Source organism: Actinomycetota bacterium (assembly GCA_030682655.1).
Lineage (GTDB): Bacteria > Actinomycetota > Coriobacteriia > Anaerosomatales > JAUXNU01 > JAUXNU01.
The window spans coordinates 1-57,671 of the sequence record JAUXNU010000092.1; the positions used below are offsets into that span (position 1 = coordinate 1).

Consider the following 57,671-nt stretch of genomic DNA (forward strand, 5'->3'; position numbering starts at 1 on the left):
ATGACCTGGCATTACCAGGCTTCCTGGCCCATCAGGACCGGTTCATCCGCGAGCACCCCGGTCACGAGATCTACACGTGCAACGTGCTCGCCTTGACGCCACAGGGTGTCAAGACCCCGTTCCACACGGACGAGCTGCACACCCGCGAAGGCTCGTTCGCGCTGGAGACGATGCTTGACGGGAACCAGATGCTCTCGCAAGGCACGATCTTCAGCCGCGGCATCTTCACCGAACTCGATGGCTTCCGAGAGGACCTGCGCTACAACGAGGACTACGACTTCTGGCTCAGAGCCTTGGCTCAAGGTGCAAGTCACCGTCATAACCCCGAGTTTCTCACCGTCTACACCATTGCCCAGGGCACCAAGACCGGAGACCGAGGAGCGCTCATCAAGGACGTTCGGCGCGTATTCGAGGACCTGGTGGAGTCAGGTACGCTCACCGCAGGGCAGCAGAGGCGCGCGCGCAGGCGTCTGAGGGGACTCGGGACGGTGGAACGCTAGCCCGCGGGTGCGCGCCGGGCCGCGTCCCCGCACACTACCTCGTCATAGATGGCCTCAATGCGTCGGGCGTATGCATCAGCCCGGAACAACTCACCGAAGCGAGTGCGGCCGCGCTGTCCCATCTGGTGGCACAACACCTCATCGGCGCAGAGCGACTCCAGTGCCATCGCAAGCCCGTCGACATCGCGCTCATCCACCAGAAGACCGGTCTCACCGTCGACAATCGCGTCGGGTATGCCCGCGTGTCGCGTGCCAACGACAGGAAGACCTGCAGCCATAGCGTCGAGGATGATCGTCGGCAGACCCTCCTTGTCGCCGTCTTCGGCCGTGACGCTCGGAACGACAACGATATCCACTCGGCCGAGATGCCTGCGAAGCTCCTCGTAGTCCATGCTGCCCAGGAATCTGATTCGATTGCCCGCTAGCTCCCCGGCTCGAACTCGCAACTCAGCTTCCAGCGGCCCTTCACCGACGATCTCGAGATCCACGTCGTTGCGGAGATCTGAGACTCTGCGTGCGGCCTCGATGAGGTACTCCATGCCCTTCTTCTCCAAGAACCGCGCGGCAGCAAGCACGACGACACCGTCGTGCTCCGTGTGAACGACGTCGTTTGCGGGCACTCCCTGCGGTGCAACGCGGATCTTCTCCTCGGGACAGCCGAGCGCGATCAGGTCGTTCCGCATATCCGTCGTCAGAGCAACCACGCGATCGACCACAGCGAACGACGATTTCACCCGTGCCCGTGCAAGGGGGCTTCTTGGGTAGGCAGTCACATCGACGCCGTAGGCGCTCACGACAAGCGGCACGCCAAGCTGGCTCGCAGCCAGCGATACGTCCTCCACGTCAGTGAGGAAGTGCGCGTGGACGACCGCCGGATCGAGAGATTGCAGCAGTTGGGCGACACGTTCCGTCGGCCATGCGACCGCACGCCGATTGTACGCCTGGCGACGGCGCTGCTCCGCGGTCGGAAAGGCCCATGTGGCGAGCTTGAGCGCTCTGATCCCGAGGAGCCCAGCGCGGCCGGACGCGGGTGCCGCCTGGGCTGCCGGCAGACGCATGCGTCCAGCCTCAGCGATCGTCTGACACACGGCGACCGGGTCGTAGCGTTCCTGTGACCGAATCAGCGTGTAGATGAAGGTCTCGGTCGTCTCGAACAGCGATCGTCGGTAGTGCACGACCCGCCTTCCCCTTGTATCGCGTCCGACCGTCACCCTGTTCCTCCAAGTTCCGTCGCCGCACTCGATATGTCGAATGCACGAACCGCACGAAAGCAACAGTGTATACTCTTGCGAATCCATTCAGCGCCGATGCCCGGTTGGACACGCCACGTTCGTACCCAGGGAGGGCTCGTCTGTGCTCTCGCTTCGACCACATGCATGCCCCATCTGTGGGTACCGCGGGCGGTTCCGGTCGCTGGAAGTGCAAACAGGCTCTCGCAGATGGGCTGAGTGTCCCCGATGCGGATCCTACGAACGACACCGCCTGCAGAAGCTTGTCATGGACACCCTGAGCGCCGAGTTCGATTTCAAGGCGATGCGCTTGTTGCACGTTGCACCTGAACCCGCGCTCGGCCTCCTCTTCAAGACCTGGTTTCGCGCGTACGAAACGGCCGATATCGAGACAGAGAAGGTCGACCACAAGGTGGACTTGCGCTCGCTTCCTTTCGCCGACCGTACCTACGACGTCGTCTACGCCTCGCATGTCCTCGAGCACATCGATGATGACGAAGCGGCCTTGCTTGAGATCCGACGCGTGCTCGCTCCAGGTGGTTTCGCGGTTCTCCCGGTACCGATAGTCGTTGAAGAGACTATTGAGTATCCGGAGCCCAACCCGCTCGAGCACTATCACGTGCGTGCGCCTGGACCTGACTACTACGAACGCTACCAGCCCGTATTCGACAGAGTCCGTCTCTTCCGATCGGGCGACTTCGACGCTCGATACCAGGTCTACGTGCACGAAGACCGGACCAAGTGGCCCGAGGAAAGCGCCCCGCTACGCCTCCCGATGGACGGCGAGAAGCATGAAGACGTTGTCGCGGTTGGAATCGTAGACAGAACGCGGGAGTCCTGACCACGTTCACATCATGCAGCTCGGAGCGCTACGCCGGGTCCGCTTGCCTGCGGCGCACCACCTGCCGCGCCAGGCTGGCGATTTCCTGCACATCGTTGCGCCAACCGAAGTATGCGACACACAGAGCTGCGAGCATGGCTGTGGAAAGGCCGATGGCCGCCAACACAAGATCAGGCAAGAAGCCCAGCGACAGCCTGCATGCGAGTGCGACAACCGCACTCACTAGCCCGAGCACCGCGCCAGGCGCAAGCTCAAGCAGGTATGTCGAGAATGGAGTGCGGATCATCTTGAGAGCACTTGCCTGTATGAAGGGAGCGAGACCCAGGGCTGTGATGACGACGGCGACCGCGACACCCGTGACCCCCCACCGCGCTGCAAACAAGACGGACACGAGCAACAGTCCGAACGCGGTCATACTCCACCGCAGCTCAATGTCTGGCCGTCCCCGACTTCGCATCACCACGCCCACGATGGTGCCGACCGATCGCTGTGCTCCAGCAAGACACAGAATCTGGAACGGCACGACTGCTGCTGCCCACTTCGGACCATACAGACCTACTATCAGCTGATGGCCGAGGACCGCAGCTGCGGCCAGCGGTGCCCACGTGAGGATCGCAAGCCAGCGGCTGGTACGCAGATATGCCCGAGCCATGCGCTCGATGTCGTTTTGGACAGACGAGAACGCCGGGAAGATAGCGGCCGAGAGCGTCTGTGAGACCTTGCGAAACGGGAACATGACCAGGTTGTAGGCCAGAGTGTACGCACCGAGAACTCCCGCGCCGAACTGTCGGCCGACAACCAGGTAGTCGGTATTGGTATACCCATAGTTGAACAGTCCTGAGCCCGTGACGCTCGCTCCGAACTTGGCCAGACTACGACACTCGTCCCATCGGAACTCAAGCCGAGGAGTCCAGTCAGCGTGGCGCCAGATGAGCACGGACGGCAGTGTGCCCGCGACCATTCCCGGTACCACGAGACTCCACACGCCCGCGCCGGCGAACGCCATGCCAACGGACATCACGCTTCCAAGTACCGTTCCAGCCAACTGGAAGGCAGCAAGCGCTCGGAACTGCATCCTGCGATTGAGTAGCGCCGAGTGGATGGCCGGCACAGAAGCAAGCAGGAAGCTCAAGGAGAGAACCAGCACGATCTGCTTCAGCCTGGGCTCATGAAAGTAGGCCGCCAGAGGCAGAGACGAGGCAGCGACAAAGAGCGCACTCACCAAACCGATAGCCATGTTGAGCCAGAAGATCGAACTCAGTCGTTCCTCGGACAGATCAGGCGCCTGGATCACAGCTGATGTGAGTCCAAACTCGTTCACAAGACCAACAAGGCCGAGGTAGATGGCCGCCATCCCCGTTAGCCCAAAATCCGCGGGTGAGAGCAAGCGAGCCAGGGCCACACCGACGAGAATCGTCAGTGGCTGTGCGATGAGCTGGGCGATGCCTGTCCACGCCGCTCCGCGGGCAGTCCTGACAGTCAGGGCCTCCTCCGAGGAGACGCCAGCAACTGCGGAGCCGAACTCCTCCTCGACGATAGGATCATCGTGGTGCGTCACGTCAGCGGTCCTGCCCGGCGATGCACATGCGTATGCCACAGGCCAAGTCCGTTGTTGGCTCCCAATCGAGCAGGGTCCGAGCACGATCGATGCAGAAGTAGGAGTCCCCTGTCTCGACCTCAGCATAGTCCGCCGGCCATGGCATGTGCTCGATCCGCCCGCTCCCCACAACATCGACTACGGTCTGCGCTGCCTCGGCAATGGAGGTCGGAACCCCGGAGCCTATGTTGAGCACCTGTCCTACCGCCGCGTCCGACGTTGCCGCGGCCGCAAGTGCCTCGACCACGTCCTGTACATAGATGTAGTCACGCACCTGGGAGCCTTCACCGAACAACGTGATCGCCCCGTCCGCGATGGCGGTATCGATGAAGCGGTTGAGTACCGAGTAGTAGCCGGTCCGGGAACCGTCGGCATGCGGGCCGTAGGGGTTGGAGAGCCTCAGGACGGTGGAGCGCACACCGTAGTGCCGGTGATAGACCATGTGATACTGACCGGCTGTGAACTTGTGCAGGGCATACGGGCTCAGCGGCGCGATCGGATGCTCCTCGTCGATGGGAAGACGGACCGCGCGACCGTACTCCAGACGCGACCCCGGGAAGACCACGTGCGCCCCCGGGTTGAGATCCCGGACGCATTCGAGCAGGCGTATTTGTGCCACGCAGTTTGTCTGCAAGTCCTGCTCGATGCTCGACATGCTGTCGACAGCCCCGCTGCGTCCGGCGAGAGCGAAGACGACGTCGGCCTCAGCGATGAAGTCGCGCAGCAGCTCTGAGTCATCGGCCGATCCGATGGCCGATCGGGCGACAGGTAGACCGGCGGGTGGCTCGGCAAGATCGAGCGAAGTGCACGTCGCTCCGAGGTGCGCGAGATGCCGGATAAGATTCGTGCCGACGAATCCGCTGCCGCCGGTGACGAAGACGCGCGCGCCGTCCCAGCCTGCACGAGTCGAACTCATCCGGCAACCACTCCTTCTCACGGTCGAGCGCAAGTTGAGGGGACTATAGCACTCTGGAGCGTTCAGACACGCGTCCGTCATGCAAGCGTCACTCCGGCTTTCTCGCAATGAGAACGTAGTTGTTCGTCGCCTGTGGCCAATGATACCGACGGTCGAGGCTTGCGCCTGCTCGCTGAACCGTCCGGCATGCCAGGCGGTTCAGACGTCCCTTGCGATGGCTCTGCCAAAACAAGAAGTAGCTGATCGACGTCGCGACGTTCACCCATATGCCGCCCATCGGCTCGATCGACTCCACGGCGAGCCCGGCCCGCTCTGACAGCTCCCGCAAGCCGTACTCACTGAAGCGGAAGTAGTCGTTCGGCTCCTCGTGGATCTGCCAGCTGAAGGGCGCCGTGAGTATCAGATAGCCTCCCGGCCGAAGAACACGTGCGCACTCGGCGAGCATCCTGAATGGATCACGGACGTGTTCGAGCACCTGCGAAGAGAACACTGTGTCGAAAGACTCGGGGTCGAATGGGATGTCGAGGGCAGTTCCGACAACATCAACCCCGCCCCGATCTTCGACATCCAACCCCACGTACTCGCAACCCTGACTTAGGAAGACTTCGGCATAGGGCTTGGTACCGCATCCGACATCAAGTACTCGCCCCGTGGCGCAGCAACGGGCTGCGTCGACGATCTGGCGTGCAAGCACCCTCCGATGTAGCTGGTTGTGGTACGGGTCCGCGGGCACCAGACGCGCCATGAGAGGTTCGTCCGGTCGCGTGCGCCTGGTCGACGCGTTCATTGGCTCTTCCTCACGTACAACTCGACCCCGTCAGGCGGGTACTCGGACACATCGGCCAGAACGTAGGATTCAACGATCATCCGCTCCAGTTCCTCCGCCACCCTTGGGTCATCGGGGTCGTCGAGCGCCGTTCCACCACCCTGCAGTGGTCTGGCGAGGACAATTGCCGCTGGGGGCTCGTTTGCCAGGTCGTCGAGGATGATGTCGCCCGAGTTCTCCAGCGCTATTCCCATCACCACCTGCGATGCCCTCTCACCGTAGGGAGCTAGCGCGTAGTATGTCCACGTCGCGCGAGTACTCGACACCCTGTCCGCGTAGGCGAGTATGTCGCTCCTCGCCCCCCACACGAAGACCGTGTCGGCCGATGACGTCACCGCCTTGAGCTGCAGACCCGTCTCGCGTCCCCCGATATAGCGGTTGTTGTACGCGGCCGAGTTTGACACGCCCACTGTCGCTCCGATGGCGAGCAATAAGATGGCCAAGCCCGCCAAGGCGGTACGTCGCTCGGTCGCGTCGAAGCGCCCTTCGTGCCAACCCCGCGATGACGCGATCGCCGCGCCGACGGCAAGCGACGGTACCATCTGAACGTAGTAGTGCGGGTAGTATCGCCCGGAGGCAGCTACTCCCAAGAACGACAACCCCAACCACGCAAGAGCAAAGACCATTAGCCAAACACTCTTGTCACGCTGCAGTATGCCCCAGATCAGAGCTAGAACGACGCACAGCGCAGGGAGTGTGAATTCAAGCCGCAGTAGTCGTAGCGAATACAGCAGATTGGCGATGGCAGTCGCACGCATCGGCATCTGCACGTAGTACAAGTTGGAGAAGCCACCGAATACGAGGAACTCACGGAACTGTCCCGTGAGTAGCGTCCAAGCGAGAGCGGCGAGAGCCACGACGACCAGCCCACCGGAGAAACCGCCGAGAAGCACAAGTCGCCTGTTGTCTTTGGATGGGGCCAAAGGCAGTGCTGCAAGAGGCAAGAGCGCCGCGATGGCGCCGACCTGCTTGGTCAAGGCGGCAAGTGCGCAGGCGGCCCCAGCCAGCACAGCGTAGACGATCCCCCTCCTGCCGGCTCGCCGAACCGACAGAAGAACGAGCACTCCGCTGGCGGCATAGAAGGGCAGCATGAACACTTCAGCATTGCCCCCCACCGCCTGCGTCAGGGGCATCGAAGCCAGCAACGCGGTGACAACCCCTCCCACGAGCGCCGTCTTGAGACCGAAGAGCTGCCCGAGACTCCAGAAGACGACGGCGACTGTGAAGGCACACGCCAGGAGGGCAAGAAGGCGGATGGACACCGCAGGACTCAAGCCCAGGGCATGATCAAGGGCACGCGATGCGCTGTAGTACGCATAGAGAAGAGGCGGCCTGTTCGTGTTGAGGTCCGCGTACAGCGAGTAGCCGCTCGCAGCCTTCATCACAGTCGCTGCGTAGGTTCCTTCGTCGATATCGAGTGGCGCGTTCACGTATGGCAGCCGGAGGCACACGACCAGTAGCACACTCGCTACAAGACCGAGGAGTCGCGTTCGTGACGTCATGCCCGGCGGATTCTGGACTTCGTGCACCCTGCTCTCGAACGCGCTCAAGCCCGAAGTGCGAAGCGGCGTCCGTAGTCCATCCCGGTTCACCGTCGGCTTCCGCCCGTTGTCCACGTCAATTGCCTTGCCTTCCCCTTCCGAGCGGATCGTCCCATCGCTATCCATGTTCGCGAACCGGTCGCCGAAACGTGAAGTACTTGTGTCCAAAGTAGCTCGCAATCATCACGACGACGATGGTCGGTAGGCTGGCCCAGAACACCGAGAGGTCGAAGAGCTGCGAGATCGCAAGCGCCAGAACCGACTGAAGCACAAAGGCCGCCGCGTATGTCATATACATCTTCCCGTACTCGTGCAGCCAGTTGCCTCTTGTGCGGAAGACCAGGAGCTTGAACGTGAAGAAGTTCTGAGTGACCGACACGATCCAGGTGGTCACAAGGACAGCCTCCTTCTGAAGGAGGCTGTTTTGGTCGTACGGAATCAGTCGGTCGAACATCCAAAGTACTGCAATGCTGAAGAGCGTGTTCCACCCGCCGACCACGAAGAAGCGCAGCTTCTCACCGTGTCGACCGTAGATTCCGCGGTGCTGCTCAGCCATCGGCGCTAGAGTCCAATCTCATCGATGACCAAAGGGAATACGGGAATCTCAATGAGGACGCAGCCGTCCTTCAACGCCTCTCGCACGACCAGCGACTCGCTCACTTCACGCATCCCTCTCGCATCGTTTCCACAACCTCGGCGATGCTCTCGGAGAAGCCGACGCTCGGCCGCGTCTCGCAACGAGCACGGCTCGCCAGAGCCGATACTGAAGGCCTCCCCCGCTGCTTCGGGCGTCACGGAAGCGATGAGAGCGGATTGAGCTACGTCGTCGGTGATATCCCCCTGCACCATTGTGACGCCTGGGACTGGTCTCTCGGGCATGTGCAGATCGAACGAAAACGACATCCGCACCCGCTTCCACCAGCGCCCACGCCACACGAGAACCAATGAAGCCACTTCCACCGAAGACGACAGCCCTACGACGATTGAAGTGTGCAAGTGACCCCGACATCAGCGGCCAACGCTCGCAGGGGACTCGTCGGCACCGATTTGTTCGGCCACGAAGTAGAGTGGGCGCGACTTCGTTTCAAAGAAGATGCGTCCCAGGTACGCACCAAGTACACCCACGGATAGAAGCTGTATCCCGCCCATGAACAACACTGCGACTATCACAGTCGTCCATCCCTCGGGCACGGACCCCGGGTTGGCAAGTCGCTCAATGACAAGCCATGTGCCGTATCCCATGGCAATCAGCGTGACGAACATGCCAAATTGTATTGCCACGGACAGCGGCCGGCTCGAGAAGCTGAGAATCCCGTCGAAGGCGAGCTTCACGAGCTTGCGCAGCGTGTAGTTCGATCGGCCCGAGTACCGCGCATCTCTCGCGTAGTACACCGGCGTCTGCGAGAAGCCGACCCAGGCGACCATCCCGCGCATGTACCTGCTTTCCTCCTGCATCATGCGCAGCGCTTCCACGACCGTACGGTCGAGCAGCCGATAGTCACCTGAGTCCACCGGCAACGGCGTCTCGCTCAGTCGCTGCAACATTCGGTAGAAGAGCGCGGCAGTGGCCCGCTTGAGCCGGTGCTCTCCTCTGCGCTCAGAGCGCACGCCGTAGACCACCCTGTACCCCTCTCGCCACTTGACGACCATCTCGGCAATGACCTCGGGAGGGTCTTGCAAGTCGTCATCGATAATGACGACCGCATCCCCCTGCGCGTGATCCATGCCAGCGGTGATCGCTACCTGATGGCCGAAGTTGCGCGACAGCGACAGGACTCTCACACACGGGTCCTCGTCAGCGATCACCCGCAACACATTGAGAGCGTTGTCCGGACTGCCATCGTTGACGAAGAGGATTTCGTATTCCACGCCCAGATTCGGATCAGTCAGCACTGCGCGCAGTCGCCTGTGTGTTTCCGGAAGAATGCTTTCGCTCCCGTAGACCGGCACTACTACCGAGAGCAGCGACGGACGCACCGCAACGGACGCCCTCTCGTGTTCGGGGGTCATTTGTCGCCCTTCCTGCATGCCGTCACAACCGTCTCCGCCATGTACTCTAGCATCTCCTCGGCAATGCCCAGATACATGCCGAATCCAGAACGCATCGTTCATGGTCCGATCGGTGTTCGGCAGCTCGCCCACCGCGCGGTAGCCAGCAAGTACCCACACTTGGTGCTCGGGACCGGTGAGTCTCGCCCCCCGTCTTGACATCGTGTCGAAGCCGCGATATGCATTGCCTGCCGCCTTGGCGTGCACGGCCAAACGTTGGCCTAGTGCAACCGTCCGCGTGGCTGGGCCACGTGGAGGAGCCGTCGGATACATGACGTCCCCTGCTGGCGCAATGGTTCTGACAGCGTATCGAGGAGGCTCTCGCGTGGGCGCAGACTTGTCAGAAGCGCGGTGTCCTCTGGTCACAATAGGTATTCCCTCGTACAACAGTGCCCGCTTCATCGAGCAAGCCGTGGATTCTGCGCTCGCCCAGACCTACCGCCAGCTCGAAGTGCTCGTCATCGACGATGTCTCGGAGGACGAGACCTGGTCGTCTCTCTTGGGGTTTAGCGACCCACGTCTGAGGATTCTGCGGAACGACGCCAATCTAGGCGCCGTTGGGAACTGGAACCGGGTGCTTGCGGAGGCACAAGGTGAGTTCATCAAGGTGCTGCATGCGGACGATTTCATTGAACCCGAAGCGATAGAAGCCCTCGTTGTCTCTTCGGCTGAGGATTCCGCCATCGTGTTGGCCAGCTCGCGCCGGTGGATCGTCAACGAAGGCGGATGTCGCATGGGAACTCGTGGAGCCCGATGGCCAAGGGGTCGCATCGACGGGCGACAGGCAGTCCAAGACATGGCCCGCACGGGTCGGAATCTCATTGGTGAGCCGAGCGCAACGCTCATGCGCACGGAGGCGGCGCGCCGGGTGGGAGGCTTCGACTCGAAGGCAGGCTACTGCGTCGATCTGGACCTCTGGACGCGCATGTTGGTCCAGGGTGACCTCTACTTCTGCGACACCCCTTTGGCCTCGTATCGTGTCTCTCGTGGGCAGTGGAGTGTCGAGCTCGCCGCTCGACAGTCCGCGGATTTCAGGCATCTGCTCACTCGTCTGCAGGAGGAGCCGAAGTTCGATGTGAGCAAGTCCGATGCGCATCGCGGCGCTCGCGCGGCGGCGAGGCAGGCGATTCTCAGGCGCATCCTGTACGTGCTTCTGCCGAAGGGGACGCGGAAGCAATCCGCCGAAAGCCCCTCTCGCCCCTAGGCAGTGGTTGGAGATGAAGCACGCGCTGCGCGGCATCGTCTATCGTGACATCAGGATTGCGGACCTTCGCGCTGAGGATTCTTGGGGCGGAGACTCTGCTTCGTGAGCGGGATCGAGAGTTGCGGACCGAGGAGGCGGGTTGGACGGCGACAGCTTCATCTGCTTGAACTGCAACGGCAGTAGGTCGGTGCAGTTCTATCACAACTGCGCTGACCTCTATCTCGGGAAGCCCGTTCGGGTCGACTACGTCCGATGCGAGCAGTGTGGTCTGGTTCAGCAGTCACCGGTGCCCGAAGACGTGGCGTCCTTCTATGAGGCCTATCCTGTTCACGAGAGCAAGAGCTGGCTCTATGACCACGCTCGCAGGCTCGTGATGAGGCAGGTCTACTACGACGCCTCCGCGCTGTCTCCGGGCCACCTGCTCTTGGACTACGGGTGCGGAGACGGATCATACCTGGAATCGCTCAAGGGCAATGGGCTCGACCTGGTTGGTTTCGAGGTCGATCCTGCTCACGCCGAGCGTCTTTCGCAGCGTCTCGGTATTCCGGTCTACTGCGACGTCGGTGCTCTTGTCTCCGAATACCACAGTCGCGTCAACGTGCTAGCGGCACACTTTGTCATCGAGCACGTGACCAATCTCGACACGGCTTTCGCTCACATCAGCGTCCTGCTCGCTCCCGGAGGAATCGCACGGATCGTGGTGCCCAACGTCTCGTCTTGGGAGTCGCGAATGTTTCGTACGAAATGGCATGGACTCGATCCACCACGCCACATTAGCTTTCCGGACGGCCGCGTTGTCGGCGCGATTGCCAGCCGTCACGGTATGAGATTGATCGAAGAGCGTGCGGTCGCGTTCCCAAATGGTGTTGCAGGGAGTCTCGCCACGGTTCTGGGCGGCCGCTTCCGATATCCGCTCTACTTGCTCTTTCTCCCGATCGACATTGTGATGTCGGCCGTCGCGCCTAGCGGGCAGATGGCCTATCGCCTTGTCAAAGAAGGACCTTCAAGATAGGCATACGCCGGGCTAGACGATCCCCTGAACCCTGCCCCGTACGTGGGATTCGCGAAGTCTGCGGGTGCGCGGTGCGAGAACGTCGAAGCGGTAACATCGGCGCTGCGCTTCGTGTGCTAGCATCGGAAACTGTGCCTACGGCGCCCCGTTTGGCTGGACACTGGGTGGCGCAAGGCTGCTCGCCAGCGAATGTGGCGAGCACATGGGATGCTGGAAGGAAGATCTCGTGGATCACTTCGATACAACACGCGAACTGTATCGCAGCGTCGTGAAGCCGATCGCGACCTACACTCGACGCAGAAGGTTGGACATCGTGCTTGACTACGTGGTCGGCAAGGATGTTCTCGACTTGGGGTGTGTCGAGCACGAGGCCTCCGTTTCCGACAAGTGTGACTGGTGGCTACACGGGCTCATCAGGGATCGAGCGAAGAGCGTCAAGGGAGTTGACTACGATGCCGAAGAGGTCGCGAAGCTGCGCGAGCGAGGCTATGACGTCTGCGTGGCCGACGCAGAGAACATGAACCTCGGAGACAGGTACGAGGTTGTCGTGGCCGGTGAGCTCTTTGAGCACCTGACGAACCACCGCTCGTTTCTTGAGTCCGTAGGAAGGCATCTCGTGCCCGAGGGTCTACTGGTGATGAGCGTTCCGAACGCGAATTCCTTGAACTACCTGCTGCAAAATCTGGTGTACGGACATGAGGTAGATGCCTGGGATCATGCTGTGTTCTTCACCCCGGTGACTATGTCCGTGATGTTGATGAAGTGTGGATTCGTTCCCGTGCGGATCGTCCTGTACCAACCGAGCGAGGTCTTCCACCACACGAGTCCCGCTCACCGAGTTCTGGCCTACGTGTCCAACAGGATTCAGCAGCTCGCGTGTCTGCTCTGGCCATCATTGGCGAGAGGCATGGTGGTTGTGGCCAGACCCTCGGATGCCGAGACTGCACACCGTCTGCCGTAGGTCGTTCCCTTCATCCCGCGTGGCACGGCGGAGCACTGAGCCCGAGGCTCCGGCGGGCTGCCCTTCGTGGTGCCAACCTGACTCTCGCCCGAATCTCGTCCGGGTTCGTTTTCGGGGGATTGGCCAGTGCGCCACGGTTCGCTTCCGCCCGACCACATCCAAGTTCGCTGCTCGCGCTGACTTGCGCACTGCCCGAAGCGCGGCGGTGGCTCTCCGTGAGGTCAGAGACATCGGACTTGGTCACCACTTGCGCCTAGGAGCTCACGCGTGCGATATCATGAGCAACCGGCGGATGGACCAGGCTGTGGGAGACAATGTGACCGATCAAGTAGTGGGCGAGGCGACCACGGTCGACAGCCTCTGGAGCCGGGAGTCCATTCAACACGTCTCTGTCCTCATCATCGCTCTTGCGGCCGTCGTTCTCACGCTCGGGCTTGCGAACGTCGACTGGAACGTCCCCTTCGCCTATCGTGGCGATGCTCTTGCCACGCTGGCCGACGTGAAGGGTGTAATGGAGAACGGTACGGTATACACGAACCCCTCTCTCGCAGCCCCCGACGGTGCCCAGGTCGCCGATTTCCCGAACTTCGATGGACTCAACTGGCTTCTGATCAGGGCAATTGGCGCAGCCACAAAGGACCCCGCCCGCACCATGAACGTGTTCTATGTGCTCGGCTTCCCTCTGGCGGCGCTCGCCGCGTCCTTCCTGTTTCGCCAAGCCGGCGTCTGGCCTCCCGCATCCGTGGTAGGCAGCGTTCTGTTCGCGCTGCTGCCCTACCACCTTATTCGCAGCGAGGGACATCTGATGCTTGCATCGTACTTCGCTGTGCCCCTTGGACTCGTCCTGTGCCTGTGGGTCACACAGGAAGAGCCCCCCTTCTTCGGTCGAGAGAACCCGTTTGGATCCGGTGCGCTCACCGCCCTGAGACGACTCCTTCCCTCTGCACTACTGTGCCTCGCTATCGGCTCTGCAGGTCTCTACTACGCGTTCTTCACATGCATTCTCGTCGTAGGGTCCGGCGTCCTGTCCATAGTCCGACGCCGGAACTTCAAGGGGATGGCAGCTGCTCTCGTGATGGTTGCCGCAATCGGACTGATCATCTTCGTGCAGGCCATACCGACGCTCAGCTTCCAGCGCGAACATGGTCCTAACCCGACAAGCGCACGCAGGGAGGCCTACGAGGCGGACATCTACGGGCTGCGAATCACCCAGCTTGTGCTGCCGCAGTCATCACACCGCGCTCGGATAGCGGCCGAAAGCCGTGAGACGTACAACCGAACAATCGCAAGCGTGGAGCCCAACGCCATCAACGAGAATGATTCCGCGTCTCTCGGCCTCTTCGCCGCGACAGGATTCATCTTCCTGCTGCTCTGGCTCGCCTTCAGACCGCGACTTCGCCGTTCACATCCTTCTGTCTTCACGCTTGACCAGCTCGCAACCCTGAATCTCACGGCGCTTCTGTTCGGCACGGTAGGCGGCTTGGGGGGCCTGTTTGCCTTTCTCGTGTCTCCACAGATTCGAGCCTACAACAGGATCTCGATCTTCCTCGGATGCATAGCGCTTCTGGCATGGGGCGTGGCAGCAACGATACTGAGGAGTAGCATTCGTAAACGCCGCTCTGTTCAGGTCCTTGCGGCTGTCTGTGTGGTCGTATTGACCCTGGGTCTCTGGGATCAGACCTCTCCTGCATACGTGCCGCCATATCAATCGCTCAAGACCAGCTACGAAGCGGACGAGGCGTTCGTGCAGAGTGTTGGGCAGCGACTGGACGCCGACGCAATGGTGTTCCAACTGCCCTACGTGCCCTACCCTGAGTACCCCCCCGTCGAGCGGATGCTCGACTACGACCACCTCATGCCGTACATCCACTCGACCGATCTCCGCTGGAGCTATGGCGCCGTGAAGGGCCGGCCAACAGACCGGTGGCAGCGCAATGTGGCCGCATTGCCCGCCGTCGATATGCTGAAACAACTGCACCTGCATGGTTTCGCCGCGATTTGGATCGACACGTACGGGTATCCTGATGAGGGCGCCCAGGTGGTCAACGCCATCTCTGGTTCGCTCCAAGGAGAGCGTCTCGAGAGCCCGAACGGGCGGTACGTGGTTCTTCTCATGGAGTAGGGTCGGAATCAGATTCCGTGTCGAGTCACTGGATCGAGTACGCGGCAAGACCATCGAAATCCCGAGCCCGACGCAAGTTGATCGCGCTGTCGAGCGCGGAACGTTGTCCGTCGCTCAGACTCGTGCGTCGAACCACCACCCACTGCACCCCCATCGCTCGCAATTCCTCGATCGCCACGGCGTCGGGGAACCCACTCAGCCGCTTGCGGCTCTCCTTGAACGGCTCGGGCAGGTAGGTCGTATCGCCGAATGCAATGGGCTTCCCCGTGAAGATCGTCCTGTACATCTGCTCGTCCCCGACGGTGTTCTCATAGGGTAGCCACATGACAGCCCCATCTCCCGGCTGCGCCGCGAGCCACTCATCGAGTTCGGTCGGCCGCGCGTCCATCGTAACTGACATCGGCGCGAACTCGACCGCGAGTGCGAGCAGCACCACCACAGTCGCGACCCACGCGCCGACCCTGCGGTCTCGCAGCCATGCTGCGAAGCGATCGAACCCGAACCCCGCCAGCACCGCAACCGCCATCAGCACGACGGCACCGAACCTCGCGTACGCGCGCATCCCGGCGACCAACGGCAGGCGGCTGATCGCAAGCGCAGGCATAGGCACGCCCAAGTTCAAGTAGTTCGCCACATCGCGACCTGCCACGCGAAGCGACTCGAGCTTCCACGGCGCAGAAACCAAAGAATCGCCGCCAAGGTACAGGTACGGACCCAGCGACAGCACGAACGCAACCAGCGCCATCCACGCGAGCGACCAAACGACTGGCGAGCGTCGCTTCCTCCACCACGCACCCGCCGCAGCAAGCGCCATCGTCGTCCAGCCAAGGAACAGCGAGTCCTCGGCGGGACTGCGCGTGCCCCAAAGACGCGCGAACCAGCGACCCCACCACACCTGGAAGTACGACGGCAGCAGGTACGCCACCGGCGACGTGCCCCACTGGTTCTCCACGCGCCAACTCCGAGAGCCCTCGGAGTTCGTGAGCTTCACGATCACGTAGACAGGCGCCACCAGCGCAGCACCCACCGCGGCCGCAAGCGCGAATGCGCCCCAGGGCCGACGCGTCTCGCCCGTGAACCTCGGCGCCATTCTCGCGAACGCGTACGTCGCGAGCGCGATGCCGAAGATGATCAGGTAGTACCAGCTCGACCAGCCGGCGAGGCCAACGCACGCACCCAGCCCGACAGCCCATCGGAGCTGAAGTCGGCGGTCCCCCGCATGCTCCGCCATACGCTCGATGCAGATGAGACCGACCGGGAGCACCCACATGCCCATGAGCGCCAGGTGCCCGAGCGCGTGCACGGTGTGGTACGGGGCGAACGAGTACACGGCACCTGCGATCACGGCACCCGCACGCGTCACGCCCACCACGCGCGCATACGCATACGCCGCTAGTCCCGCGGTCACGAAGCTCAGCAGCATCGTCAGGTTGTACCCGCCGATGGGACCGAACACGCAGCTCAGAAGCACCGCGGGCAGCATGTTGAGCGGCGAGAGCTCCGCTGCCGAAAGGGCGTGGCCCGTCGGGAAGAAGACACTGCGCGAGTACCACAGCGTGTCCCCCCACTCGCGGAACCCGCCCGAAAACCACCAGATGCGCCAAGCGCGGTTGAAGCCGTCGCTGCCACCGTGCAGAAGCCCGTTGATATCGCGCAGTTGCGGCAAGAACAGAGCGATCGCGAGCGCCGCGAACAGCAGTGCCGGTAGGACGAACTCGCGCGCCCGGAGACGCTGTGTCGCACGCTCCGAGTCGGTGGACATCACCTACTCCGTCAGCGCCTTCAGCCGCTCGCGCAGCGCGGGGCCCATGTCCTCCCTCTCGAGCGCAAGAGCGATGTTGGCCTCCAGCCACGAGAGGATATTCCCGGTGTCGAAGCCCTCGCAGTCCATCGTGACGGCGTAGATGTCCTCCTTGGCGAGCAGTTGCTTGAGGGCGTCGGTGAGCTGGATCTCGTCGCCACGCCCGGCCTCGACCTTGGGAAGCAGCTCCATGATGCGCGGCGTGAGCAGATACCTGCCAAAGATGGCGAGGTTCGACGGCGCCTCGTTCACCGGCGGTTTCTCGACAAGCGTGGTGAGCTTGTAGATGCCGGGCTCGACCTCGATACCGCCGATGACGCCGTAGCGAGACACATATCGCTGCTCGACCGCGGTCACGGCGAGCACTGACGTGCCGTACTTCTCGTGGACGGCCTTGAGACGCGGCAGACAGTCGTGCGAGGGCACGAGAACGTCTCCGAGCATGACGAAGAAGGGTTCGCCGGCCGTGAAGGGGGCGCCGCAGAGTACAGCGTGCCCAAGCCCCTTCGGACGCTTCTGGCGCACGTAGAAGACCTCGGCGAGGTCGGTGATGTTGCGTATCTCGCGCAGCTTCTGCACGTTGCCCGAGCGCTCGAGCAGCTCCTCGAGTTCGAGCGAACGGTCGAAATGGTCCTCGATCGCGCGCTTGCCACGACCGGTGATGATGAGTATCTCGTCGGCACCGGCATCCACGGCCTCTTCGACCACGTACTGGATGACCGGCTTGTCGACGACGGGAAGCATCTCCTTGGGTTGGGACTTGGTTACCGGCAGAAACCTCGTGCCGAGACCGGCTGCCGGGATGATCGCCTTCATCGGTGAAGCGCCTCCTGTCTTGGTGACTCACATGGAACGCGTGCGCGAACCATCGGATAGCATACAGCAGACACGGGGATCAGTAGCCGCTTAAAGGTAGGATTCCGTTGCCGAGCGCCGCCACGATCCTCTGCGAGACTCCTTCATCCCAACGATCCGGGCAACGCCAGTCCCTCGACGACTGCAGTGCGTCCTCAAGCCCGCCAAGAATCGAGTCTCGCTCCGCGGACACAAGGCGGTTGGCGCCGACCTCCACAGTGACGGGCCGCTCGGTGTTTCGGCGAACCGTGACGCACGGCGTTCCAAGCATGCACGACTCCTCCTGTATGCCACCGGAGTCCGTGACGATCGCCGCGGCATCGCGCTGTAGCGCAAGCATCTCGAGATACCCCACAGGATCCACCAGACGGATGTTGTCGCCGCCATCAGCGGTAGCAGCAGCGAGAAGCGGCCTCGTACGGGGATGGACCGGGAACAGCACCGGAAGCTGAGCGTCGGCGAAGGCCGCCGCCACATGTCCGAGCCGCTCCGCGTAGTCGGTGTTCTCGGGCCGGTGCACGGTCGCGAGGACATAGCCGCCCGGGTCGAGCCCATGCTCGCGACACACCTCGCGCCCCTCGACGAGGCGGATATTCCTGAGCACCGACTCGGCCATGATGTTGCCGACGAACCGGATGCGCTCCTTGGCCACGCCCTCGTTGTCGAGGTTGATACCTGCTTCGAACGTCGGCGTGAGATGCATCGCAGAAAGCTGGTCGGCCACGAGGCGATTGACCTCCTCGGGCATCGACATGTCGAGAGAGCGCAGGCCCGCCTCGAGATGGACGATCGGGATTCGGAGCTTGGAAGCGGCCAGGGCACCCGCGAGCGTCGAGTTCACGTCGCCGACCACCATGACGGCATCCGGCTCCTCGGCGATGAAGAGCTCCTCGAGCCGCATCATCGCGACACCGGTCTGCACTGCATGCGTGCCGGAACCGACGTTGAGGTACCAGCGCGGCTCGGGGATGTCGAGATCGCGGAAGAAGATGTCGGACATGACCTCGTCGTAGTGCTGGCCGGTGTGCGCGAGCGCAGCGTCGTACCCGGCCTCAAGCAGGGCCGGCATGAGAGGGCCGACCTTGATGAAGTTCGGTCGGGCGCCGACAACGATGATCAGTCGCATGCGAGTCCTCCCCCGATGCCGGTCGCTACAGCCCGCGCAGAACCTCGCCGGCGTCGGAAACGAAGGCGTCGATCTCCTCGTCGGTGTGGGCAAGCGAGACGAACGTCGCCTCGAACTGGCTCGGGGCGAGCGTGTATCCACGCTCGAGCATGCCGCGGAAGTAGCGCCCGTACATCTCGGTGTCCGAGGTCGACGCGGTCGTCCAGTCGAGTACCTCGAAGTGCGTGAAGAACATGCACGCCATCGAACCCACGCGCGTGCAGAACGTCTGCAGCCCCGCGCTCTCGGCCGCCTTGCACATGCCCCTCGAGAGGCGCGCGCCCTTCTGCTCCAGCTGGTCGTAGACGCCGGGCTCGGAAAGCGCCTTCACGGTCTCGAGACCCGCGATCATCGCCACGGGATTGCCCGAAAGCGTGCCTGCCTGGTAGACGGGTCCGATCGGTGCGAGGGACTCCATGATCTCGCGCTTCCCGCCGAAGGCACCGACCGGGAAGCCTCCGCCGATGATCTTGCCAAGGGTAGTGAGGTCGGGCATGACTCCGTAGCGCTCCTGCGCGCCGCCAAGGGCGATACGGAAACCGGTGATGACCTCGTCGAAGATGAGCACGACACCATGCTCGTCGCACGCCGCGCGCAGCCCCTCGAGGAATCCCGGAGCCGGCGGCACGACGCCCATGTTGCCGGCGACCGGCTCGATGATGATGGCCGCAACCTGGTCGCGGTTGGCCTCAAGCGCCTCTCGGACCGCTTCGACGTTGTTGTACGGCAGGACGATCGTGTCACCTGCGGCGCCCTCGGTCACGCCGGGCGTCGACGGGATACCGAGTGTGAGCAACCCGGAGCCGGCAGCCACCAGCAGTGCGTCGGAGTGGCCGTGATAGTTGCCGTCAAACTTGATGAACTTCGCGCGCCCGGTGTAGCCACGCGCAAGCCGGATCGCGCTCATGGTCGCCTCGGTGCCCGAGGAGACCATGCGAACCATCTCGACGCTCGGGACTGCGGCTACGACCGCCTCGGCCAGCTCGATCTCGACCTCCGTCGGAGCACCGAAACTCGTGCCGCGCGACAGTTGCTCGCGCACCCGATCGAGCACGCGCTCGGGACCGTGGCCGAGGATCATCGGCCCCCACGACAGCACGAAATCGATGTACTCGTTGCCGTCGGTGTCCCACACGTGCGAGCCCTTCGAGCGCTCGTAGAAGATCGGGTCGGCGCCAACGCTCTTGAATGCCCGAACCGGCGAGTTCACGCCACCGGGGATGACGTTCTTGGCCTTTGCGAAGAGTGCCGAGGATCGGTCGTGAATCATCTGAGTATCTCCCTTCGAAGTCTGCGCACCGCGCTGCAGACTCCGAGAGTATACCAGCGCCGCAAGGACCCGGAGGCGCGCCTACTGCTTGAACGTCAGCCGCTTGATCGCCCAGGGAATCTCCGCAGGCGTGAGGAACACCGCGTGCGGGACCGTCTTCCGGGCCAGCTCGACGGACTCGTGGTCGCCTCCCACGAAGATGACCGGGAGATCCTTGGTAGCCGCGCCGACTTGTAGGGCGCACGCAAGGTCGCACCCGCTCTGGACGCCGAAGCCGAGAGAGATCACGACAGCCATGGGCATGCAGTCAGCGATTCGCTGCTGCGCGGCCTGCGGGTCCTGGCATTCCATCTCAACATGCCAGCCGCGATCGCGCAGCGGACGCGCTACACGCTCCGCCTCGCCCGCATCGGAGGAAACCACGAACAGACGCTCCTGCATGCGACGTACCCCCTCGCATGAAATGCGGACTTCGCTACTCGCCCGCTCCGATGACCACCCCATCGTCTCCGACGCGCTCGATCGCCGAGATCCCTTCCCCGTCCTCGGCAATCACGAAAAGAGTACCCCCACCCGCCCCCGAGGCCTCAACCAGAGCCCGGGCGTATTCGGGACTGTAGTACGCGATATTGCGTCCCGCATAGTATATCGCGGCACTGCCCACATAGAACGAGTTTCCTTGCACGAATACGATTCGCTCAGGTGGAACGCCCGCCTTCTTGATCGCCTCGCCGACAGCGGCCAGGCCTGAGTGCGAAGTGAAGTCACGGCGGTAGCTCAGCACCATGCTGCTCGTCGTGATCAGCGCAACCGCGATCGCAAGTGTCGCCTGTGTGCGCCAGGGGTCTGCCGAGGAGCGTGCCGCCCGGTCCATCCCAGCCACCGCCAGTCCGAACAGCAGCCCTAGTACGGACGCGCTCTTGACCATGTCGAAGTCGTGTACGGCCGTGTGGCTGAACAGCAGCAGGTGGTGAAGCATGACCGGCCCAGACGTGAGCGCCAGCGCAGTGGCGAGCGGGGTCGCAAACCATGCGCGGAATGGCGCGGAGTCCGTCCTCGGCAGGACCTTGTCGCGGTTACGGCGCCTCCAGGCTCCCCAGAGCGCCGGAGCGGCGAACAGCGGGATCAGGCCGAGGAACGGCAGGTAGCCCTTGAGGTAGTAGCCGGCAATGTAGGCCCAGCTCTTGAGTGCGAAGATGCTGTGATGAGAGGCTTCGGAGACGCCGCTGCGCATCGCGTACTTGCCCGAGATGCCCGAGACGAACGCCTGCAGACCGGCCACACTCGAGTACTGCGCGACCATGAGCAGCATCGTCGCGCCAACGACCGCGACTGCGACGATAGCCATCCTCCGCGCCGCACGGTCGCGCCGGCGCGCGATTCCGTAGACTGCAGCGGCGGCCGCGAACGTGACCCCAAGCCACTCGGTGTAGGCGACCGCGAAGATCGCCATGCCGAACGCCGGAAGGACCCAACGCGGCGCGGAGTCGTCGTGAACCGCGCGTACGGCCAGGTAGACCGCCAGAATGAACAGTGGCGTCGACAGCGATGCGGTCGTGTAGGCGTTCGAGTGATACCACAGCAGCACCGGCGCGGTTGCGTAGAGCACCGCCGCGAAGCCCCCGGCCATCCACGAGAATCTCTCTCCGAGCGAAGCTGTCGCGCGTTTCGCGAGCAGAAAGAGCGCAAGCGTCCCAAGTGCCTGCAGACCGAGATTGAATATCCGGACAGCCAACGGCGCTGCCTCTACGCCAAGGAGCTTGAATGTGGCGTATGGCGCAAGCGGGAACAGCGGCGGGAACGACACGTAGTAGTAGATGCCGCTGTCGTCGCGCAGGTAGCCCTGGTCGGCGATGTAGCGGTCGGCGGGAGCCGTACCGGTGGTACGCATCATCCAGTGCGTTTCGCCGAGCCCTACCGCGTCCCATATGGCGATATGTCGCAGCGTGCGAGCAGTGCCCTCACCGTGCCGCTTGTTCGAGATCGGCCGCTCAAGGAAGGGGATGCGCAGCGCGACAGAGCATAGAAGTGCGCCCACTGCTAGCGCGATCACAAACGCCTTCAGCGCGCGCGTGGCGGGATCTGCGGAGACGCCACAGATGTCGCGGGCCTCCGCTGTCACGCCCGACAGTCCTCGAGCCGCCGTACGACCTCGTCGAACTGTCGCCCGGAGCCCTCGGCGACAGACGGGAAAGCGTCCCCGATCTCCTTGGCGGCTTCATCGCGCCGCCCACACAGCTCGGTGAGCCGCTCGAGGAACGGCCCCGCCTCGTGATCGCCGGCGTCGAAGACGTAGCGCTCCTGCCCGAACTGGCGCATGACCTCGAGATACTTGTGGCTCCAGCCCAGCACGGCGACGGGGACGCTCGCGGAAAGCGCGGCGACCATCGCGTGAAAGCGCGAGACCGCCACGCACGAGCAACGCGACACTATCTCGCGGAGCCCGGCTGCGTTCACGTCGCCCGAGACCGCGAGAAGCGGCAGCGCTTCGGCATCGTCGAACCGCTCCATGATCTGCGCTATCACCGGAAGGTCGTTGTTGCGCATCATGTTCGACGACGCGCGAGTGGCGTTCGGAAACAGCACCACTGCGCGACCGGTCTCCAGTATCCCGCGGACGATCTCGGCCATGAATCCGGGGTAGTCCCAACCATCGGCGACGGCCTTGCTGGCTATCACCGCGCTCGGACACACCCCAACCGTCTCGAACCCGCGTGCGACGAGCCGACCGATGTTCGTGGTGATGGCTGCCACCTCGGGTCGACCCTCGTCGCTGAGCGAGTCGCGCGACTCGAACAGGAAGGCCACGTCGGGCGAGGGCAGCGTGAGCTCCCCTGGATACCCGATCGCGGCCAGGTTCTCGACGGTGACCGAACCGCGCGGCGCGATCATCGCGCAGCGCCACAGAATGCGCGCGGCGAACCTGTTCACCGGGCTCGCGAACGGCCCGAGCGCCTGCGCAAGCTTGAACACCGGCACGCCAAGGAGCATCGCCGGCAGGATCGTGAGCACGTTGTACGGCAGGAACTTCTCGCGACCGTCGATAAACGACACGCCCGCAAGGTCGATGAGCGCATCGCTCGTGGCAAGCGCCCGTACCGACTCCGGCCCCCACCGATACGGCAGATGCAGCACGCGCAGCAAGCCAAGGAGGACGCTCCATGGGAAGAGGACCAGCACGAGATGGAGTGGGCTGGCCGAGTACACGCGCACGTCGGGGGCGCTCACGAGTTGCACGTCGCGATCCTGGTAGTACGAGAAGACGGCGAACTCGGCATCGGGCATGCGGTCCCGCAGGCGGCCGATGGTGGTCTCGAGCATCGCCTCCGCTCCACGGTTGCCCCACACGGTGGCCGCTATGACGGAGAAGCGCTTCACGACAGGGACTCCAATCCCTTGAACAGCAGCAGCTTGAGCTTGAGCACACGGCGGTTCGCGTGCAACACCGCCTCCACACCCTGCGGCGTTTGAGTCGAAAGGAAGTTGCGCAATGCGATGCTCGCAACCCGGCGCTCGTGCCAGCGCACCGGCGCGCCCACGCGGTCTGGGATCTTGATGCCCAGCTTGGCGCCCGCCTGTGAGCGTGCGGAGACATTGTAGTGGAACGGCGCGGCCCTGCGCTGGCCATCGAGCACGTGCTCGATGGGAACGTCGAGCGTTCCACAGGCGCCCGTCTCCTCGGCCAGCTCGATCGCTCGGGCACCAGCAGGCGTCTTGGCGACGAGCGCGGTGTACTTGATGGGGTGGGACTTGTACCGCTGCGACCAGATGTCGCCGGCGGAAAAGTCCGCATCGTAGCCGAAGTGGTCACCGCAGAACATGCACTTCTTGACGGCGAAGTAGTAGAGGTTCTGGTAGAGACCGTAGCGCGAGAACGGCTTCTCGATCACGGCGCCGTTGTCGAAACCGGCGCGCATCATCCCGCGCCAGTGGCCGACGCGGAAGCGGAACGAGGTGAGCTCCCCGCCTCCCGCCTCCTTGGCCAGGCTCTCGACGACGCTGTCGACGAGTTCGTGGGTGGTGGCGTGACCGCAGAAGAGCGAGACGCGGACGGCGACCTTGGCGGCGAGTTCGGGACGGCGGGTCAGCGCCGTGAGCTCGCAGGGCAGACCGACGACCGCGAGCCGCCCGTCGAAATCGGCAACGAGCGGCAGTGCCTCGCGCACGAACTCGCCGAGGACGTACGTGCTGCCACGTGCTTCGAGAAGCTCCTCGCGTGAGGTCGCGATGCAGTAGCGAGCGCGGACTCGTCCCGCCACGATCGCGCTCCTGCACACGAGCGCACCATCGATCTCGCCCGACTCGAGGAGAGCCGCGAGCACAGCGGTGACGGCGCCGCCGGAAGCTGCCGTCTCGCGCACAGCCGCGTCGGAGGCGTGTGCGATACACGCGCGCTCGACATGTCCGATGTAGGCCTCCACGATCTCGGGAGTCCATGTCTTGGCGGTAAGCCGCTCAGCTATGGCTGCAAGACCCACGTCACGCACCCTCCTCCGCGTCGTCCGCGGCAGCGGTTCGCGAGGTCGCGTCGGCCAGATGCACGCCGGTGATCCGCATGAGGTACCACGCCGCAGGTACGCCGAGGAGAAGCAGCCACACAAGCGTCACCGCGCGGTCCACGACCGACGCGGCGAGACCGAGTGACGGCTCCAGACCCGCGACCGCCGCTCCTGCGGCGGCGCCACCCTCCTTGAAACCGATGCCCCCGGGGATGACGGACAGCCGCGCGGCGAAGATGCCTATGGCGGTGACGACCACGGACACGCCGAAACCGGCGCTGGTGGACAGCGCGTCGAACGACCACATCGTGCGCACCGAGGCGAGCATGACGAGCACCACGTTGATCACGACCTCGATTGCGAGCAGACGCCAGCTGCTGTAGATCATCGCGATGCCGTCCACGACCCTCCAAAGGGCCCGAACCCACTTCGACGCGTGGTCGTCGTACTTGCCGAGGCTCCGACGCCTCCCCCACACGACGAGCACCGCGATCACGGCTGTCGGCACCAGCAGCAACGCCCATGCGAGAGCGGGCTCGTGCCCGGTCCAAAGGAGCGCCGTGCCCGCACACCCGAGCGCGACCCACAGGTGGATGACGCTCGAGCCCGCCACAAGCGCGCCGAAATGCCCGAGGCTGATCTTGTAGCGAGCCTTCATGAGCACACCGTTGAGTAGTGTGCCCGTCTTCATTGGCAGGTAGTTGAGCGTGCTGACGAGCAGGCCGAGGAGCATGGCCTCTCCGAATGGGATGTGACGGTCGAACCGCTTGGCGAGCACCTGCAACTCGACGCCGTTGACGATGAACGTCGCCATCGCACTGGCCGAGATGAGGGCGAAGAGCGTGGGCGTCAGCGCGAACGCCGCCTTGAGGTCGTCGCCCCTGGTGGAGAGTATCCAGGCCACGAACCCCACGGCGGCCACAAGTGAGACCCACTGGACTATGCCCGCACGGCTCCGCAGAAGCGAAGCCCGGGTGGGACGAGACGCCATGAGGCTACTCGACCCCTCTCTCGACGCCGAACTGCGACTCGAGTTCGAGCCGCCGCGTGCGCCACTGAATATCCTCGAGAAGCTTGCGGTTCGCGCCGAGCAGCTCGGCGATCAGGCCGAACAGAACGAGCTGGACGCCGATCACCATCAGTATCGCCGTAAGTATGAGCGACTGGATGTGGCCGCCACCCTGGCCGATCGCGTAGTAGTACACGAAGCGCAGGCCCACGATCGTGCCGAGTCCGGCCATGAACGCACCGGGCATCATGAAGAACCGCATCGGTTTGTAGATCATGAAGACACGCACGATGGTGATGAGCGAGCGGCGTACGTACGAGCCGATCGATTTCACGAGCCGCGACGGGCGCAGGTCCTCGTTGACCCGGATCGGAACCGACACGATCTGCATGCCGGCACGGCCCGCCTGGATAATGGTCTCGATGGTGTAGGTGTACTCGGACAGCACGTTGAGACGCAGCGCCGTTCCTCGCGTCATCGCGCGAAAACCGCTCGGAGCGTCGGGCACCTCCGTGTTGCTCGCGACGCGCACGGCCCAGCTCCCGAGACGCTGCAGCGCCTTCTTGATCGGCGAGAAGTGCGGGATGTCCATGATGGGGCGCGCGCCGATGACGTAGTCGGCGGAGCCGTCGAGGATGGGGGCAACCAGCTTGGGGATGTCCTGAGCGCAGTACTGGTTGTCGGCATCCGTGTTCACGATGACGTCGGCACCGAGCCGAAGCGACGCGTCGATTCCTGCCATGAAGACCTTGGCGAGTCCGCTGTTGCGCTTCATGCGTACGACATGGTCGACGCCGTTGGCGCGCGCAACCGCGGCGGTGCTATCCACACTGCCGTCATCGATGACGAGCCACTCAACGACATCGACGCCCTCGATCTCGCGCGGCAACTCGGCCAGCGCGATCGGGAGCGTCTCTTCTTCGTTGTAGCACGGTATCTGGATGATGAGCTTGGTCATGCGCTCTCCGCGTCCCGGCCTTTCCGGCATGTGTCGAGAAGTCCCCCTACGACGTAACCAGCGTATACGAACACGAGCGGCACGGCATGGAACGCCACGCGCGCGAAGCTATCGGCCGGGCTCAGTCTACCTGTATGGCTCGTGCCATGCACGACGACCGCGACCGCGAAGAACTGCGCGATCGCGTAGAGGTGCAGCACGGGCCAGCGCCAGTGGGCCCAGAGGCTCCAGGTGGCCAAGGAGAGCGCGACGAGCGCCGCAGCCACCAGCCAGAGGTTGCCGTACCCGCCCGAGCGTGTGAGGTTGCCGATCATGTTGGAGGTCGCGGCCGCGAATCCGGCGGGGTTGCGGGCAGCCATGACAGCGATGGCGGCGGCGTTGGCAGTGAGCGCGAGCCCGAGCAGCAGCCCCTTCCTGCCAATGACCGCTCGCGCACGCGGGGCTCGTTCGGCTATCGCTGCAGCCGCCACTGTCGCGATTCCCGCTGCCGCGAGGCCGATGATGAGCGCGGCAGTCATGTTGCCCGACAACTTGGGACCGCGCCACAGGCCGAGCCTCAGCAGCGCCGTGCCGTAGACGGCGGCGACCGGCGCGAGCAGCGCTGCCAGGTACGCGAGAATCGTCGCAGGAGTCGTGCCGGTGCGTTCGAAGCCCGCGATCGCCACGAGCACAAGCACGGCGAACGCGTACGCGAGCCCGTCCGGGCGCGCGAGCACGAGACCCGCTGTCGCGACGCCGGCGACGACGAGCCACGCGCGGGCGGCGAGGGCGGACGGCGCGGAGGTGGGCGCCGGGGCAGGGCGGGGCGTGGCGGCGGGGGCGGACGCGGGCCAGAACGCGCGGCGAACGGCCAGCACGGCCAGCAGCAGGTAGCACGCCGAGATCATGTGGCTGTGAACGTACAGCGTGTGAGCCAGGAACGGAGCCGTGGTCACGAGAAGCAGCGTGATGATCGCGGCAAGTGCCGTGCGGGCCGCCGGCAGGAGCGTGCGAGACACAGCCCCGTACGTCTCGGCCGCGACCCAGACCGCGACATGCAGTGCCAATAGCGGCCAGACGGTCGATACCCAGTCCAGGCCGAAGAGTCGGCCAGCAGCCAGAATCGACGGAATCAGCGGGCTGTACGCGCCGACGATATTCGGTGTGAACCTGCCGGTGTCAAAGAGCCACATCGCCGAGGACTGGTAGTGGAAGATGCTGTCGAACGCCGCCGAGGTCCAGCCGCTCGCTGCGAGTGCGGCCGCGACCGCGGCGAGAGCGCCCCCGGTGGCCGCGAACGTCCACGCCGCGGGCGCGGAGGGCGCGCCGGGGCCGCCTGCCGCACGCGGGCCGCTACCGCGCGGCGCGCCCATGGCCTGCGTGAGCGCGAGTCCCGCACCCGAGAAGACCGCCGCACCTGCCAGCGCTATCTGCCACGTACACGCGTGCCGGACGACCGCGCTCACGCAGGCCACCGCGCTCCAGCCGAGGAGCCCGACGGGGTATGCGACAGCGTGGTAGCCGGCCGCTCCGAGGCGGCGAGCGAGCGGCGCGAGCGCGATCCAGCCGAGCGCGAGCGTAGCGAGCGTGAAGGCGGCGGCAGCGATCACGGTGTGCCCCCGCTCGGTATCGTCCCGGCGAGTCCCTCGGGAACCACGTACAGCGTGCTCCTGCCGGTGTCCGCATAGAGCACGAACCGCATCGCAGGCTCGTCCGGTCGCACGCCGAACACTCCCTTGGGATAGGCAACGAGCCGCCCTGCGATCTTCCATCGCTGGATCGTCGCAGCCCCGACACGAGCGTCGTACTTCGCGACCGTAGCAGCGCCGCCTACGAACGGATCGATGAGTCTGGGATCTATCGTCTGCTGATCCGCCCCGGCGAACCTGTCAGGCTTGACGTTGACCAGATCGTCGCGATCCTCAGGCACTACAAGCGACTCCACGACCCCGTCCGAGAGATCGCGCGCCGCAATCGCAACGATAACGCTGAGCGTCCGCGCACGACTCTGCGCGCCGGCGACCTCCTCGAAACCCGCAGCCCGGAACGGACGCGGGAGCTTCCAGTGCCCGGGCAGCGTCACGAGGTCGACAACGAGCACCGCCCCGAGCACGGCGAGCGCGGCAAGCGCCACGAGCGCTCCCGTGCGCTTCGAGCCGGACTGAAAGCGGGCGGCAGGTTCCATGTCCTCCCCGAATGCGTCTCACAATGATGACGTCGGTCCCAAACCTCGACGAACCGCCGCCTCAGTCCTCGGCGAAGTACCTCATCGACGTCTTCTTGAACTCACGCGTAGAGTACAGCAGTCGCGGCGCGGGCAGGCCAACGGCCTCCTGGATGCGTCGTGCGACGTCCTCGCACTCCTCGGACGTGCGCCCGTGGATCATCGTGTAGAGGTTCGCCGGCCACTGGGACAGCCGAGGACGCTCGTAGCAGTGGCTGACCTCCTTGAAGGACGCCATGATCTGTCCGACCTCCTCGATGCGCTCCGGAGGGCAGTCCCATACGCCCATCGCGTTGGCGGCGAAGCCGGTCTTGTGGTGCTTGATCGCCGCACCGAACCGTCGAATGACGCCGCTCTCCACCCACGCCTGGGTGCGCCCGATCGTCCAGCGCTGCGTCTCGTCCACGCCCTGCATCTCGAGCATGGCATGCAGCTCCTCGAACGGATGCTCTCCGGTCGGCAGGTCTTCCTGCAGCAACCGCGCTAGCGCCCTCTCGTCCTCGGAAAGCTCGACCGCCTCCGTCTCCGCAGGCTTCACGATCGGCGGCGCGTCGGTCCGCGCTCCCCGCTCACCGGTCAGATCGAAGTCGACCCTGATCTTGAAGAGCCGGATCGCCGGCAGGTCGAGTATGTCGTCGATACCGCTGCGCTCCGCGATCTCGCCAAGGATCTCCTCGATGCGCCCGGCCGATTCCGCGATGAGCGTGAACCAGACGTTGTAGCGGTCCTGCCGCAGGTAGTTGTGGGTGACGTTCGGATACTCGCCAATGATCGCCGCGACCTCGTCGACCCGCGCTTCCGGCGTCGCGATCGCACACAGTGTAGAGCGGTAGCCGAGGCGGTGGCTGTCGAAGATCGCGCCTACACGCCGGATGACGCCGGTCAGCCGCATCTTGACGACGCTATCGAGCACGTCCATCTCGGTCGTCTCGAACCCTGCCTCAGAGAGCCGCGCCGCTAGCGTGCAGTACGGCGAGTCGTCGATCGGGAAGCCGGCCTGGATCTCGGTGAGCACCCGGCGGTCGAGCTCGGTCAGCTCGCTTCCCGAGTCCGCAGCCCCCGCGGCACCCACGCCCGCCATTGCGTCCGCCGCGCTCATGCGCCGTGCCCGTCGCCGGTCGTCGAGACACCCACGTCCTCGGCGGCCTCTTCGAGCGTGCATTCGCCCTTCCACGCGGGCGGTTCGTAGACGCAATACGGCTCGGCCTCCATGTAGTCACCCGTGATCTCGAGAGCCCGTGCCCGGCACCCGCCGCAGACGGCCTTGTACTCGCAGGCCCCGCACTTGCCCTTGAGCAGCGAGTAGTCGCGCAGGTCGCCCAGGACCTTCGACTCGGTCCAGATCTCCGAGAACGGCTGTTCCTTGACGTTTCCAAGCTGCATATCGAAGTAGCCGCACGGCTGGATGTCGCCCACGTGGCTGACGAAGCAGAAGGTGATGCCGCCAAGGCACCCGCGCGTCATCGCGTCGAGCCCGTACTCCTCGCGGGTGACCTTCTTGCCCTCGGCCTTGGCCTTCTGGCGGATGATGCGGTAGTAGTGCGGCGCGTCGGTCGGCTTGAAGTGCAGCGGCGAGGTCTTCTGCCGCTCGTAGGCCCACTCGAGCACCCGTTCGTACTCGGCGGGTGGCAGCTCCTTCTCGAGCAGGTCGCTACCGCGCCCTGTCGGGACGAGCATGAAGATGTGGAACGCATCCACGCCGAGGTCCTCGGCGAGTGTGTGCATCTCCTCCATCTTGTCGGCGTTGAGCGTCGTGACGGTCATGTTGATCTGGACGCCTACGCCGTGCCGCTTGGCGATCTTGATGCCCTCGATCGTGGCGTCGAAGCACCCCGCCTGACCGCGGAAGGCGTCGTGCTCCTCTGCGGAGGGGAAATCGACGGACACGCTGATGCGCGGGATCTTGTGCGCGGCCATCTGCGCCGCGATCTCCTCGGTGATGAGCGTGGCGTTCGTGCCGATGACCGGCATCGCGCCCGCTCCTTGCGCGTAGTCGACGATCTCCCAGATGTCGGGCCGCATGAGTGGCTCGCCACCGGTAAGGATGATGATCGGGTTCGTGATGGTCACGATGTCGTCGATGACCGACTTGATCTGGTCGAGCTTCAGCTCACCTTCGTAGTGGCCGAACTCCGCGGCCGCGCGGCAGTGCGCGCAGGAGAGGTTGCACGAGCGCGTGATCTCCCACGCGATGATGCGCGGCGCCTTGATGCCCGTGCGCTCCTGGTATGCGATCGCGGCAGGCCCGCCACCGGGACGGAAGCCCACCGAGCGCGCTCCGCCGTGCCGCTGGCGCTCGCCGCCCGGCCCGCCGGGAGTGCTCGCTGGGTGGTTGACGGGGGGACCGGCGGTCGTTCGGGGATGACCGAAGGGAGCCTCCGCAGGGCGGTCTTGGCCCGAGGACAGCGACTGGAGGTCGTCCCCGCGACCGCCGAGGGGCACCGAGATGCCAACCTCCCCGCAGCCAGCCTCGGCGTCCGCCATCTCCTGCTCATCGATCGTGGGAGCCTCGTCGCCGAACTCCTCGCCCAGTTCGAGGTCGGGTCGGGCGTCAGGGTTTCCTACATTGTCCGTCATGCTTGATATGCTCCTTCTCTAATCCGGTCCACACCGAGTCTGCAAGAATCGCGCCTCGCGCGCCACCGGGAATGACTCCTATGTGATTCCGGCAAACCATTTCCACGCCGGGACGATCTCAACGGTGCCGGGGCCGATGCCGATGCTGTCCTCGGCGCGCAAGCTCACCATCGTCGCACTGCCGAGACCCAGCTCCGACATCGCTTCACCGAGTGCACGCGTCTCGCGCAGCAATGTCGCCTCGCTCCCTGGTTCCGCACACACCTGGACGAGTTCGCGAGACGTGCCCGCCTCAACGTCGCCGATCACGAAGTCGACCTCATGACCACTCTGCGTCACGTAGTACGATATCGCGCCGTCCCGCAGACGACCGAGGCGGCGGCGAAGTTCAACGTACACCGCAGTCTCGAGTCGCGCACCCACGTTTTCGGCCGCAGCCACCGAGACGGCTAGGGCAAGGCCCGGATCGATCGCGTAGATCTTGCGTGGCAAGCGCACCCGCTCCGAATGCGAGACACGAAACGCGCTCACCGGGGAGACCAGATACGCGTCGGTCAAGTGATCGAGCAGCGCGTGCAGCGTGTTCTTGCCCACTTCGATGCCGAGCGACCTCATCGACTGGTACGTCTTGTTCACCGAGAACAGGCTACCCGTTTGCCGAAGGAGACTCAGCGCGAACCACCTCGCTGACGAGGGGCTGGCTCCGCCATGTCTCTCGATCACGTCGCGCACGACCACGAGCTCCACGTAGTCCTGCAGTGTTCGCACGCGTTCCGGATACTCGAGTCCTTGCACCGCAGGGAACCCGCCGACCTCGAGATAGCGGTCCAGATGAGCCTCGAGAAGGGAGCGTCGCCGAGGACCAACGGGCTCGTCGCCGAAGGCGATCCCGACGTGGCGCGCCGACTCCTGGAAGCTGAACGGCAACACCTCTACGGCTGCGCCACGACCGCGGAACTCGGTCGCCACCTCGGTTGAGAGCAGTTTGGCCGAGGAGCCGGAGACGAACAGTCTCGCCTCCTCGGTATCCAGAACACGGCGCGCGAATCGCGACCACCCGTCGACAACCTGTATCTCATCAAAGAACAGGAACGCACCCGCTTCGCGAGCCTGAGGTTCGTGCCGGTAGAACGTTTCAAGCGCCTCCGAGAGCGTCTCGAGCGTCGGACGACCGAGACGGTCGTCTTCGAGGTTCAGGTACAGCATCCGTCGCTTGTCGACGCCGCTCTCGACGAGTCGCTTCATCTCCTGAAACAGCAGGTACGTCTTCCCCGACCGGCGCATGCCGACGAGCACGCTGGCGGTGTTTGGAACCTCGGGCAGCACGATATCGCGCGTGGTGAGGTCCGGCAACGGACGCTCCTGGAACTGCCCTATGAGAGTCTCGAGTGCATTCACGATGTGTCACTCCCTGAGAGACACATTATCACGGATGTGTCTCTCAGTGCAAGCCACATATGCCCCAGTGTGTATCTCGATGAGAGACACGTCGAAGATGGCGCAGGGCCCTCGAACGCGGACCGCTGGCCCGTTAGCCCTTCTTGAGCCAGCGTGCTGCGTCCTTGGCGTGATACGTGAGGATAAGGTCCGCACCGGCGCGCTTGAACCCGGTGAGCGTCTCGAGCACGACACGCTTCTCGTCGATCCAGCCGTTGGCTGCGGCTGCCTTCACCATCGCGTACTCGCCGCTCACGTTGTAGGCGGCCGTCGGATAGCCGAAGTCGTCCTTCACGCGGCGGATGATGTCCATGTAGGCAAGCGCCGGCTTGACCATGACGATGTCGGCACCTTCGTCGATATCGAGCGCGACCTCGCGCATCGCCTCGTCACCGTTGGCGGGATCCATCTGGTAGGCGCGGCGATCGCCGAAGGCGGGAGCACTGTCGGCAGCGTCGCGGAAGGGCCCGTAGTACGCGCTTGAGTACTTGGCAGCGTAGCTCATGATCGGAGTGTCGGTGAAACCCTCGGCGTCGAGCGCAGAGCGGATCGCCGCGACACGCCCGTCCATCATGTCGCTCGGGGCAACCATGTCCGCGCCTGCCTCGGCGTGGCTGAGCGCGGTCGACGCCAGCATCTCCAGCGTCACGTCGTTCATCACGCAGCCGCCCTCATCGATCGCACCGCAATGGCCGTGCGAGGTGTATTCGCACATGCACACGTCCGTGATCACGTAGAAGTCCGGGTCGTGCGCCTTGATCGTGCGGATCGCCTGCTGAACGATGCCGTCGGGGTCCATGGCACCGCTTCCGGCCTCGTCCTTGACCGACGGGACGCCGAAGAGGATGACGGCCGGGACGCCGAGCTTCTTGAGTTCGTCGATCTCGCCGGGCAGCTGGTCGAGCGAAAGGTTGAACTGACCCGGCATCGAGACGATCTCCCGGCGCACGCCCTTGCCGAACTCGACAAACAGCGGGTATATCAAGTCGCCTGCATCAAGCGTGGTCTCGCGCACCATCGAGCGCAGAACCTCGCTCTTGCGAAGCCTCCTCGGACGGTAGGTTGGAAACTCCATGGGGGTGCCTTCCTACTCGACGAACTCCTCGATCTTGATGGGCTCGTTCGCGCCGGTGTCCTCGGCGGCCTTCTTGGCAACAACGCCGGTCTGGAAGTCGACCCAGCGTTTGAAGATCATCACGGCCCAGATCGCGACGACCACCATGGCGATCCAGTACAGCACCTGGATCGTGGGGCCGGCGTAGTACATGAACTGCTGGAACCAAGCGTCAAAACCCGAAGCGGCGGTCGTTGTCATTCCGATTCTCCCTCTTCGTCTGCGACCCGTGCGGGCCCCATTGTTGCGGCGCCCCTCCCCGGCACCCGCCAAGGAGTTCCACGCCATCCATTGCATCGTACCCGTAGAGCAGGTCGAGGCGCTCCGCATGCGCGGACCGCCTCGACAGAATCACCTGGTGGAGACGAGCGGATTCGAACCGCCGACCTCTGCCGTGCGAAGGCAGCGCTCTCCCAACTGAGCCACGTCCCCATCTCGCGCCACGCCCCGGAGGGGCGCAGAGCATACAGTAGTCTGCCGAGCGTATCGCTCTTTGTCAATTCCGGCCGCAGCTGCCGCACACCCGCACGTGCGCACCCATCGGGTGCATTCTCGCTGCTAGTCGACCTCGCCACCGACAGGCGCTCCGGTCTGGGCAGCCATTTCGCCTTCCGCAAGATCGACCACGTCGGCCACTTCGGCAAGCCCGATCTCCTCGTCCGTGAGGTAGCACGCAGGGTCCGGTGCCCAGAGGTCGCCGGTGGCTGCCTCGGCACGCACGCGGAAGTTGCCGCCGCAGATCTGCAGCCACGTGCACTCGGCGCAGCGGCCGGTCACATACGGCCTCTTGTCCTTGAGACGCTTCATCATCTCGGACTGCTCGGTATCGCCCGAGACATCCGTCCAGATCTGCGAGAACGGACGCTCGCGCACGTTGCCGAGCGAGAAGTGACGCCAGAACTGGTCGGCATAGACCTCGCCGTTCCAGCTCACGCAGCCGATGCCGTTACCGGTCGAGTTGCCCTGGTTCCACTGGAGGAGCTGCAAGACGTCCTCGGCACGTTCGGGGTCCTCTTTGAGCATCTCCATGTAGACGAACGGACCGTCGGCGTGATTGTCGACGGTGAGGACCTCGGGCTCGAGGCCCTTGTCGAACATCGCCTTGGTCTTGTCCATGATGAGGCGCACGGCCTGTCGCGTCTCATCATGGTCCAGGTCTTCCTTCATGAGCTCGGAGCCGCGACCGGTATAGACAAGGTGATAGAAGCACGCCCGCGGGATGTTCTCTTCCTCCATGACCTTGAAGATCTCGGGGATGTCTTGCCAGTTGCGCTTGTTGATCGTCATGCGCAGGCCGACCTTGATGCCGGCGTCCCGCGAGTTGCGAATGCCTGCGATAGCCTTGTCGAAGCTGCCCGGGAGGCCGCGGAACTTGTCGTGAGTCTCACGCCCGCCGTCGAGGGAGACTCCAACGTACGAGAGGCCTACCTCGGCGAACTGCTTGGCCTTCTCAGGAGTGATGAGCGTTCCGTTGGTGGAGATGACGACGCGCATGCTCTTGGACTTGGCGTAGTGCATGAGTTCGAGAAGGTCCCGGCGGATCGTCGGCTCGCCGCCGGAGAACAGCAGCACCGGCGCGCCGTAGTCCGCCAGGTCGTCGATCATCGCCTTGCCCTCTTCGGTGCTCATCTCGCCGGGGTAGTTGCGGTCCTCGGACTGTGCGTAGCAGTGCACGCACTTGAGGTTGCACCGCTGGGTGCAGTTCCACACGACGACGGGCTTCTTGTCGCGGCTGAACTGCAGCAGATCGCTCGGTAGCTGCGCCGAGTCGCGATCGTAGCGCAGCACGTCACCAGGTTCGACGGCCCCGCAGTATAGCTTCGAGATTCCAATCATGTTTCGTGTGTCCTTTCCGTAGCCGCCGGCACGGCGCTAGCATTCTCCGTAGTGGTCGCACACGGCCTGTACGAGGCCGGGAATCGTGAACTCAGCCGCCTCGACGCCGACCGCTAGCCCAAGGCCGCGCGCAGTGTCACTCGTGATCGGTCCAATCGATGCCACGAGCACGTCGCGCATCACATCAGCAACCTCCGTGCCCTCGGGAAGGCCTTCCTCGGCAAGTGCGAAGAAGTTCTTCACCGTGGAGCTCGAGGTGAAGGTCACACAGTCGACGCTGCCTTCGGCCAGTCGCTGCACCACACTTGTCTCGCCCACGCCAAGGACAGTGCGGTAGACCGGCGCGACGTCGACGATCGCGCCGCGCTCCCGCAGCGTGTCGGGGAGCACCTCGCGCGCTTCGAGCGCCCGCGGGATGAGCACGCGGCTGCCCTTGCCGACTCCGCGCTCGATGAAACCCTCGAGCACGCCTTCGGCGCGGTATTCGACCGGGACGTAGTCAGGGCGGATACCGTGTTCCATGCAACGCGCTGCGGTCGCGGGGCCGATAGCGGCAACGCGGCAGCCTGCGAGCTGACGCGCGTCGGCATCCATTTCCTCCATGCGCGCGAAGAACTGCTCGACGCCGTTGACGCTCGTCAGCACGATCCAGTCGTACACCTCGATGTTGCGGATAGCCTCATCGACCAGGTCGAAACTCTCGGGATCGGTGATGCGGATCGTCGGGAATTCGAGCACCTCGGCGCCCAGATCGATGAGCTTCATCGACAGATCGCTTGCCTGCGCCCGCGAGCGGGTGACCACGACCGTCTTGCCGAACAGCGGCTTGGTCTCGAACCACGAGAGCTCCTCCCGCAGGTTCACGACCTCGCCGACGATGGTGATCGCCGGGGCCTTGAAGTTCGCCTCGGCGGCCTTGTCTGCAATATCGGCGAGCGTGCCGACAAGCGTCTCCTGCCGAGGAGTGGTCCCCCACCGGACGAGCGCAACGGGCGTCTCCGGCGAGCGACCATGCTCGATGAGCCGCGCGCTGATCTCAGGCAGGTTCTTGATGCCCATGAAGAAGCAGATCGTGCCGACTGCCGTGGCGAGCTTGTCCCACTTGACGTCAGAGGTCTCCTTGGTGGGATCCTCGTGACCGGTCACGAACGCCACGTCGGTGGTCATGCCCCGGTGCGTGACCGGGATGCCGGCATAGGCGGGAGCAGCGTAGCCGCTCGAGATGCCTGGGACGACCTCGAAGCGAACGCCGACCTCTTTCAGTGCGAGCGCTTCCTCGCCTCCCCGGCCGAAGATGAACGGGTCGCCGCCCTTGAGACGCGCAACGATCTTGCCGCCGTCCTCCTGGGCCTTCTCGACGAGTAGCGCGTTGATCTCGTCCTGAGTGACATGCTTGGAGAAGCCCTTCTTGCCCACGTAGATGAGCTCGGCGTCCTCGCGCGCAGCCGCAAGAAACCGCGGGTTGGCGAGATAGTCGTAGATCACGATGTCGGCCTCGGCAAGGCATTCCATGCCGCGGATCGTCATGAGCCCCGGATCGCCCGGTCCGGCGCCGATCAGGTACACGATGGGAGCACCCATCAAACCTCCTCAAGACTGTAGGGTGTGTCGTCCGTTGCCACGCAAACGGCCTGCCGAGGACTTACGTCTCGAGCAGCCCGTCCACGCTACCCCCCGCGGCTTCGGCCGCGCCCCGTATCTGCTCGAGAACCTCGCCTGCGCCCATGTCGATCATCCGGTCGACCATGGCCAGTCCCAACGTCTCGGGCTCTGCCGGAGAGCCCTCCAGGTAGTGGCGGAGGATCGTCTTGCCATCCACCGAACCCACGAAAGCGTCCATCACGAGCTTGTCGCCCTCGATGCGCGCGTACGCGCCGATCGGGACCTGGCAACCACCCTCGAGCTTGCGCATGACCACCCGCTCGGCGGTCACGCAGATCTGCGTCTCGGTGTGCGTGAGCTTCTCGCACACGTCGCGCATGAAGTCGTCGTCGGTGCGTATTTCGACGCCGATGGCGCCTTGGCCTACCGCCGAGACCATCTGGTCAGACTCGATGTAGTGCGTGATGCGATCGGCCCAGCCCATGCGGGTGATGCCAGCGCTCGCAAGAATGACCGCGTCGACCTCGCCGTTCTCGGCCTTGCGCATGCGAGTGTCGAGGTTGCCGCGCACGTCCACGATCTCGAGGTCCGGCCGCAGCGCAACCGCCTGGCTGCGGCGGCGCAGACTCGATGTGCCGAGCCGCGCGCCACGGGGCAGCGTTTCGAGGTTGTAGCCGGCGCCGCTCACCATGACGTCACGCGGGTCGACGCGCTCCGGTGTCGCCGCGATCTCCAGTCCCTCGGGAAGCTCGGTCGGCACGTCCTTCATCGAGTGCACGCACAGGTCCACTGTGCCCGCTGTCAGCTCGACTTCAAGCTCCTTGGTGAAGAGACCCTTGCCGCCGACTTTGGCCAGCGGCACGTCGAGGATCTTATCGCCGGTCGTCTTGATGATCATCAGTTCCACAGGAAGGCCGGTGATCTCTTCCACGCGGCCCTTGATGTAGTTGCTCTGCCACAGCGCGAGCTTACTGCCCCGCGTGCCGATGACGAGTCTTTCGCGACTAGCAGCCAAGCTGGTCTCCCATCTCCTTCTGCTCCTTCTCCGACGCCGAAGTGCGCTCCATCTTGCCAAGGAGCGTCTTCAGTAGGTTCGGATGCGGGCTTCTGCCCTCGGGGTTCTGGTCCAGCCCATAGAGGTAGCGCGCCGCCTCGACGTAGGCGATGCCGTAGCGCTCGCCCGCGATCTGCTTGAGGCGGTTCGTGGGCCCGTGCATCATCTTGTTCACGATTGCCGAGGACATCGCTTCGACCGCAGCGATCTCCTTCTCCGAGAGACCGCCGAGACGCTTGAGTGCGCGCGCGAGCTCCTCCTGACGGATGGCCTCGGCCTTCGCGCGCATCGCGGCCACCGTCGGCACGACCTCCATCGATTCGAGCCAGCCTTCGAAGACCCCCATCTCCTCGGTGATGATCACGTCGGCGCGCTCGGCCTCGCGCATTCGTTCGTCGAGGTTCGATTCGACGACTCCGCTGAGGTCGTCGATGTCGTAGAGGTAAACGTCGTCGATCTCGGCCACGGCCGGGTCGATGTCACGCGGAACGGCGATATCGATGAAGAACAGTGGTCGACCACGGCGGTGACGCCGCGCCTCGGCGACGGGACCCTTCGTGATGATGTACTCGGTCGCGGCGGTCGACGAGATGACGATGTCGGCCTCGACCATGCGCTCGAAGATGGCCTCGTAGTGGATCGGCTCCCCGTCGAAGCGTCCCGCGAGCTCGACCGCGCGCTCGTAGGTGCGGTTGGCCACGAGCACCTTTCTGACACCGTTGCTGAGCAGGTGCTTGGCGGTCAGCTCGCTCATCTTGCCGGCGCCCACCACGAGGATCGTGCGGCCCGCGAGCTCGTCGAAGACCTTCTTGGCCAGCTCGACGGCCGCGTAGCTTATCGATACCGCCGATTCGCCAATCGCGGTCTCGTTGCGCACGCGCTTGCCCACCTCGAAGCTCTGGCGGAACAGCTTGTTGAAGATGCGCCCGCACGCGTTGTGAGTGAACGCGTGGTCGTAGGCTTCCTTCACCTGGCCAAGAATCTGTGCTTCTCCGATGATCATCGAGTCGAGTGAAGCGACAACCCGGAACAGGTGACGCACGACGGCTTCACCCTCAGAGATGTATAGGTAGCGCACGAGGTCGTGACGGTCGAGATCGTGGTAGTCCGCCATGAAGTCGATGACGGCTCCGGGGCCGTCGGAATCGGCGGCAGTGACTGCGTAGATCTCGGTGCGATTGCAGGTAGAGAGGACGACCGCTTCGATGACGTCGGGTGAAGCGGTGAGTATCGCGAGCGCTTCTTCCTGGCGATTGGCCGGGAAGGTGAGCTTCTCGCGAATCTCGACCGGTGCGGTCTTGTGACTCAAACCGATAAGCGTCAGATGCATGCGGTCCTGTATCGCCTCACCACTGTGTAGACATAGGTACGCCCTCGCCGGAGCGGTGCGTGGTGTTCAGGCAAGCAGGCCCGGCGAGGGCGGAGTAGGATCACGCAAAACACGCACCTCTGCTAAATGCCTGAACAGCAGGAATTCTACCATTCCAAGGGGGTTCTCAGCAACGCGTGGGCCAGGTTGGGAAAGCTGCCGACACGCTCCTTGTGGCGGAACAAGTCACCATCCATCTGACACGGGCGCGAGGCGCGCTGCGTGTGCGTCTTTGCGTCGCAGAGACATGTCATCGCGTCGTCACCGACATGCGGCCGGTGTTCCCGCGCGCCCATCTCGGCGAAGTCCTCGATAGTCAGCGTGGCTGCTTCGCCGGAAGGACAAACGTCTCCAATCAGTCAGGCATGCCGCTAGTGCACGCCATCCGATGACGCCTCAATCGCGCTCTCCGGCACTTCGATCGTCACATCAGTGCCGAAGTCGGAGAACTCGTAGACCCAAACCGCCGGATTCTCGTCAGCCATGGTGAACTGTAGTCTGTGGATGAGGGAATCCCTCGTGCCAATCCAGACGTTGACGACAACCCATCGTCCTGGGGCGTCTGAACGGTCGCCAGCTACCACTATTGCGCGATAGTCGCCTTCGGGTATATCCAACTGCAACTGACGACACTCCACCCCACCCGTTGTTTCCAGTCCGTGATCTGCGACGCCGGTGCGGTCCTTCAACAAGGCAATGTATGCTTGGGGCGAGTACAGTTGAAGCGCCGCAAGTTCCTGGGTTCCGATCGTGCCAAAATGCACCCACGTGGAGCCATCACTCAACTGTGCATACGCCTCTTCGTCAACCACGCGCAAGCGGGACGTCTCGCCGCGTTCGGCGGCAATGAATCGCTCGAGGCCAATCTCGAAGTCGGAGCCCCGCATAGTGCCTCGCGCCTGCCCACTGTCATATGCGGAGTGCTTCTCGAGCAGGAATTCCATCCCCGAAGTATCGAGCATATTCTCGACCGCAGTCGCTAGGAGCGCATCCGGTGCGTGAGAGGTCTCGATGCTTCTCGGACCGCAGGCGACGAGTATGCATGCAAGCATGCAGAACTGGAGCGTGACGGCGATGGTCAGGAGCGACCCATGCCGAGGATTGACTCCTTCGCGGACTAACATTGGCACCTTCTCTCTCGGTCCGTGTACACACTCCCGGAGGCCGACCGACGGGGGATTGAACCGCATCTATCGTGCTCGGGACTCGCCCACCCTGTCTGCGAACTTGTTTAGATAGCCCACCGTGTTGTTCTTTGCCCTTTCGACCCGTCTAGCGATGTTGTACGGCGGATCGGGATCGTCGAAGCGACCATCCCTGAGAACGAATCCATACCATCCGTGAACAAGCGGCTCAACATTCCCGTGCGCGTAGGCATCCTGAACCGCGTGGACGCCAAGCCCAAGTTCAAAGAGTCCCTGACGCCTACTGTACGTGCGCATGTCGTTCCTATTCCACAGCTCGACGGCAAGATCCCTTTGTCTGACGGCATAGCCGCGCCTTGAGTCCACGCGATCAAGCTCGAAGACCGTGCTCTCGAAGGTATATGCCTTCTCCCAGAAGTAGCGCAGGTCCGTGTTGAAATGATGCGGGCAGTAGAACGGTCCCATTCCCATGGGGCGGATGTTGGATCTCCAGTAGCTCCCATCAGCAATCAGGTCCGCCCGACGCGCGTTCCATTGGAACTTGTTCTCCACAATATCCAATGTCCACGGACGGTGCTCATCACGACGCCCCCAGAGCCCCGAATCGTCCGTCTTCTCAACGGGCGCACCCGCACAGTACTGGTACGCGCTCTCTTCGCCATCGGCGCGAACCGGGTCCTTGGAGACACAGTCGATTCCACTTGCACCATCCTTCCGCCGAGTTATACTTTCGGTATGAAGACGGCGATCTCGATACCCGACGACGTGTTCTCGGACGCGGAAGAGCTTGCGCGGGAGCTCAATCAGTCCCGCAGCCAGCTCTACAGCCGCGCCGTTCGCGAGTATGTCGCTCGCCACTCCGCCGACAGCGTCACAGCGGCGCTCGACAGCATCTGCGCGGAAGAACCGAACCCCAACAACGACTTCATCAAAGCCGCGGCCAAGTGCACGCTTGAGCGGTCTGATTGGTGATATCTCAGGGGGAGATATGGTGGGCGGACCTGGGTGAACCAATCGGATCAGCACCTGGATTCCGACGTCCCGTAGTCATTGTGCAAAGCGACTCGTTCAATCGCAGTCGCATCTCAACGGTCGTGTGCGTGCCACTCACCAGCAACATGCGTTGGGCCGAAGCTCCCGGCAACGTGCAGCTCGACTCGGCTGCGACGGGGCTTCCCAAAGACTCTGTGGCCAACGTCTCGCAGATCGTCTCGCTTGACCGAGCGATCCTCACCGAGCGTGCAGGTCACTTGCCGCAGGGCAAGCTGGAACTCGTGCTGTACGGGATCGACGTCGTCCTCGGCCGCTAGCCTTTGCGGGCTTTGCGCACATCCCCGTCGACGATCGAGAAGAAGATCTCGGGCCACACACCCTTGAGCCTGAAGTAGAAGCGGCTCAGAGCGTCCGGGATGATGTAGTACTTGTCTTTGTCCACCCCGCGAAGAATCGCCTCGGCGACCTTCTCGGGCGGGATCGCCTTGATGTTGCCGGCGATGACGTCGGTCTCCACCGGCCGCATGGTCTTCTCGGCCGCAAGCGCCGGCGTGTCGGTATCGGGCGGGCAGACGACGTGCACGCTTACGCCCTCGGGCTTCATCTCGAACCGCAGCGCCTCGGTGAATCCCATCACCGCGTACTTGGCAGCCGAGTACCCCGTGTACCCGTATATGCCAAGGAAACCCGCGATGCTCGATACGTTCACGATGTGCCCGCTGCCGCGCGCGATCATGTACGGAACGGCTGCTCGGCACGGATAGACCACGCTCAGGAAGCCGTTCTCGAGGTTCTCCGTGATGCGGGTAAGGGGCATCTTCGCGAACTCGCCGGGAAGGATCACTCCCGCGCTATTCACAAGGACGTCGGGCACGAGACCCTCGTCTGTGAAGCGCTCGATCGCCGCGCGCGCCTGGTCGAACACCGAAAGGTCGGCTCGCGCGGTGAGCACACGCTGCTCGGGACTGCGGCGGGCAGCCTCGATCTCCTTGCGTGCGCTTGCGAGCTTCTCGGGGTTGCGTCCCACGATCGCGACGTCGCAGCCGCGCGCGGCGTAGGCCTTGGCGGTCGCAAGCCCGATCCCGCTCGACCCGCCCGTGACGATGACATTGTTGATGTCCTCGGCCATCTCAGCCCTTCTGGTGGGGTGCGGACTCGCCAAGGGCGAACTCGCGGAAGACATCCTCGGCGCTCGGCGCTGCACCGCTGGCGACGCGGTCGAACAAGTCAGAGTCGGCCATGGCCTCGAAGATCGGCTTGCGATCCTCTTCGTCACCGGGGATGCGCGCCATCACGAGCGAGCGGACCTCGGCGAGCAGCGTCACGTAGGCGCCCCACTCATCGCCGAACTCGCTCTCAAGGCGCTTGCGAAGTCGCTTGGCCACAGTCGGTGCGGCCCCCGCGGTGGAGATCGCAATCTGCAGCGGGCCGCGCTGCACGATAGATGGCACGATGAAGTTGCACAGCTCCGGCACGTCTACCACGTTCACGAGGCAGCCCATTCCCTCGGCCTCCTGATAAACAGCGCGGTTGACCTCGGTATCGTCGGTCGCACAGATCACGATGAAGGCACCGGCCAGGTCGCCGCGGATGTAGCCACGTTCCTCGTGCTCGATGCGCCCTTCGGCAACGAGCGCGTCGATCCCCGGCGTCGCGAGCGGGGCGATGACGACAACGTCCGCGCCATAGCGCAGCAGCGTCTCGATCTTGCGCCCGGCCACGGTTCCACCACCCACCACGACCGCGAGGCGGTTGTGAAGGTCAAGGAAGACCGGGTAATAGGGGCTCGTGTACTCCTCGGCCACCTGTCTGCCCCCTAGAGCGCGAAGACGTGGAAGCCGACAGGCAGCATGCGAGCAATGACGGCAAGCACGATCACGAACACGAGGCCGGCGACCGCGATGTAGGACGTCGTCCGGCGCGACGCGCCGTGGCGGTACAGAAGTACCAGGTAGGCGCAGAAGCACAGCCAAACCACGCCCGACATCATGATGCGCGGGTCTGCCCACCAGCCCTGCACATCGGTTTCGATGGCACGAATCATGCCGAGGAGCATCCCCGCCGTGTACAGCGGGAACCCGAGCACGATGGGACGGCGGGCAAGCGTCTGCGTCTTCGCGAGCGACGGCAGGCGGCGGAAGAGCACGGTCGTCTTGTGCTGCTTGAGCTGAGAGTCCTGGATGATGTAGAGCAGCGACGCCGCGCCTCCGATGGCGAAGCCCGCGTTGGCGAATGTGATAAGCGCCACGTGGATACCGACGCGCCAGCTGTCGAGCAGCGAGAGTTCCTCGGCTGACAGGCCCTTGGGAGTGGCTCCCGAAAGGAACTGCGCGATTATCAGCAGTCCGACCGCAGCCGGAACCAGGAAGGTGCCGTAGGTCTTGATCTTGATGAGGTGCTCGACCACGAAGTACACGAGCAACAGCGCCCAACCAAGCAGAACGATGGTGTTGTACGGGCCGGTTAGCACCGTGCCGCCGGTGACGCGTGAGCGAAGACCGATCGACGCGGTCAGGGTCAGGAAGCCCGCGCCCGTGAGAAACCGCGCCCACCATGAAAAGGCCGCGCGCTTGGTCACGAACTGGTACGCATAGAGTACGGTCGCGCCGATTAGGAGCGCGAGCGCGATCCAGCCACTCAGAACCGCTGCCTGTTCCACGCGCGCACCTCCTCCGGGGGTAGTTCGACGCCCCTCATCTTATACGAACGACCCCGCACGCGCGCTACTCAGCGGCGCCGCGACGCGCAACAGATTCCTCGAGCACCGCGATCTCCTTCTCGAGGCGCATAGCACGGCGAAGCACCATGCTTACATAGCCAATGAGTGCCGCCCACAAGATGCCGTACGCGGCGATCACGTAGGGCGCATCCGCCATTGCCAGCTTGTAGAGCTCTGCATTCGTTGCGTCCATGTCCGAACCGACCTCCTTCGTGCAAACGGCCTCGCAGGCCGCTAGCTTCCGAGTGTCTCCTTGACTGCCTCGAGGCGCTCACGGAACCGCTCCTCGGACATACGTACGACGTAGATCGTGTAGCCGACCAGCAACATACCGACCTGGGCCACGATGAAGGGCACGAGTTGTGAAGTCGCGATTCCCCCCTCGGTGAACACCACGGGGTGGCTCGAAGGAAGGATGCGCGTAACGAGGAACGAGATCGGCACGTCGATGACGGCAATGAGCGCGAAGACCGCGCCGTAGACCGCGCGACGCTCCTCGTCCTCGATTGAGTTGCGCAAGACGAAGTAGGCGATGATGAGCAGCGTCATGATGAAGTACGTCGTCAGGCGCGGCTCCCACTCCCACCAAACGCTCCACGACGCGCGCGTCCACAGCACTCCGGTGATCATCGTGAGCACCGTGAACACGAGCGCGGTCTCCATGGCGATGCGACCCTTCGTGTCGTATTCGCGACGGCGCGTCATGAGGAAGCGCACCGCGAAGTACGCCGCGACGGCAAACACGAGGAACGACGCCTCGGCCACCGGCACGTGGAAGTAGAAGATCTTCTGGCTGAACCAGGCGATGCCATAGTGAAAGCCCCCGGCGGTCTGGTTCACGAGCGGCCGCGCGGTGTCGAGCGCGTTCGGGACTGACACCGTCCCGAAGCTCGGCACCTCGGCGGTGAAGAAGGCCATGAAGAAGGCCACCGTCGTGAGCACCCCGCCAAGGAGCAGCATCCCAAGCGCAATCCTGAGCTGTTTCACTCCCCACTACCTCCTTATGAGCTGCGACCCGGCACGCCTACGCGCCGATGACGAACTCGTAGAGTCCAAAGGCTGCGAGCAACATGATGGCATCGTATCCCGCCACAAGCCCCATGCCCTGCCAGAACTGCTGCACCGACCCGTCGCCTCCGAGAATAGCGGCAGTCGTGGCCGAGACCGCCGCAAGCAGAAGCGGGTACATGAGCGGCACCATGAGCACCGTGAGAACGAAGTCCTTGCCGCTCGTGTTCACCGACATGGTAGCGAGTAGTGTGCCGATGCCCGCGATACCGATGGAGCCCGCCATGAGCACCAGCGGAATCATCCACCACTCGCCGCCGAAGGCGCTCCCCTGCAAGAACATGAATGCGAAGAACGGCACGGTGAGCACCTCGACGATGCCAAGGAAGATCAGGTTGCCGGTCGCCTTGGCGAAGAAGATGATCGGCCGGTCGACCGGGGAGAGCAGCAGTGCCTCGAGGCAGCCCTGGTCCTTCTCGTGCACGAGCGAGCGGTTCAGACCGAGCATGGATGTGAACACGAACGCCAGCCAAAGCAGGCCCGCCGCGATCTGGCGCGGGTCGAAGGCCGAGCCGGACTGAGAGAGCGCGACCTGATAGATAACCATCGTGAGCACGGCGTACAGTGCCATCGAGGTGACCATCTCCTTGGTGCGCATCTCCATGACGATGTCTTTGCGCAGTATCGCGCGGAACTGACGGGCGGAAAGCCCGCGAGGTGCGGCGGCCGAGGTCGAGGGCGCGCTGCCGGCCTGCTTGGTCATCTACGCCACCCCCATTCCTACGGTGGAGCGGTAGGTGGCGGCGAACTCGGCCTCATCGAGCCCGCTCTTGGGCTCGGAGAGCACGACCTTGCCCTTGGCAAGAATGAGCGCGTGGCTGCAAAGCTCGAGGCCTTTCGCGAGGTCGTGGCTGATCATCACGAAGGTGTGATCGGCGCGGATCTGCGCGATGAGGTTGTCGAAGATGTCCATCGCGTGCGGGTCGAGCCCCGAGTACGGCTCGTCGAGAAAGAGCACGTCCGGGCGATGCAGAAGCGCGCGAGCGATGGAGAGACGCTGCAGCATGCCGCGCGAGAACGTGCGCGTAGGGTCGAGCCTGCGGTGGTCGAGCTCGACCGCGACGAGCAGCTCGCGCACCCGATCTGACGCGTTCTCGACTCCGTACATCTCCGCAAAGAACAACAGATTCTCCTCGGCGGAGAGATCGGGGTACAGCAGCGGGTTATGGCTGATAAGCCCTATGCGGCTGCGCAGCGCGACCGCGTCCTCAACGACGTCCAGGTCGCAGATGCGCGCAGCGCCCTTGCTCGGCGCCATGAGCGTCGTGAGCACCTTGACGAGCGTGGTCTTGCCGGCACCGTTGGGACCGAAGACCGAGAGAAACGCGCCGCGCGGCAGCTCGAAGCTCACGCTGTCGAGCGCTTTGCGCACGCCAAAGGTCCGGGTCAGTTCCCGGACCTCGACGGCGGTCTCCGTGCAGGCGTCGCCCATGGGTCTCCTGTCAGGCAGCAAGCTGCTTCTTAGGATACGACGCCAGCCCCGTGCCGAGGATAGTCAGCACGAAACCGAACCACGCCCAGCTGATGAGCGGGTTGATCTTGACGTTCAGAGACAGCGTGTTCTCGTCGGCGCCTTCGAGCACGACGAAGACATCGTGGAGCGGCTCGACGGTGACGTCGGCTTGGAGCTTAGTCTGGCCCTGGCGGTAGAAGGAGATCTGGCCCGGCTTGACCGTCCCGGCAGGCTTGCCGTCCTTGTCAAGCAAGAATGTCGCCTCGGTGACCACGTCGCCGTTGGGCAGGTTCTGCTCCTCCAACCCCTCGAACGTGAAGGTGTAGACCCCGGCCTCGAAGGTCGCGCCCGGCTTGTTCTCCACCGTCGTCTTGATGTCGTCGACGAACATGGTCGAGCCCACGAGGCCGATCAGGATGATGCCGATGCCGAGGTGCGTGAGGTAGCCGCCAGACTGCGTTCGAGCCCGGCTCACGATCTGCCACAGCGCTCCGCCGAAGCTCTCTCCCTTGGCCGCCGCGCGACGGCGGGCACCCTCGATGAACAGGAACGCCGCGACCGAGACCGCGAACGCGCCCACGACAAGCCCGACTATCGAGTAGATCATTATCAGCGAGGGCGGCTCCCACGGATTGGCGGAGCCGTTCTTCTGAAGGATCGGCAGCATCTCCGTGTACCAGATAGCGAGCAACCCGGCCGACAGCACCGCGGTGCTCACGACAGGCCACTTGGCCTTGGCCCAGAACGCCGGACCCAGAGTCTTGCGCCATGACAGCAGTGGGCAGACGGCCATGATCGCGACATAGATGATGCCGAGCGGGTGGGCCAGCGCGTTGTAGGTCTCCGGCCCGAAGGCCTTGCCGCCGAACGCCGGCGACAAAGTGAGCAGTGCCACGACGATGGCCGACACAAGCATGATCACGTTGTTGAAGTAGTACGAACTCTCCTTGGAGGTAAGCGACTCGAACTCGTCGGCACCCTCGAACTCCTTCGAGCGTACGGCCAGACCGATGACGCCGGCAGCCATGGCGAGCACCATCATCGCGAGGAAGATGCCGAGCGACCAGGGGTCCTTGGCAAACGAGTGAACCGAGACGTCAGCCAGCACGCCGGAACGCGTGATGAACGTGCCCAGGATTACGAGCACGAAGCTGATCGTCGCCATCATGACGGCCCACTTCTTGAACCCGCCACGACGGCGGTAGACCGTGAAGCTGTGCAGCAGACCCACGCCGGTCAGCCACGGAAGCAGCGAGGCGTTCTCGACCGGATCCCAGGCCCAGAAGCCGCCCCACCCGAGCACGACGTAGGCCCAGATGGCGCCCAGACCGATACCGATGCCGAGGAACAGCCACGAGAAGACGGTTATGCGGTCGACGAGCACGACCCAGCGCTTGGACGAGTCGCCGACGATCAGCGCGCCTATCGCAAAAGCGAACGGCACGGCGAGGCCCGCATAACCGATGAAGAGCGTCGGCGGATGGATGATCATCGCCCAGTGTTGGAGTAGCGGGTTCATGCCGATCTCGCCGATGAGCAGCTCGCCATTGGCCCCAAGCCACTCCGCCGGAGACACCCGGAAGGGGTTGTTGGCACTCACGAACAGCGACACGAGGAAGAACAGCTGCACGATATTGAGTACGGCGAGAGACATGTTCGACAGCTCATCGGTTTCGGACATGCGCCGCCATGCGACGTAGGCCGCAAAGATCGCGAGCAGCCACGCCCAGAACAGCAGCGAGCCCTCGCGTCCCGCCCACACACCAGAGATCTTGTACAGCCAGGAGATACTGGAGACGTCGGTCGAATGATTCTCGGCGACGTACATGAAAGTGAAGTCCTGTCGGAAGAAGGCGGCCAGCAGTACCGCTACACTGCCCGTTAGGCCGGCGAAGATCGCGTACGTGGACAGGTATCCCACGTTCGTGACCGGCTCGCCCTCCTTGCTTCCCATCGCGCGTCCCCAAAACAGCGATATCACGGAGACGAACCCACTCACCAAAGCGAGTGCCATGAGCACGTTCCCGAGCGTTGTCATGCGTTCTCCATCCGTCGCCAGGACATGAAGCGGCCACCCGACTCGCGGGCCGCGGACGTGGTTTCTACTTGCTCTCCTCGGACATGGCCACCGTCGTGGCATCGAACACGCCAGCGCTATCGAGCGATCCGCCGATGACTACGTGCGAACCGTCTGTCATGCCTGCGGGCAGAGCCCCGTCGTAGAAGACGTCGATGCCCCGTGTCTCTCCTGCAGCATTCGCGATGGAGAAGCGCACGCTGTCGCCAGGCGGCTGGATGGTGGCTGCAATGACGTAGCCGGTTAGCTTCATCGGCTTGCCAACAGCGGTCTCTCCCATAGCAAGAACAGAAGCGACCGTAGTGGCGTCCGTCGCGGACTCGTACTTGGACGGGCACTTGGTGAGCATGTCATCGGCGTCCAGCACGCCATCGGAACTGAGCGTGCCGGTCATGATGGCGACGACCCCGTCGCCGAACGTCGAGGGAACGCTTCCGCTGTAGACGACTTTCAGGGTGGGGCCGCCGGTGGCGTTCTCCTCGCGGATCTCGAAGCGCATCGGGTTGGACTTCTTGTCCCAGGAGCCTTCGACGACCGAGCCGCCGACCTTGATGCGCTCGCCATCGAATTCGCTGCTGCCGGCGACCTCGCTGACCTCGCGATAGTAGGCGCCCTGAGACTGGGCTCCGAAAAAGACCGCGATGACCGCGATCAGGACAATCGCCGTGACGCCGATAAGGCGCATTCGTGCCCGTTTGTTCACCTGGTCACTCCTTCATACGCATGCCTACGGTCACGTAGGGCGGCCGCGCGGGGCACGCGACACTACAGCCGCGTGGTGCGTCGTGACGAGGGAAGGACACCGCTCGTGCCGCCTACTTGCCTGAACACCCAGATAGTACCATCGCCGACCCATCGCCGACAACGGACGCGCAACCCGGAACCACGCCCCCAGAAGAGCAAACCCGGGGCCGGGTCGGGTCGGCTGCTTCGGTGTGGCGTTTCGCGTGCAAGCAGGTGCCGCGGCGGCGTGCTGTCACTGCCCCGCGGCACGCTGCAACCACTGCACATCGGGAACGAATCCGACCTGGCGCAGAAGCGTCATGTACTCCTCGGCAGGAAGCTCGCCGGAAGCACCCTTGAGGGCGACCATCGTAGCCTCGATGACGTTCGTGCCGAAGCTGCGCCCTTCGAGACGCGGCGTGCTCGTGACGAGCAGCTCGATGCCTTTGGCGCGGCACAGCTCGACGTCTTCCGGCGTCGTCGTGTTCGTGATGACCCATTTGCCGCTCATGTCCGCGGGCATGTACTTCTTCACGTACTGCCAGTCACCAGCGATGATGTCGGCCCAACGGTAGATCTTCTCCATGCGCGGGTTGGGCTTGGGCTCCTTGTTCTGCTCGCTGCCGGTCGGGTAGAGCCAGGAGAACGGAAGCTGAGACACGAGCGGCGTGAGCACGCGCACGAGCACCACGAGCGAACGCCAGGTGCGTATCGGGAACGGCACGCCCAGCGCGTAGATCAGATCGCCAAAGACCATCTCGCAGCCCGCGTCACGCAGTCCCTCAGCCATGCCCCAACGGTCGACGGCGCTCGTCATAAGCACGCGCTTGCCGCGCAGGTCGAGCCCGAGCTCGCCGGTCAGGTAGCCCGGGACGCTCGCCTCGACCGCGCCCTTGAGGCCGCTGCCGTCAACGATCGGGGTGTCCCCGGCCGCCTTCTTGAGCTTCTTGGCCTCACGGAAAAAGTACTTGTGCCCTGCGGCTCGCAGATAGATGTCGATACCGCCCATGCCAAATGCGTCGACATGGTCTTTCAGCTCGGCGAACTTGGCGGCGGCCCGGTCCAGATCACCATCGGTGCCGATACGGCTGATGCGGAACTGTTCGCCAAGGAGCTCGATCTCGACCGAGTGGTCTCGCTTGGAGGAGCCTATGCTGACGCTCACGACCTCTTTGATGAGTTCCACCTCCCAGCACGCTCGGCGGCTTCGCGTAGCGCGGAGCTTACACGCCCGCTTCGGGGCCGCGCGCCGCGCGCCGCCAGTATGCCGGCAAGCAATCGCTCGAGCTCGGCGATGTCCACGCGCTTGTCTTCGCGAATCGGAGAGTGCCCGAGCGGGATGCCGATGATCTCCCGCCCGAGGATTCGCTCGATGAGCTCGATGCGCCAGTCGCTGGCCATGAGCACTATGACGTCGTAGTCACGCAGGGTCGCAAGCGTCTCGAGCAGCCGGTTGAAGACCTCGGTAGCCGAGCCTGCCTCGATGCTCTCCCGCTCAGCCTGCGAGACCACGAGCACGAAGTCGATGGCGAGACGCTCTGCGAGCTCCTTGACCTCCTCGGCGTTCTCGATAGGAAAGCCGACGAGTGCGATGCGGGCTCCCCGACGCACCTCGCCGATCGACTCAAGGAACGAGACGAAGCTGCGCTGTACGCCCTTTGCGCGCGCGACTTCCTCCTGGGTTGCGCCGGCCTCGCGGTCCTCGAGGATCTCCTCGAGCGCATCAAAGAGCTTCTCGCGGCTGATGACCTTGTCCCCGATGCGAAACAGCCGCATCGCGCCCTCCTCGTGTCGGCGTCGCGCCGCACCAGGCGGCGTGTGCACAGAGATGTACACACGAAGTATACGCGAGGGCGTGGAACTGGGCTCTCCGAGTCGCCGGAGACCGCGATCCTGGCACTCTGAGTCCTCGATGCCTAGCGATCTTGGCAACTCCTAGCGCGCGTTGGCAATCGCGGAGAAGTCGATCGATGAGGCAAACTCGACCAGATCGTCTACATCCGCGACGGGAGAAGCCACGGTGAGCGCGAAAGGCCCATGGTGCCACACGACGAGTGCCGCAGAGGTGCTGAGCCCAGTCCCAGGCTTGGCGGGATAGACAGTGAGACTCCCATCGCTCTTCCACGGCTCCGCCTCGGGATCGGCCTCGGGTGGAATACTGAGTCGTGGGACAGCGTATGCGGTGGCCCCGTCTATGTCATGCCGAGTAACGTACTTCTCGAAACCGGTCGGACTTCCCCTGCCGCGCACAACAGCCTCCGCAGTGGACTCGTTCACCTGGCGTGTCACCGAGACGACGGTGTCACTTGCATAGACCACGAGGAAGCCCGGTGGCTCACCGGGAAGCGGGTCAGGAACATACACCCCCTCGAGTTCTCCACCGATCGCTGAGGTCGGGAACACGCACTCGACTCCGAACCTCTCGTCGAGACGAGCCCACTCCTGTGAGCCGAAGTTCTCCGAGGTGAACAACGCGCGCGGCAAGAACTCTGTGTTGGCCCCTCGCGGAATCGCCGCAGGCGTGTCTGTGGCTTGAGCGGTCAGTGGTTGGTCTGACTGCTCGGAAGCAGTCGGCGAGCTACATCCGGAGACAACGAGAGCCGCGAGTGCTACGACGAGGAGTGTCTCAGCGATGCGTTTGGGGATCGACATCTCTCACTCCTTCCTAGTAGGCGCTGTGGGTGAGGTAGTCAGGCTCGACCTTCGTGAAACGATAGTAGGGATCACCGTTGGCAGCAGGAACCGGGCCCTGCCGCAGGTCGCTCAGGCGTTGCGCGCGTAGATGATCATGAGCCCCTTGAGCGTGAGGTCTACGTCCACGTCGGTCACCGTATCGCACAGTGGCGCCATCCGAGGCGCAAGTCCGCCGGTCGCGATGACCGGCGTCTCAGTTCCGATCTCGAGCCATACGCGCCGCACCAGCCCATCGATCATGGCGGCCTCCCCGAGCATTAGCCCGGACTGCACCGAAGCACGTGTGTTCGTGCCGATGACACGATCCGGCGCCTCGAGATCGACCTTTGAGAGCCGGGCCGCCTTTGAGAAGAGCGCCTCGGCGCTTGTTTCGACGCCGGGCGCGATCACCCCGCCGATGTAGCCACCGTCCTCGGCTATCACGTCGATGGTGGTAGCGGTCCCGAAGTCGACCACGACGACGGGTCCGCCGTGGGACTCAAAGGCGGCGACGCCGTTGACGATACGGTCCGCCCCGACCTCGTGAGGATTGTCGTAGCGTATCGGCATGCCGGTCTTGAGCCCGGGGCCTACGACCATCGGTGCTCGACCGGTTGCCTGCTGCGCGATCTCCTCGTATGCCGCAGTAAGACGGGGCACGACCGAAGAGACCACGACCCGCTCGACGTCGGACCAGCCGGAGCCTTCCTCGGCGAGCAGGATTCCGATCTGGACGCGGAGTTCGTCGGAGGTGAGCGAAGGAGTGGTGGAGACCCGCCAGTGGCCGTCGAGGCCGCCCTCGCCGAACAGGCCAAGGACGGTCTGCGTGTTTCCAACGTCGACCGCGAGAATCATGTGGCCCCTCCCTTGACATGACGGGCCGGTAACGGCCGGGTGCGCCCGCAGGGGGCATGTACTGTCCGATGGTATCATCGCCGCAGACCGCCCGCGAATATGTGGAGGTGTACGCGTGACCACGCGACCTGCGCGGATTCTGGTCGTAGACGACGAAGCGTCGATTCTGCAATTCGTCTCTTACAACCTGCTCAAAGAAGGCTACGAAGTCACCACGTCGGAAGATGGCGATGAGGCCGTCGACCTCGTGGACAAGGGCGACTTCGACCTCGTGATCCTGGACATCATGCTGCCCGGAACCGACGGCTACGAGGTGTGCCGCCGCCTGCGCGCCGCCACTGACGTGCCTGTGCTGTTTCTTTCCGCCCGCGACACGGAACTCGACAAGGTCGTCGGTCTCGAGATCGGAGGCGACGACTACCTGGCCAAACCGTTCGGGATCCGCGAGCTCCAGGCGCGGGTGAAGGCGCTTCTGCGCCGCGCATCGCAGTCACCCTCGCGCGAAGGTGGCGTGGCTGGCGACAAGCTCGACGCTGCCGGCATCTCGCTCGACGAGGCCGCCCACACAGCCGATTTCGGTCCGACCGCCATCGACCTGACGCCGCGCGAGTTCGAACTGCTTGCGACGCTCATGCGTCACGCCGGCAATGTGCTCACCCGCGAACAACTGCTCAAGCAGGCGTGGGGATGGGAGTACCTGGTCGAGACCAAGACGGTCGACACCCACGTCAAGCGCCTGCGCGACAAGCTCGAAGCAGCTGGTGCTGATCCCGGTGTCGTCGAGACGGTGCGCGGGTACGGCTATCGCATCCAAGGCTGATCGTGCGCGCCACCACCTCGATTCGCACGCGCCTCCTCGCCTCGCTGCTGGCAGTCGCCGTCATCTCCGCCGCCGGCCTCTCTCTGTACTTCCTCGACGAACTCGAGTCCTACGGGCTACGCAAGCTCGAAGAGCGGCTCGGTAGCGAGGCGCGACTGCTCGCAGCCGTCGTATCGCCCCAAGATCTCAGCCACCCTGACGCCCTCGATGAGGCACTTCAGTCAGTCAGGCTGCCAGGAGTCTCGTGGGTCGGCGTTCTGGACGAACGTGGTGTGGTGGTGGCCGACTCCGCCAAGAAAGGCGTCGGTGCAGACTACGGTGAGCGTCCCGAAGTCCGGCAGGCACTCGTCGGCAGCTACGGAGCGCACACTCGCGCCACCGGCAGCGGCAAGCTCGGACTCTACGTCGCCTACCCCATCTACGACGGCACCAGGGTGGTCGGCGCTGCATACTCCTCGGCGGAGACGTTCTCGATCGTCACGCTGCTGCACGCCTACCGTGTGCGCCTCGCGATCGTCGTACTGCTGTTCGTTGCGGCGACATTCGTTCTCGCCGAACTGCTCGCTCGCTGGCTCTCGAGCCCGCTGCAGGCCCTCGGGTCGACCGCGGAGCAATTCGCAGCAGGCGACCACGCAGTGCGGGTGAAGCCGGCCGGCTCGCGCGAGACGCGCGCCCTTGGCGAGGCGTTCAACACCATGGCCGAGGAGGTCGTGCGCATGGTGACCGAGCTGCGCGAGGAGGAGCGGCGCAAGTCCCGCTTCGTCTCCGACGTCAGCCATGAGCTGCGCACTCCGCTCACCGCGATCCGCGGCACAGCCGAGACGCTGCTCGATGGCGACGTTGAGCCTGAGGACGCCGACCGGTTCCTCGCCACGATCGTGCGCGAGTCCGAACGTCTCGCGAGGCTCGCCGACGATCTGCTGACACTCCAACGCATCGAAGGGGCGACCGGTGAGCTCCCGCTGCGTCAGGTCGACCTGCGGCAGGTTGCCGAGCGCGCCGTGAGTGCACTCGAACCGCTTATCGAGCAGCGAGAGGTGCGCGTGGAGGTCCTTGGCGAGGCGCCGACCGTGCTGGGCGACGCGGACCGGCTCCAACAGGTTGTCGCCAACCTTGTGGACAACGGCAGCCGGATGATGGCGGGGGCCGGCACGATCACGATCGAGCTCGGAACTGCCAAGGACGGCCGCGCGATGCTGTCGGTGCTTGATGAGGGTCCGGGCATCCCCGAGGCAGCCGAGGCGCACTTGTTCGATCGCTTCTACCGCGCTCAGGCGAGCCGTGACCGTTCGACTGGCGGCGCCGGGCTCGGGCTCGCGATCGTGAAGGCTATCGTGACGGCGCATGCCGGCGAGATCGAGGTCGCGAACCGGCCCGGAGGCGGCACCCGCTTCACGTTCAAGTTGCCCGCGATGCGATCGCTCGGGTAGGCGATTCGCCCGGCGGTCGGGCGCCGCATGCGCGCCGCTGCCGCAGAACTGCGCCCGACACGTCAACCCCGCGTCAACCTCCTGCCACCGCTGTGCCACCGGCAAAGGCCAGAGTAGGAGTACGGGATGAACGAGCGCGCGGGCCGTATGCCGCGCAGAGAGGGGAGCACAGTGACACCGCTCAGGCTCTTTGGAATCGCGGTGATCCTCGTGGTCGCCACCGTGGCGTGGTTCGTGCTCGCGGGCGCCACCACATACCGCACGGACACGGCCGACACCACCGGCTACGACAAGGTGGGCTCGCTGTGGGGCGAGCCGCAGACGCAGTTCGCGCCCACGTTTCGCACCGGCAAGAAGGAGCTCGACATCGCATCGAGCGACATCGCGGCCGACTTCACGCTCGATCAGCGCAAGAAAGGTCTGCTCTGGTACTCGACGTACGCAGTGGACTTCCGCGCGACGTAAGGCGTCCGAAACGACAGCACAAGCACTGTGCCTGTGACTATGCGGCTGGCTTTCCCGACACCTGACGGCGTCTACGACGCGTTCACCATCCAGGTCGGAGGGCACAGCGTGCCTGTGCGATACGAAGAGGGCGTGGCGGTGGCGACGTTCGACGTGCCGCCAGCATCGACCGCGTCGATCGCGACCGGCTACAAGACACAGGGGCAAGACGAGTGGCGCTACGCCCCCGCCAACGAGGGAGTGGCAGTCGTCGAGGACTTCACGCTCGCTATGCGCACCGGCTTCGACGGCTTGGACTTCCCGGACGGCACCGTCTCCCCCGTCAGCAAACGACGCGAAGGTGACGGCTGGGTCCTCACGTGGGACTACGACAGCCTCGTGAGCGGGCGGCAGATCGGCGTCAGGATGCCCAAGCCCATCAACCCCGGCCCTGTCGCCTCACGCATCTCGATGTTCGCGCCGGTCTCGCTGCTCTTCTTCTTCGCGGCGCTGATCCTCGTGAGCGCTACACGGGGAGTCCGGGTGCACCCGATGAACTACGGCTTCCTCGCGGCGGGTTTCTTCGCATTCCACCTGCTGTTTGCATACCTCGTTGACCGGGTCGATATCGGCGTAGCTTTCGCGATCGGATCCGTTGTCTCGGTGGCGCTGTGCATGGGCTACCTGCGGCTCTTCGTGAAGGACGCGCGCGCGCTCGGGGAGCTGGCGGCCAGCCAGCTCATCTTCCTCGTCTTGTTCAGCTTCACGTTCTTCTTCGAGGGACTGACCGGTCTCGCGATAACCATCGGCTCAGTCATCACGCTCGGGTACTTCATGGCACGGACCGGTGGGCTCGATTGGGAAGCGATCTTCGCGAGAAGTGCCGAGGAGAAACGCCGCAAGGCTCTGGAGCGTTTCCCGACGCTTGACCAGCAAATGCCACCCACGCCGCCGTCAACCGGCTAGCGCGACCGAGGCTGCGCTAGCAGCAATGCAGTTCACTTAAGTATCCGAACGCTCTCGGATACGTTCACCGGCGGCCAATGCAGCCTCGGCCTCGTGCATACGGCGTAGCTGCTCATCTTGCGCTTCACCGCCCGCTGGTTGCGCCGCCCACGGCGTGGGGCAACCGTTTGATCGAGGATCTCGAGAAGGGTCGCCTCGTGAAACGCCGGCCGGTCCTTAGGGGGGAGTAAGGACGTAGAGCGGCAGTTTTCGCCGTATCACGCGGACGGCGTGCGTGTAGGATATCCGATCTGGATCGATGTCCTTCTTGAGCGCCGCTTCGTGCATGAGACCCCGAACGGCGAAGTGGGCCATCATCAGGCCGTAGAATTCTTGCACGACAAGTTCGGGGGTCCTGCTGCGAAGCACGATCCCCGGTCCTCTCAGATGGGTCTTGAGTTCGTCGAGAGCGGTCTCGATCTCCCAGCGTTCGGCGTAGAGCGCGGCAAGCTCTTCTGCCGATGCCTTCTCGGGATCGAGGATGGTCGTCAGCAGCCGGTAACTCAGCTCAGAACCCTCGATGCCGTCGAGAGCATACTCGACCACCCGCACCGGTATGTCGGCCGCGCCCTGCTTCCGCTGGGCTTCCCCCGGACGGAGGCGGCTCAAGTACGACCCGTCTCCCAGACGCTCAAGACATGGAAGAGAGAGGTCTTTGCGGATGCGGAAGAGGAGGTCTGCCCCTCCCTGCGCCGCCTTGCTCCACAGCGCGAAGCTGC

Annotated in this window: 57 protein-coding genes and 1 tRNA gene (1 of these 58 running past the window's edge); 12 read left to right on the forward strand and 46 right to left on the reverse strand. The window is 64.0% G+C overall.

Translation table 11 applies throughout. The annotated features are described in order from the left end of the window. On the forward strand, nucleotides 1–500 hold a 500-nt coding region (locus Q8K99_05205), incomplete at its 5' end, for a hypothetical protein (protein MDP2181953.1). Here the strand turns inward: Q8K99_05205 and Q8K99_05210 are convergent. Beyond that, on the reverse strand, nucleotides 497–1,675 hold the full coding sequence (locus Q8K99_05210) for a glycosyltransferase (protein ID MDP2181954.1): 1,179 nt from the start codon (nucleotides 1,673–1,675) through the stop codon (nucleotides 497–499). The genes Q8K99_05205 and Q8K99_05210 overlap by 4 nt on opposite strands. Before the next feature lie 76 nt (nucleotides 1,676–1,751). Between Q8K99_05210 and Q8K99_05215 the strand changes: the two genes are divergently transcribed. Beyond that, nucleotides 1,752–2,570, forward strand: a complete 819-nt coding sequence (locus Q8K99_05215) for a methyltransferase domain-containing protein (protein ID MDP2181955.1) — start codon at nucleotides 1,752–1,754, stop codon at nucleotides 2,568–2,570. A gap of 28 nt (nucleotides 2,571–2,598) precedes the next feature. Here Q8K99_05215 and Q8K99_05220 read toward each other — a convergent pair whose 3' ends face one another. The 7 genes from Q8K99_05220 to Q8K99_05250 all read right to left on the reverse strand — a co-directional run bounded on the left by Q8K99_05220 (nucleotide 2,599) and on the right by Q8K99_05250 (nucleotide 9,460). Beyond that, on the reverse strand, nucleotides 2,599–4,128 hold the full coding sequence (locus Q8K99_05220; GenBank protein MDP2181956.1) for a lipopolysaccharide biosynthesis protein: 1,530 nt from the start codon (nucleotides 4,126–4,128) through the stop codon (nucleotides 2,599–2,601). A gap of 1 nt (nucleotide 4,129) precedes the next feature. After that, the gene (locus Q8K99_05225) at nucleotides 4,130–5,083 is read right to left on the reverse strand and encodes an NAD-dependent epimerase/dehydratase family protein (GenBank protein MDP2181957.1); all 954 of its coding nucleotides are present in this window, start codon (nucleotides 5,081–5,083) and stop codon (nucleotides 4,130–4,132) included. A gap of 88 nt (nucleotides 5,084–5,171) precedes the next feature. Then, nucleotides 5,172–5,870, reverse strand: a complete 699-nt coding sequence (locus tag Q8K99_05230) for a class I SAM-dependent methyltransferase (GenBank protein ID MDP2181958.1) — start codon at nucleotides 5,868–5,870, stop codon at nucleotides 5,172–5,174. Then, a complete protein-coding gene (locus Q8K99_05235; GenBank protein MDP2181959.1) occupies nucleotides 5,867–7,525 on the reverse strand; it encodes a hypothetical protein in 1,659 nt (552 codons plus the stop codon). Before Q8K99_05235 ends, Q8K99_05230 begins: the two co-directional genes overlap by 4 nt. Before the next feature lie 43 nt (nucleotides 7,526–7,568). Continuing rightward, nucleotides 7,569–8,006, reverse strand: coding sequence for a GtrA family protein (locus Q8K99_05240; protein ID MDP2181960.1), 438 nt, complete (start codon nucleotides 8,004–8,006; stop codon nucleotides 7,569–7,571). 5 nt (nucleotides 8,007–8,011) lie between these two features. After that, a complete protein-coding gene (locus Q8K99_05245; protein MDP2181961.1) occupies nucleotides 8,012–8,353 on the reverse strand; it encodes a hypothetical protein in 342 nt (113 codons plus the stop codon). A 105-nt stretch (nucleotides 8,354–8,458) separates the two neighbouring features. Beyond that, nucleotides 8,459–9,460, reverse strand: coding sequence for a glycosyltransferase family 2 protein (locus tag Q8K99_05250; GenBank protein ID MDP2181962.1), 1,002 nt, complete (start codon nucleotides 9,458–9,460; stop codon nucleotides 8,459–8,461). A gap of 364 nt (nucleotides 9,461–9,824) precedes the next feature. Here Q8K99_05250 and Q8K99_05255 point away from each other — a divergent pair, with 364 nt between their 5' ends. The 4 genes from Q8K99_05255 (at nucleotide 9,825) to Q8K99_05270 (ending at nucleotide 14,798) form a co-directional block, all read left to right on the forward strand. Further along, entirely contained in the window at nucleotides 9,825–10,703 is an 879-nt protein-coding gene (locus Q8K99_05255) for a glycosyltransferase (protein MDP2181963.1), read from the forward strand. 139 nt (nucleotides 10,704–10,842) lie between these two features. Beyond that, nucleotides 10,843–11,715 carry a class I SAM-dependent methyltransferase gene (locus Q8K99_05260; GenBank protein ID MDP2181964.1) on the forward strand — a complete coding sequence of 291 codons (873 nt, stop codon included), beginning with the start codon at nucleotides 10,843–10,845 and terminating at the stop codon, nucleotides 11,713–11,715. Between the two features lie 226 nt (nucleotides 11,716–11,941). Beyond that, nucleotides 11,942–12,676, forward strand: coding sequence for a methyltransferase domain-containing protein (locus tag Q8K99_05265; GenBank protein MDP2181965.1), 735 nt, complete (start codon nucleotides 11,942–11,944; stop codon nucleotides 12,674–12,676). Between the two features lie 316 nt (nucleotides 12,677–12,992). Further along, a complete protein-coding gene (locus Q8K99_05270) occupies nucleotides 12,993–14,798 on the forward strand; it encodes a hypothetical protein (protein ID MDP2181966.1) in 1,806 nt (601 codons plus the stop codon). A 25-nt stretch (nucleotides 14,799–14,823) separates the two neighbouring features. Here the strand turns inward: Q8K99_05270 and Q8K99_05275 are convergent, their stop codons facing one another. The 24 genes from Q8K99_05275 to Q8K99_05390 all read right to left on the reverse strand — a co-directional run bounded on the left by Q8K99_05275 (nucleotide 14,824) and on the right by Q8K99_05390 (nucleotide 41,244). Next, nucleotides 14,824–16,560, reverse strand: a complete 1,737-nt coding sequence (locus Q8K99_05275; GenBank protein MDP2181967.1) for a hypothetical protein — start codon at nucleotides 16,558–16,560, stop codon at nucleotides 14,824–14,826. 3 nt (nucleotides 16,561–16,563) lie between these two features. Next, entirely contained in the window at nucleotides 16,564–17,415 is an 852-nt protein-coding gene (galU, locus tag Q8K99_05280; GenBank protein ID MDP2181968.1) for a UTP--glucose-1-phosphate uridylyltransferase GalU, read from the reverse strand. A gap of 79 nt (nucleotides 17,416–17,494) precedes the next feature. Then, complete coding sequence (gene wecB, locus Q8K99_05285) at nucleotides 17,495–18,580, reverse strand: UDP-N-acetylglucosamine 2-epimerase (non-hydrolyzing) (protein MDP2181969.1); 1,086 nt, start codon at nucleotides 18,578–18,580, stop codon at nucleotides 17,495–17,497. Between the two features lie 25 nt (nucleotides 18,581–18,605). Next, nucleotides 18,606–19,889: a glutamate-1-semialdehyde 2,1-aminomutase gene (gene hemL, locus Q8K99_05290; GenBank protein ID MDP2181970.1), complete on the reverse strand. Its 1,284-nt coding sequence runs from the start codon at nucleotides 19,887–19,889 to the stop codon at nucleotides 18,606–18,608. Between the two features lie 81 nt (nucleotides 19,890–19,970). Beyond that, on the reverse strand, nucleotides 19,971–20,330 hold the full coding sequence (locus Q8K99_05295) for a hypothetical protein (GenBank protein MDP2181971.1): 360 nt from the start codon (nucleotides 20,328–20,330) through the stop codon (nucleotides 19,971–19,973). Between the two features lie 34 nt (nucleotides 20,331–20,364). Next, nucleotides 20,365–22,011 carry a hypothetical protein gene (locus Q8K99_05300; protein MDP2181972.1) on the reverse strand — a complete coding sequence of 549 codons (1,647 nt, stop codon included), beginning with the start codon at nucleotides 22,009–22,011 and terminating at the stop codon, nucleotides 20,365–20,367. Further along, nucleotides 22,008–23,267: a polysaccharide pyruvyl transferase family protein gene (locus tag Q8K99_05305; protein MDP2181973.1), complete on the reverse strand. Its 1,260-nt coding sequence runs from the start codon at nucleotides 23,265–23,267 to the stop codon at nucleotides 22,008–22,010. Before Q8K99_05305 ends, Q8K99_05300 begins: the two co-directional genes overlap by 4 nt. Continuing rightward, the gene (locus tag Q8K99_05310; protein MDP2181974.1) at nucleotides 23,264–24,367 is read right to left on the reverse strand and encodes a Coenzyme F420 hydrogenase/dehydrogenase, beta subunit C-terminal domain; all 1,104 of its coding nucleotides are present in this window, start codon (nucleotides 24,365–24,367) and stop codon (nucleotides 23,264–23,266) included. Before Q8K99_05310 ends, Q8K99_05305 begins: the two co-directional genes overlap by 4 nt. A gap of 1 nt (nucleotide 24,368) precedes the next feature. After that, nucleotides 24,369–25,379, reverse strand: a complete 1,011-nt coding sequence (locus Q8K99_05315) for a lysylphosphatidylglycerol synthase domain-containing protein (GenBank protein MDP2181975.1) — start codon at nucleotides 25,377–25,379, stop codon at nucleotides 24,369–24,371. A gap of 4 nt (nucleotides 25,380–25,383) precedes the next feature. After that, nucleotides 25,384–26,355, reverse strand: coding sequence for a glycosyltransferase family 2 protein (locus tag Q8K99_05320; protein ID MDP2181976.1), 972 nt, complete (start codon nucleotides 26,353–26,355; stop codon nucleotides 25,384–25,386). Then, on the reverse strand, nucleotides 26,352–27,944 hold the full coding sequence (locus Q8K99_05325; GenBank protein MDP2181977.1) for a hypothetical protein: 1,593 nt from the start codon (nucleotides 27,942–27,944) through the stop codon (nucleotides 26,352–26,354). The genes Q8K99_05320 and Q8K99_05325 overlap by 4 nt, the downstream gene beginning before the upstream one ends. Next, the gene (locus Q8K99_05330) at nucleotides 27,941–28,519 is read right to left on the reverse strand and encodes a hypothetical protein (GenBank protein ID MDP2181978.1); all 579 of its coding nucleotides are present in this window, start codon (nucleotides 28,517–28,519) and stop codon (nucleotides 27,941–27,943) included. Before Q8K99_05330 ends, Q8K99_05325 begins: the two co-directional genes overlap by 4 nt. Nucleotides 28,520–28,580: 61 nt before the next feature. After that, the gene (locus Q8K99_05335; GenBank protein ID MDP2181979.1) at nucleotides 28,581–29,657 is read right to left on the reverse strand and encodes an Lrp/AsnC family transcriptional regulator; all 1,077 of its coding nucleotides are present in this window, start codon (nucleotides 29,655–29,657) and stop codon (nucleotides 28,581–28,583) included. After that, nucleotides 29,654–31,135 carry a radical SAM protein gene (locus Q8K99_05340; GenBank protein ID MDP2181980.1) on the reverse strand — a complete coding sequence of 494 codons (1,482 nt, stop codon included), beginning with the start codon at nucleotides 31,133–31,135 and terminating at the stop codon, nucleotides 29,654–29,656. The genes Q8K99_05335 and Q8K99_05340 overlap by 4 nt, the downstream gene beginning before the upstream one ends. Nucleotides 31,136–31,213: 78 nt before the next feature. Continuing rightward, on the reverse strand, nucleotides 31,214–32,533 hold the full coding sequence (locus tag Q8K99_05345; GenBank protein ID MDP2181981.1) for an ATP-binding protein: 1,320 nt from the start codon (nucleotides 32,531–32,533) through the stop codon (nucleotides 31,214–31,216). Nucleotides 32,534–32,666: 133 nt separating this feature from the next. Further along, nucleotides 32,667–33,647, reverse strand: a complete 981-nt coding sequence (gene hemB, locus Q8K99_05350) for a porphobilinogen synthase (GenBank protein MDP2181982.1) — start codon at nucleotides 33,645–33,647, stop codon at nucleotides 32,667–32,669. 12 nt (nucleotides 33,648–33,659) lie between these two features. Then, on the reverse strand, nucleotides 33,660–33,887 hold the full coding sequence (locus Q8K99_05355; protein ID MDP2181983.1) for a hypothetical protein: 228 nt from the start codon (nucleotides 33,885–33,887) through the stop codon (nucleotides 33,660–33,662). 155 nt (nucleotides 33,888–34,042) lie between these two features. Further along, a tRNA-Ala gene (locus Q8K99_05360) sits at nucleotides 34,043–34,118 on the reverse strand. Between the two features lie 126 nt (nucleotides 34,119–34,244). Then, nucleotides 34,245–35,522, reverse strand: coding sequence for a 12,18-didecarboxysiroheme deacetylase (gene ahbC, locus Q8K99_05365; GenBank protein MDP2181984.1), 1,278 nt, complete (start codon nucleotides 35,520–35,522; stop codon nucleotides 34,245–34,247). 36 nt (nucleotides 35,523–35,558) lie between these two features. After that, complete coding sequence (gene cobA, locus Q8K99_05370) at nucleotides 35,559–37,103, reverse strand: uroporphyrinogen-III C-methyltransferase (protein ID MDP2181985.1); 1,545 nt, start codon at nucleotides 37,101–37,103, stop codon at nucleotides 35,559–35,561. A 61-nt stretch (nucleotides 37,104–37,164) separates the two neighbouring features. Then, complete coding sequence (hemC, locus tag Q8K99_05375) at nucleotides 37,165–38,139, reverse strand: hydroxymethylbilane synthase (GenBank protein MDP2181986.1); 975 nt, start codon at nucleotides 38,137–38,139, stop codon at nucleotides 37,165–37,167. After that, on the reverse strand, nucleotides 38,129–39,508 hold the full coding sequence (hemA, locus tag Q8K99_05380) for a glutamyl-tRNA reductase (protein ID MDP2181987.1): 1,380 nt from the start codon (nucleotides 39,506–39,508) through the stop codon (nucleotides 38,129–38,131). Before hemA ends, hemC begins: the two co-directional genes overlap by 11 nt. 410 nt (nucleotides 39,509–39,918) lie before the next feature. Beyond that, entirely contained in the window at nucleotides 39,919–40,671 is a 753-nt protein-coding gene (locus Q8K99_05385) for a hypothetical protein (GenBank protein ID MDP2181988.1), read from the reverse strand. Between the two features lie 66 nt (nucleotides 40,672–40,737). After that, nucleotides 40,738–41,244, reverse strand: coding sequence for a hypothetical protein (locus Q8K99_05390; GenBank protein MDP2181989.1), 507 nt, complete (start codon nucleotides 41,242–41,244; stop codon nucleotides 40,738–40,740). A 183-nt stretch (nucleotides 41,245–41,427) separates the two neighbouring features. Between Q8K99_05390 and Q8K99_05395 the strand changes: the two genes are divergently transcribed. Continuing rightward, on the forward strand, nucleotides 41,428–41,664 hold the full coding sequence (locus Q8K99_05395) for a hypothetical protein (GenBank protein MDP2181990.1): 237 nt from the start codon (nucleotides 41,428–41,430) through the stop codon (nucleotides 41,662–41,664). Beyond that, nucleotides 41,664–42,002, forward strand: coding sequence for a type II toxin-antitoxin system PemK/MazF family toxin (locus Q8K99_05400; GenBank protein MDP2181991.1), 339 nt, complete (start codon nucleotides 41,664–41,666; stop codon nucleotides 42,000–42,002). Before Q8K99_05395 ends, Q8K99_05400 begins: the two co-directional genes overlap by 1 nt. Here Q8K99_05400 and Q8K99_05405 read toward each other — a convergent pair. The 13 genes from Q8K99_05405 to Q8K99_05465 all read right to left on the reverse strand — a co-directional run bounded on the left by Q8K99_05405 (nucleotide 41,999) and on the right by Q8K99_05465 (nucleotide 53,253). Further along, nucleotides 41,999–42,814, reverse strand: a complete 816-nt coding sequence (locus tag Q8K99_05405; protein ID MDP2181992.1) for an SDR family oxidoreductase — start codon at nucleotides 42,812–42,814, stop codon at nucleotides 41,999–42,001. The two genes, Q8K99_05400 and Q8K99_05405, sit on opposite strands and share 4 nt — an antisense overlap. Nucleotide 42,815: 1 nt before the next feature. Next, a complete protein-coding gene (locus Q8K99_05410) occupies nucleotides 42,816–43,490 on the reverse strand; it encodes a bifunctional precorrin-2 dehydrogenase/sirohydrochlorin ferrochelatase (GenBank protein ID MDP2181993.1) in 675 nt (224 codons plus the stop codon). An 11-nt stretch (nucleotides 43,491–43,501) separates the two neighbouring features. Next, entirely contained in the window at nucleotides 43,502–44,344 is an 843-nt protein-coding gene (gene ccsA, locus Q8K99_05415; protein ID MDP2181994.1) for a cytochrome c biogenesis protein CcsA, read from the reverse strand. 64 nt (nucleotides 44,345–44,408) lie between these two features. Continuing rightward, a complete protein-coding gene (ccmD, locus tag Q8K99_05420) occupies nucleotides 44,409–44,597 on the reverse strand; it encodes a heme exporter protein CcmD (protein MDP2181995.1) in 189 nt (62 codons plus the stop codon). 41 nt (nucleotides 44,598–44,638) lie between these two features. Further along, nucleotides 44,639–45,391, reverse strand: a complete 753-nt coding sequence (gene ccsA / locus Q8K99_05425) for a cytochrome c biogenesis protein CcsA (protein MDP2181996.1) — start codon at nucleotides 45,389–45,391, stop codon at nucleotides 44,639–44,641. Between the two features lie 37 nt (nucleotides 45,392–45,428). Further along, entirely contained in the window at nucleotides 45,429–46,175 is a 747-nt protein-coding gene (locus tag Q8K99_05430) for a heme exporter protein CcmB (protein MDP2181997.1), read from the reverse strand. Then, entirely contained in the window at nucleotides 46,176–46,904 is a 729-nt protein-coding gene (locus Q8K99_05435; protein ID MDP2181998.1) for an ABC transporter ATP-binding protein, read from the reverse strand. Nucleotides 46,905–46,914: 10 nt separating this feature from the next. Further along, nucleotides 46,915–48,963, reverse strand: coding sequence for a cytochrome c-type biogenesis CcmF C-terminal domain-containing protein (locus Q8K99_05440; GenBank protein ID MDP2181999.1), 2,049 nt, complete (start codon nucleotides 48,961–48,963; stop codon nucleotides 46,915–46,917). Between the two features lie 64 nt (nucleotides 48,964–49,027). After that, complete coding sequence (locus tag Q8K99_05445) at nucleotides 49,028–49,705, reverse strand: cytochrome c maturation protein CcmE (protein MDP2182000.1); 678 nt, start codon at nucleotides 49,703–49,705, stop codon at nucleotides 49,028–49,030. A 273-nt stretch (nucleotides 49,706–49,978) separates the two neighbouring features. Next, nucleotides 49,979–50,890 carry a quinate 5-dehydrogenase gene (locus tag Q8K99_05450; GenBank protein ID MDP2182001.1) on the reverse strand — a complete coding sequence of 304 codons (912 nt, stop codon included), beginning with the start codon at nucleotides 50,888–50,890 and terminating at the stop codon, nucleotides 49,979–49,981. Then, a complete protein-coding gene (locus Q8K99_05455; protein MDP2182002.1) occupies nucleotides 50,887–51,501 on the reverse strand; it encodes a transcriptional regulator in 615 nt (204 codons plus the stop codon). The genes Q8K99_05450 and Q8K99_05455 overlap by 4 nt, the downstream gene beginning before the upstream one ends. A 159-nt stretch (nucleotides 51,502–51,660) precedes the next feature. Further along, nucleotides 51,661–52,377, reverse strand: a complete 717-nt coding sequence (locus Q8K99_05460; GenBank protein MDP2182003.1) for a hypothetical protein — start codon at nucleotides 52,375–52,377, stop codon at nucleotides 51,661–51,663. 111 nt (nucleotides 52,378–52,488) lie between these two features. After that, nucleotides 52,489–53,253, reverse strand: a complete 765-nt coding sequence (locus tag Q8K99_05465) for a type III pantothenate kinase (protein MDP2182004.1) — start codon at nucleotides 53,251–53,253, stop codon at nucleotides 52,489–52,491. A 115-nt stretch (nucleotides 53,254–53,368) separates the two neighbouring features. On the opposite strand from Q8K99_05465, the gene Q8K99_05470 reads away from it, so the two are divergent. From Q8K99_05470 to Q8K99_05485, 4 genes are all read left to right on the forward strand, one after another. Continuing rightward, nucleotides 53,369–54,073 (forward strand): response regulator transcription factor, encoded by a 705-nt coding sequence (locus Q8K99_05470; GenBank protein ID MDP2182005.1) that lies wholly within the window; start codon nucleotides 53,369–53,371, stop codon nucleotides 54,071–54,073. Between the two features lie 2 nt (nucleotides 54,074–54,075). After that, complete coding sequence (locus Q8K99_05475) at nucleotides 54,076–55,503, forward strand: ATP-binding protein (GenBank protein ID MDP2182006.1); 1,428 nt, start codon at nucleotides 54,076–54,078, stop codon at nucleotides 55,501–55,503. 126 nt (nucleotides 55,504–55,629) lie between these two features. After that, entirely contained in the window at nucleotides 55,630–55,968 is a 339-nt protein-coding gene (locus Q8K99_05480; GenBank protein MDP2182007.1) for a hypothetical protein, read from the forward strand. A 39-nt stretch (nucleotides 55,969–56,007) separates the two neighbouring features. Then, entirely contained in the window at nucleotides 56,008–56,913 is a 906-nt protein-coding gene (locus Q8K99_05485; GenBank protein MDP2182008.1) for an inner membrane CreD family protein, read from the forward strand. 216 nt (nucleotides 56,914–57,129) lie between these two features. Here Q8K99_05485 and Q8K99_05490 read toward each other — a convergent pair whose 3' ends face one another. Then, nucleotides 57,130–57,671: the 3' portion of an IS4 family transposase gene (locus Q8K99_05490; GenBank protein ID MDP2182009.1), read on the reverse strand. It continues 658 nt past the right edge of the window; 542 of the gene's 1,200 nt are visible here — the last part of the coding sequence; its start codon lies beyond the right edge, outside the window — the gene reads right to left on this strand; its stop codon occupies nucleotides 57,130–57,132.

Bases quoted from the DNA above. Each gene is read 5' to 3' on its own strand.
- ccmD (MDP2181995.1), bottom strand. From the start codon at position 44,597: ATGGACGCAACGAATGCAGAGCTCTACAAGCTGGCAATGGCGGATGCG.
- hemB (MDP2181982.1), bottom strand. From the start codon at position 33,647: ATGGAGTTTCCAACCTACCGTCCGAGGAGGCTTCGCAAGAGCGAGGTT.
- ahbC (MDP2181984.1), bottom strand. From the start codon at position 35,522: ATGATTGGAATCTCGAAGCTATACTGCGGGGCCGTCGAACCTGGTGAC.
- Q8K99_05320 (MDP2181976.1), bottom strand. From the start codon at position 26,355: ATGACCAAGCTCATCATCCAGATACCGTGCTACAACGAAGAAGAGACG.
- Q8K99_05395 (MDP2181990.1), top strand. From the start codon at position 41,428: ATGAAGACGGCGATCTCGATACCCGACGACGTGTTCTCGGACGCGGAA.
- Q8K99_05465 (MDP2182004.1), bottom strand. From the start codon at position 53,253: ATGATTCTCGCGGTCGACGTTGGAAACACGCAGACCGTCCTTGGCCTG.
- Q8K99_05430 (MDP2181997.1), bottom strand. From the start codon at position 46,175: ATGACCAAGCAGGCCGGCAGCGCGCCCTCGACCTCGGCCGCCGCACCT.
- Q8K99_05335 (MDP2181979.1), bottom strand. From the start codon at position 29,657: ATGAGCGCGGCGGACGCAATGGCGGGCGTGGGTGCCGCGGGGGCTGCG.
- Q8K99_05460 (MDP2182003.1), bottom strand. From the start codon at position 52,377: ATGTCGATCCCCAAACGCATCGCTGAGACACTCCTCGTCGTAGCACTC.
- Q8K99_05455 (MDP2182002.1), bottom strand. From the start codon at position 51,501: ATGCGGCTGTTTCGCATCGGGGACAAGGTCATCAGCCGCGAGAAGCTC.
- Q8K99_05355 (MDP2181983.1), bottom strand. From the start codon at position 33,887: ATGACAACGACCGCCGCTTCGGGTTTTGACGCTTGGTTCCAGCAGTTC.
- hemL (MDP2181970.1), bottom strand. From the start codon at position 19,889: ATGATTCACGACCGATCCTCGGCACTCTTCGCAAAGGCCAAGAACGTC.
- wecB (MDP2181969.1), bottom strand. From the start codon at position 18,580: ATGCGACTGATCATCGTTGTCGGCGCCCGACCGAACTTCATCAAGGTC.
- Q8K99_05340 (MDP2181980.1), bottom strand. From the start codon at position 31,135: ATGACGGACAATGTAGGAAACCCTGACGCCCGACCCGACCTCGAACTG.
- Q8K99_05275 (MDP2181967.1), bottom strand. From the start codon at position 16,560: ATGTCCACCGACTCGGAGCGTGCGACACAGCGTCTCCGGGCGCGCGAG.
- Q8K99_05295 (MDP2181971.1), bottom strand. From the start codon at position 20,330: ATGCAGGAGCGTCTGTTCGTGGTTTCCTCCGATGCGGGCGAGGCGGAG.
- Q8K99_05405 (MDP2181992.1), bottom strand. From the start codon at position 42,814: ATGGCCGAGGACATCAACAATGTCATCGTCACGGGCGGGTCGAGCGGG.
- Q8K99_05225 (MDP2181957.1), bottom strand. From the start codon at position 5,083: ATGAGTTCGACTCGTGCAGGCTGGGACGGCGCGCGCGTCTTCGTCACC.
- Q8K99_05435 (MDP2181998.1), bottom strand. From the start codon at position 46,904: ATGGGCGACGCCTGCACGGAGACCGCCGTCGAGGTCCGGGAACTGACC.
- Q8K99_05240 (MDP2181960.1), bottom strand. From the start codon at position 8,006: ATGGCTGAGCAGCACCGCGGAATCTACGGTCGACACGGTGAGAAGCTG.
- Q8K99_05230 (MDP2181958.1), bottom strand. From the start codon at position 5,870: ATGAACGCGTCGACCAGGCGCACGCGACCGGACGAACCTCTCATGGCG.
- Q8K99_05485 (MDP2182008.1), top strand. From the start codon at position 56,008: ATGCGGCTGGCTTTCCCGACACCTGACGGCGTCTACGACGCGTTCACC.
- Q8K99_05215 (MDP2181955.1), top strand. From the start codon at position 1,752: ATGCACGAACCGCACGAAAGCAACAGTGTATACTCTTGCGAATCCATT.
- Q8K99_05480 (MDP2182007.1), top strand. From the start codon at position 55,630: ATGAACGAGCGCGCGGGCCGTATGCCGCGCAGAGAGGGGAGCACAGTG.
- galU (MDP2181968.1), bottom strand. From the start codon at position 17,415: ATGAAGGCGATCATCCCGGCAGCCGGTCTCGGCACGAGGTTTCTGCCG.
- Q8K99_05315 (MDP2181975.1), bottom strand. From the start codon at position 25,379: ATGGCGTCTCGTCCCACCCGGGCTTCGCTTCTGCGGAGCCGTGCGGGC.
- cobA (MDP2181985.1), bottom strand. From the start codon at position 37,103: ATGGGTGCTCCCATCGTGTACCTGATCGGCGCCGGACCGGGCGATCCG.
- Q8K99_05330 (MDP2181978.1), bottom strand. From the start codon at position 28,519: ATGGAACCTGCCGCCCGCTTTCAGTCCGGCTCGAAGCGCACGGGAGCG.
- Q8K99_05245 (MDP2181961.1), bottom strand. From the start codon at position 8,353: ATGTCGTTTTCGTTCGATCTGCACATGCCCGAGAGACCAGTCCCAGGC.
- Q8K99_05385 (MDP2181988.1), bottom strand. From the start codon at position 40,671: ATGTTAGTCCGCGAAGGAGTCAATCCTCGGCATGGGTCGCTCCTGACC.
- Q8K99_05440 (MDP2181999.1), bottom strand. From the start codon at position 48,963: ATGACAACGCTCGGGAACGTGCTCATGGCACTCGCTTTGGTGAGTGGG.
- Q8K99_05250 (MDP2181962.1), bottom strand. From the start codon at position 9,460: ATGACCCCCGAACACGAGAGGGCGTCCGTTGCGGTGCGTCCGTCGCTG.
- hemA (MDP2181987.1), bottom strand. From the start codon at position 39,508: ATGCATCTGACGCTTATCGGTTTGAGTCACAAGACCGCACCGGTCGAG.